Genomic DNA, 54,672 nt, shown 5'->3' on the forward strand with positions numbered 1-54,672 from the left:
CAAAAAGAGAAAAGTATCTAAAATTCAAACCGGCACCAGGATTAAAAACCTGACTTATATTTCACCGGAGCGCCGCAATCCCCTCTTGTTGAGGTATCTCTCACTCTTCTGTGCGTATTCCTGGGGGCATACGGCGAATCTGATCCTTCTGGATATGCGCTCATACACCTAAATGAAACCACCCCATATATTCTCCAATATTATATTGTATTACCCGTCATTTTTAGGGCGGCTCTTTCCAGAATCTTGGCTTTAGAAGGTTTTGCAAGATACTTTTATGCCCCCTAGGGCAAAATGCAAAAAAATGAAAATACTTGCTTTCTCGGACATACATGGAGAAGTTGGGGCGGTAAAAGTCCTTACTAAGCTTGTTAAAAACAACAAGTACGATGCGATAATATTTGCAGGCGACTTTTCGAGCTTTCACGAGGTCCAGGAAGTCTATGAAAAGACTATGAAGGAATTGTCAAAGCTAAAAGCCCCCTGCTATTATGTGTTTGGAAACCGGGACAGGTCATTTGACCCGTTTGGAATCGGCATCTACGTCGAGCCGGAGCCAAAATACCCAAACCTTGTTTCCGACGACAAGATTGAAATCGGGGAAGGCATCTGCATAACCGCAAACCCCAACCTTGTCGACGAAAGGACGATTTTTCTTGCCCACCGCGCCGAAAGATTCGTAAAGGAGGCGCTCCTCCACATAGAGGGACACGTCCACGCGGGGATTGTCTACAAGAATTACATAAACCTCGGCTTTCTTTACAGGGACGACTTTCACGACGAAAAGCCAGGGCTTGGGTGCTACTGGGAAATCACAATAGAAAGCGGCAAAATCGAAATTGAGTTCACAGGGCTCGGCCTCCTAAAGCCGATTTCCTGCCCTGTCCACAAGAAAGCAAAGCTCTTCATACCGGAAGAGTGGACGGTCTGCCCCCTTTGCCTTGAAAAATATTACGAGATTGACTGGGCGCAGTTCTTCAGGGGAGAGGAAGGGTTCTAAAGGAAACCTGAATAATCCAGAACCGCCCATCCGGCTAAAACCTATCCCTAACCCCTTTGGTTGAATAAAACGCCCAGTCGTAGATTGCATAAACGAATATGCTCATCCTGTCCATAATGCTTCCCTTTCTGAAATAATCTCGGAAATATTCGGGGCCAAACTTGTCCTCATCATAGCCCAGGCCATATTCCGAGTAGGAAAAGTTGTACAGGTATGAGTGCGGGTCGCATTCCTCATCGATGCGCCCATCGCAGTCATCATCTATCCAGTTGCATTCTTTTTCCGAAAACCCTGTCGGGATGCATACCGGGTGCCTTAGGGCCCAGGCATCACTTGGGGTTATGAAGGTTACATTCGGGTTATTATAAAGCCGTTCAATGGTCTCAGTATAGATTTTCCATTTTTCCTCATCCACTACAGAATTATTTTCCGGGTGCTCAAAATCCGGCTGGTGAACGTATAGAGGAATTACTTTCTTGCCGTTTATCTTTACCATCGGCAGGTCAGCCCGGTCATAAGACAGGACCTGGGCGATTATCTCGTCAGAAGTCTTGAAGGTCGTGTTTCTTCCGGCGCTTCCGTCTTGGGTGAAGCTAACTGCATACTGGTACATATCAGTATTTGCCGTTGATTCGACAGGCCCAAGCTCATCTACATAATAGACCCCAAAGCTTACCCTAAAGCCCATCTCCTCCAGGGCCTTCCTGATAGAAGGGCTCATGCGGCCATAAGGGGCAACATAGGTTGTTGGGAAACTTATTTCCTCGGGGTCTTTGCCAAGAATCGCCTTCATCCGGTTCAGGTAGGTGTGCCTTCCCGCCTCTATTATATACTTCTGAACCTTTGGGTCAAGGGTTTCAAGGTGCTTTTCGTATTCGTCCATCCGGTACCCCTTTTGCATAAGCTCAATATTCTCGGCAAGGTACATCCTCCTAAAAACTTCCGAAAACTCGTAATTGTTTGGCTTCATGCTTTCAGGGAAAAAGCTGAATGCGACAGGAATCTGGTTTTTCTCGTAATATGCGGTGATATTGTCAAAAAAGTAATACCAAGACTTATCTGCAGTCCCATCAATGTTTCCGACATACGAGAGGATATATATCCTATTTTCACCTTCAATCTTACACTTGCTGCTGCACCCGTCTCCGTCATTTTCATTTCCGTCATCGCACTCTTCCCTGCCAAGATTAACCTTTCCATCCCCGCATAACGGAGTGTCTGGAGATAAGCCGATTACCTCAACATGGACTGCATTTCCTGGCGGGATATTGAACAAAAAGTAATCCCTGCCGCCCTTTATGGCTCTTGTTACTTGGGTAGGTTTTCCGTTCACAATCACATCCCCCCAGGCCTCGTTTCCTGTATAAATCATCAAGGTAAGTTCCTTATCAAAAATCCGGGTGTCAAGCGGGGAAACAACATCAAACTCCATCCTACCCTCGCCCCGGACAACATTCTCAATTCCGGCGGAATTTCTCTGCACAATGTACTTTGAAACCGAGCCAATGGTGTCCACCCAAAGGCCTTTATCAAGAAGGTAATCGAAAATCTCAGGATTGTCGCAGCTGTCGTGGTACACGTAATTTATCCATTCCTGGTGGTTCTCTGCCGTGTCTGCAAGGAGATAATAGTCTGGCGGGAGCTGTCCAAACCCAATCGAGTTGATGCTCTTAAATTCCATCATGTCCACGGGATTTTTCGAACCCATAACGTTCTTGTAATACCCCCTTGCAAAAAGATAGTAGTCTGAAAGCCATAGCTTGTACCTGGAGTTGGTAACTCCGCATGGCCAGGCAAAGGTAATCAGGTCCTCTGGAGGCATGCCTATTCCACCAATAATGTCCTGGCGGTTCAGTTCCTTGTCCTCCCTGAAAAAAGTCTCATTCAGGTCATACCTGCAGAGGTGGTACCTACTGTGCCCCCCAATCTCATGGCCATATTCATATACCCTCCTGAATAGTTCCCAATCTGACTCATTGTACTTGTCTGTATAGGCAAGGAAGTATGTGCCCTTAAGCCCTCTTTTTTCAAGCTCGCTGCTGCAGACCGCTTCAGCCCTCCCAAGAGTCATGTGGTAGCCATCATCATCGGAAATCGATGCTGCGCCTTCAGAGCAGTTTTGCCAGTTGCATATCTGGATAAAGGGTGCGCTTGAATCCCTGAAACTGAACCTATGCATCACAGAATAAGGGTTTTCCTTGCCGCTTTTTCCCCTGCATTTGTAATAGACAGAAACTTCGCCCATTTTTGCGGGCTTGTCCATCGCATAAGAATGAATCCTGCCCTCCAAAGTCTCCATCTTTTGGCCCTCCCCAAAATCAAAGCCGCTACTGAAGCTAAACTCGCACTCAGAAGCTATGTCTGTAGACACCCTTATCTTAAGATTGCCTGAAGAACTGCCAATTATTGCATCCTGAGCCGGGCTTACAGGAGTGATTTTTGGGAAAGACTCGCTGCTTCCACAAAACTGCACCGCGTCAATTGCAGACCAAGCCCAGGCGCAGGGCTGAACCTTTATCTTGCTTGTCTTGAAGTCGAGCTCCCCGTAATCGTATCTAACTGTGCAGTTACGGCCGACCCCTCTTTCATCGACACCCTTGCCTACAAGATACCAGTCATCCCCCCTCAAAAACCAAATCTTATTGATGCAAAGGTCATAATCTCCATAAATCCTAAGGCCCTCAGGGTAAACCGGCTCATTAAACGAAAAGACAATTTGCGCAGAAAGGTTCCAGCTTTGCTTCTCCCAGGAAGCGTGGTCTATTGGCGCTGTGCCGCAGTCCAGGTCAGAGTCCGGAGCCCCTATTGCGTATTTTGCCTCATGGCCTAAAAGCTCGCTTGTCGCATCTGCGAAAAGCGCATACTGGCAGGTTTCCCCTGCATTTGCTGGAGACAGGCAAACCACAAATATTGCCAGAATAAGCAATTCCCGAAATCCTGCCCTTTCTTTCATAAGTGAAAATGAAATAAGGTATTAAGCCGCTCAGCCAGGATACCTTACCATTATAGTCACATTTCTCATGAGAAATGATTCAGGGCCCTGTTCAACTGAGCTTTGCATCCCCACATAGACATCAATTTTCTTCCCTTTCTCGCCGTGAAAAGTGTCACCAGTATGGAAAACCTTTGACTCCAAAAGCTCATTAACCCACGGCTCGTTATTCGCTGAATCTTTACCGAGGTCCAGAAATATTATTTCAGTTCCCTTTGGAAGCGGCGGGTTTACTGCAACGCTTGGCTTATCCCCCGTCCAGGGCACAAGCTCATTTTGGTAAGCCCCAATCGAACGTTTTTCCAGATAGTAGGTTTTTCCGTCATCAAGCTGATAATCGTAATGCAGGTATTGCCCGGAGTTATTTATTTCGTCCCCTTTTCCAGAGCCGTCCACCATTGCCTGCTCCAAAAAGTCCTCCCTGTAAAAGCCAAGGGAATTTCCAAACTCGTCAAATACCTCCACCTTCTTCCCACTGTACAGCCGCTCATCCAGGTTTTGGTAAGAAGTAACTGTCCAGCCACTGGAAACTTCATACCTGCCAGAAACTTCCGGTACCTCCCTTAATACAATAACGGGGCTGCTATCTGCGCCATCTAAATCCAATACTGGGGCCGCTACTGACAGAATTATTGCTAAAACAATTGCTGCGCCCAGAACAATAAGCATATTGCCTGATGGCCCAAAATATTTTTTTGACCTCCCCATAATATTTATGTTAACTGTGCAGAAAATGCCTTATATTGGCTTACTGAGGAAAGAGCGTGTTGCCCTGAGGGAAGTTTCCACTGCGCTTATTTCTTCCTCTGACATCGAAGGGTAAATTGGAACCGAGACTGCCCTCCCTTGGGCCTTTTCGGTATTTGGAAAAATCCTGGCATTAAGCCCAAGGTAGCTGTGGAGAGGCCTGAAAATCGGCCTTGCGCACATCACTCCTCTCCTGCCCATTTCCCCGATGAAATTTTCCGGGTCTTCAACCTCCACAACATACCTGAAGCATATGCTCCCTTCAGCCCTTTTTGGCGCCCGCCCAAACTCCTTAATAATCTTGTCATAGCGGGCTGCAATGGCCCTTCTTTTTTTTATAAAAGAGCCAAGCATTTTTAGCTGGCTTCTTCCCAGGGCCGCCTGAAAGTCAGTCATTGCCATATTGTAAGATACGAGGTAGCTTTCCCTCCCGTCATATTGCGTCATGTCTCTGAGTTTTTCAAGAATCTCTTTTGAGTGGGTTGTCACCATCCCGCCCTGCCCGGTGGTAAAGACCTTTGTCGCGTAAAATGAAAAAATCGACAGCTTTCCAAAGCTTCCAATCTTCTTTCCTTTAAACTCTCCCCCTACCGACTGGGCGCAGTCCTCGATTATCGGGACTTTTAGCTTAAGGAATTTATCAATCCTTGCTGGAGACCCAAACATGTGCGGGACAATTACTGCCTTTGTTTTTGAAGTAATTTTGCTCTCAACCGAGTCGGGGCTGATATTGTATCCTTCCTCCTCAATATCCGCTAAAACTGGCCTTGCGCCAGCAAGGTTTATTGCACTTAATACTGATGCGCAGACGTAGCTTGGAAGAATAACCTCATCGCCTTTTTTTATGCCAAGGGCTTTCAGCGAAAGAAAAAGCGCATTTGTGCCGGAGTTTACCGCAACTCCCCCAAGCGACCCGATATATCTGCTAAGCTCTTTTTCAAAAAATCCTGTTTCCTCCCCTGTCGCGATTTTTCCTCCCCGAAGGTTTGAGGCGGCTTTCTGCACATCATCTTCGCTTATTGTTGGCCTCGAGTGGGGAATTATTCGTTTCATAATTATCCTTCTATTGCCTTAACAACTTCAGCCATAAATCCCTCATAAATCTCCCTGCCCCTCCTGCTGTCAACGTGAATTTTCCCTTCTGCCAAAAAATCCAGTATCCGGCTTTCTTTTGCGTACCTTCCAAGCACCCAAAAATCCTTTCCGTACTTTCTCTCGCTATCTTCGAGAAACCAGAAACCCGAAAGGCCTAATAACGGAGGCCATCTTCTCAGGGCTTCTTCAGGGCCTTTCTCTTTTGCAAATTTGTGGATTTCCCTCAAGCCCCCCTCTTTGAAGTGCCCAAGGTATTTCAGCAAAGAATGCTCCTCGTCACCAGCATGCATGCCAAATTCTTCCCCAGGAAAAACGCAGGCAGTTTCTATTCCAATCTTTTTCTGGATAATGCCTCCAAAATCGCCAGGGATTCCTCCATGCCCAACCACAATGACTATCCTTAGGCCCTCCCCTCCAAACAGGCTTCCCTTTTGCAGTATTCTTGCATTTTCCTCAACTACGGACTTCACAAATTTAAGGGACAGGGCGTAAAACTTTTCGAGTGGAAGGTATGCCGGCGCCCAGGATTTTGCGATATCTCCCACCCCGTCTGTAGTGAATGGAATGTGCCCCGCATAAATTGCACCCGTTCTCCTGGCCGCATCAGTTGCAGCAGTCATGGCAAAAAAGGAATCGGTATCATGAAACAGCGCGGGCCCATGAGCTTCCCCGCCATTCCCGATGCTAAAGACAAGAACATTTGAGTTCTTCTGCCTTGCCAGCATCTCGCCATACTTGACGCCCATAATTAGCTTTCAATTGCCTTAACAACATCACTTACAAAACCTTCGTACGCCTTCTGGCCTTTCTGGGCATCGATGCGCAGGTTTTTGTCCTGTAAAAAAGCCTCGACCCGCTCAACCTTCCCCGGCCTCCTGAGCATCTGGAAGTCATCTATATCAAAGCCATCAAGAGCGTAAGGATGCCTTTTCTTGACCTCATCGAAAATTCCTTCATCGTACCAATAGCCGGAAAGCCCAAAAAGCTGAGGCCATCTGGCCAGCGCTTCCCTTGGTTCCCTCTGGGCGGTTTCCTGAACCTCGTCCAGGCCCTCCTTGCTGAAATAGTCCAGGTAAACCATCAGTGAATGCTCTTCGTCGCCCGCGTGCATTCCAAAATCCGCCCCGGGGAAAACGCACTTTGCATCCACCCCAAGCGCTTCATGTATGACTGTTTCAAGCTCCCTTGGGATGCCGCCATGGCCTGCAACGATAACCACCTCGGGCTTCCTGCCGGAAATTCCCTGATAATATTCCACAATCGGCTTAAGGAAGCCCAAAGTGGAGCTGTAGAAGTCCTCAACTGGAAGGTACGCTGGCATCCAGGCCCTGGCAGCTTCGCCGACACGGTCTGTCGTGTAAGGTATGCGGCCGGCATAACGCGCGCCCGTTTTTTCCGCTGCCTCTATCGCAGCAGAAGTTGCAACATAAGAATCAGTATCCTCATACAATGCGCCGCCATGGCATTCGCTTTCGTTTCCCATGCTAAACACCAAAGTCTCGGTATGCCCCAATTCCCTTAACATCTCCCCATAGGCGTCTTTCATATTTCTTTATCCCCCAAATCCAAAAACCTTTCGTAAACCACCCTCATAAGCCCATCGGTTCCCGGGACAGTGCCCATCCTGGTGTAGCCCTGGCCTTCGTAAAGCATATTTGCCGCATTGTTTCCCGTCAGGGCCTTAAGCTCAAGGCGCCGTATGCCTTCCTTTTTGCATGCTTCGATATATAGCTCAAGCAGCTTTTTTCCAATTCCCGTTCTGCGTTGCTCTGAGCCCACAACAATCTTGTTAACCCTTGACGTAACCTCGTCAAACCTGGAGCCAATAATATAGCCCACAACACGCCCATCGATTTCAGCGGCAAAGCTTAGTTTCCACTTAAGGGGAATCTCCATAAGGAAGTTCTCCCTCGTCCAGGGAGTTTCGCCAAGGGCGGTCCAGTTGCACTCAAGCGCGAAAAAATCCTTCTCGTGCCTGATAAAATACTCTCTTGTAAGCTTCACAAAAGCCACTTTTTCGCTATGATTGGTTCCAGTTTTAATAGTAATCACCATAATATAGTTATACCATCATTATATATTTCTATCCATAAATCTACAAGGAGTTACCACTTATTTCCCCAGTTTTTGCTCCTTCCCGTAAGAACCTCCAGCAAGACCCCGGAAAAGGACAGTATCCAAAGGGCGGAACTAAGGAACTTGAAGGCCATTATATGGTGATAATGGCGCGCGGTGTGCAGAAGCTCCCAAGGTATCTTCCTGGAGTCCCCTGAAAGCGCGGGCCCAAGCACCGGCGCGACGAAGGTAAGTGTAGTATCCCCTATCAGAAAATATGCTGCGTAAAGCGGATAAAAATAAAGGAGAAACGGAAAAAGCAATACCCCAACAGTATACACCGTAGCTTCTATCAGGCCGGGAAGGACGCTTAGGTATGCCAGCGACTTTGCTTTCGACCTCGGTCCAAAAATGCCCCTGCGTGTGTATATCACCTGCCAGGTTCCCTTGTACCACCGGTAGCTTTGCCGCAGCTGCCTTTGAAGGGTCGGGACATCCCCCGTGCTTACTATTGCGTCAGGCGCAAAGCTGATTTTGTATCCTTCTTCCTGCATCTTCCAGGTGTATGCCGTGTCCTCGGTCTGGACGTTCGTGGGTATAGGGATTTTCCTTGCAATCTCAGAGCGGACCATAAACGAAGCCCCGCAGACGACGAAAACTCCCCGCCGGTAGCTTTGGGCGCTCTTCCTGAACTTGCTTATCCGGTTAATCCATTCTTTTCCAAAGTGGAAATATTTTGCGGCCCGGTTTTTGGGAGGTTTTACATATCCAAAAGAGGTTACAGCCGCAGCCCCCTCCAACTCAATGCTTTCTACAAGCTTTCGTATAGTCCCGGAATGGAGTTTCAGCCCTGAATCAACAAAATAGACATACTCTCCCAGCTTTACTCCGGGGTCCCTTACAAGGGCGTTCAGCTTCTCTGATTTTGAGGTTATGCCCTTCCTGGACCAGTAATAGATTGCAGGAAACTCCTTCCTGAATCGGGCCAAGATGTTCTCCAGCTTTTCAACCTCTTCCCAGGTGTTATCCAGGTTTGAGTCCGAGACATAGATGTTCTTTATCGGGTAGTCCTGGCGAAGAACACTCCTTATCGACTTCTCGATAATTCCTGATTCCCTGTGGGCAGAAATTACCACAGTAACTTCTCCCGCCTCACTAATGCTAACCCTGCCTGAAGGCCTCAGCTCTCCTTTCAGGTAGCCAGTGCCCTTTGGCTTAAGGGAAATTTTTCTGGATTTGACCCGGATATGATGGCAGGCCAAAGTCAAAACATCTATTGTAAGCGTTATAGGAAGCACAGCAAAAGGGACCGCAAGAAGCGCCAATAGTGCAGATAGGGACATTATCTGGCCCCTTATCCTATAATTTCCCCGGAAGCGGGAAGCCGGCCCAGGTTAAAAAGCGCGTCGATTGCAGACATGTAGGGCTCAAAACCCGGAAACCTTTGGGGGTATACCGGGTGCTTATAATCCTGAAACCTGACCTCTACATCCTTGAACAAGCCCAGGTCCATATAACACCTTCCTCCATCGCCGGACAGGTAGATTACCGCTCCGACAGCCCGGGAAATGTCTATCAGTGCCCTGGTTGCGCAAGTCGAGGAAATATCCCCTTGAAGTTCTGAGAACAGGATTATCTTTGCTTTTATCCCAAAAGATTCCGCAAGGTACCTTATCAGTCTCAGGTTGAATTCTGCCAGGCTTTCGCCGGGATTTTCATATATTTCCTTCAGGCCAGGAAAGAATTTTTCAAAGAAAGGCGACTTCTTGTAGTTAGCCTCAATTTGCCTCAGGTGATATTGGTTCCAAGGGACATTTTTTATCCTTGCGTCCTTTTTTATCCTTATTGCGCTTAGGGGGGCCATCTTTTTCTCAATAGGCACATTAAGCCAAATCCAGCCATCGTTTATTCTGATTTTGTTCCTGTTATGAAAGTCGGACTCGACATACTGGCAGTCTTCCCTTATTACAAAAACTCCCGGCTCGCTGCCAAGCTCATCGACTGCCCTGAGCTTATCAAAAAAACCCAGGTATGGGAGAAAATTCGGCTGGTGCGCAGACATAACTTTTGACATATTCCACCCTAATCAAAATTCAGGATAAAATGATTTGCAAAAAACGGCTCTGCATAAAAGTTTTCTCCAAGCTGCAGAGTTGAGGCATAATAGCTTGCGTCAATCTTTATCCTCCTTAAGTCAAGGTTATTGTATTTGGCAAGCTGGGACTTGAAAAGCTTTATTGTTTCTTCCTTTTTCCTCATATCCTCCTCATTTCCGACATGAAAAAGGTGGGGATGAAACTCAGAAACTATTGTCGATGGGGACTTGTAGTTGAGTATTACCGGCACCCTCCTGCAGGCAATCGATGACGCCTTGGAGACCGTCCTATGGTCCTGGTGGGTATCCTTGCGAAAATGGGTATAAACGACATCGGGCTTTTCCATTTCGATAATTTTCTCAAGCATGTCTTTTACGGCAATGAGGTCTAAAAGATTAGCGTCTGGAAGGTGGAAGCAGTGCAGTTTTGCCAGCCCTAGCGACTTTGCGGAGCTTTCGGCCTCTTTTAGCCTTATTTGCGGGTCTCCGCCCCTCTCGCCATCAGTGCAGAGAACCCCCACAACATAATCGCCCTTTCTGATATGGTGTATTATCCTCATTCCTGCCCCTATCTCAAAGTCGTCAGGGTGCGCCCCTATGACCACCACTCTTGAAACCTTCCCTTCCATAGGGGTAATATGCAAGATATATATTTATACACTAGTTTCAAGTAGTAACTTATTGGTAATATCTTTCCTCAAGCGTAAACTCGCCTCATGGGCTTTTTAAGCCCGCCTGATGGCTGAAACTAAGCCAACCTTTCCTTCAAATGTCTTATCTCGTCCCTAAGCTCTATTGCCTTCTCGAAGTCAAGCTCTTCTGAGGCCTGCTTCATCTGGCTTTCCAGCTCGACAAGCATGCCTGGAATGTCGGACTTGGGGATGTGCTTTGTGCCTTTCAGCTTTGTCTCGGCTTTCGGTATGGGCTTTATTATGGTCCTGGGCGTGATATGGTGGCGCTTGTTGTAGGCCATCTGAATTGTCCTCCTCCTTTCCGTCTCCTCTATCGCCCGCTTCATCGAGTCGGTCATCTTATCGGCGTAAAGGACGACTCTGGCGCTTGCGTTTCTCGAGGCCCTGCCGATAATCTGGATTAAGCTCTTTGTGTCCCGCAAAAAGCCCTCCTTGTCGGCGTCAAGTATCCCGATAAAGCCGACCTCAGGAATGTCGAGGCCTTCTCTCAGGAGGTTTATTCCGACCAGGACATCGAACTCGCCAAGCCGAAGCTGGCGTATTATTTCGGTCCTTTCCAGGGTGTCGATTTCCGAGTGGAGGTACCTTGTCCTGATTTTCTTCGAGGCGAGGAAATCCGTAAGCTCTTCGGCAAGCTTCTTGGTAAGGGTGGTTAGAAGGACTCTTTCTCCCTTTTTGACTGTCTTTTCGATTTCCCTCATAGCGTCCTCAATCTGGCCTTCGGTCTTTCTCACTTCCAGTTCGGGGTCAAGAAGGCCGGTCGGGCGGATTATCTGCTCTACAACCTGGCCGGAATGGTTTAGCTCGTACTCAGCCGGCGTAGCTGAGACGAAAATAACCGACTTCATGAATTTTTCGAACTCGTGGAATTTTAACGGCCTGTTGTCAAAGGCGCTTGGAAGCCGGAAGCCATAGTCGATTAATGCCTGCTTGCGTGACCTGTCGCCGTTGTACATCGCGTGAAGCTGGGGGATTGTCTGGTGGCTTTCGTCGATGAAAAGAAGGAAATCCTCAGAGAAATAGTCCAGAAGGCAGTAAGGCGGCTCGCCTGGCTTTCTGCCGTCGAAGTGGCGGGAGTAGTTTTCAATGCCGTTGCAGTAGCCGGTCTCCTGAATCATCTCAAGGTCGTACAGCGTCCTTTGCTTTAGCCGGTGGGCTTCGACAAGGTCAAGCTCCGGCAGTCGAGCCTCAAGCTCCGCTTTTATGGAGTCAACCGCCCGGCTTATAGTGTCCTGGGGAGTCACAAAATGCCTTGCCGGAAAGACGAAAAAGGAGGGGTAGTCTGTTACCTGAGTTGCCGTGTTCTTGTCGATTTCCCTGATTCTCTCAATCTCGTCTCCGAACATCTCGATTCTTAGGATGTTCTTGAAGTAGCCCGGGATAAAGTCAACCGTGTCGCCCTTTACCCTGAATCTTCCGGGCATAAGCTCGACGTCGTTACGCTCGAACTGTATGTCGATTAGTTTCCTTAGAAGCTCGTTTCTCTGTATCTTCTGCCCTACCCGTAAGTCGAACCCCATGCCTTCGTAATTTTTCGGGTCTCCAAGGCCGTATATGCAGGATACCGAAGCGATTATTATCGTGTCCCTCCCCGAAAGAAGCGAGGCGGTTGCTGAGAGGCGCATCTGCTCGATCTTCTGGTTAATCTTTGCGTCCTTTTCGATATACATGTCCTTTTGGGGAATGTAGGACTCCGGCTGGTAATAGTCGTAATACGAGACGAAATATTCCACCCGGTTGTTTGGGAAAAACTCCCTGAACTCGGTGTAAAGCTGTGAGGCAAGCGTCTTGTTGTGGGCGATTATAAGGGTGGGCCTTTGCGCCCTGTTGATGATGTTTGCCATCGTGAAGGTCTTGCCGCTCCCCGTAACTCCAAGGAGAGTCTGGCACCTCATCTTATTTTCAAGTCCCCTGACAAGCCCCTCTATAGCCTGCGGCTGTGAGCCCGCCGGCTTAAAAGAGGCAGATAATCTGAAATTCTCCATACAAATGTTAGAAGGGCTTTAAACTATATATAGCCCTGCTTTGCTAGCAAACTAGAGATCATCGATAGGGCTTTTTATGCTTTTTATTGATGCCGAACTTACGTGAGTATAGATTTGGGTTGTCGAAATATTCTCATGGCCAAGAAGCTTTTGTATCAGCCTTATGTCAGTTCCCCCTTCAAGCAAGTGCGTAGCAAAAGAGTGCCTCAGTGTATGGCAAGTTGCCTTCTTCTTTATTCCGGCTTTCCTCGCGGAGTTCTCAAAGACTTTCTGTATCGTCTTTACCGGATATTTTCCGGACCTTCCCGAAAAAAGATAGGTTTCTGGCTTGTAGAGGCCAATATAATTAGCCAGGTCTTCCCTGAGAGTTTGGGGGAGCATCACATAGCGGTCTTTATTTCCCTTTGCTGAAACAATCTTAACCATGTCCCTGTCAAAATCTATGTCAAAAACCTTGAGGTTAGCCGCTTCAGAAACCCTTAAGCCCAGCCCGTAAAGGCACTTTAAAATGAGCTTATGCTTTGCGTTTTCAGTAGAGCTTATGATCTTTTTAACTTCCTCCTTTGACAAAACTGCTGGGAGGCGCTTCTCCCTTTTTGGCCTTGTTAACCCCAAGCAGGATTTTGTCTTCAGCACATCTCCAAGCCAGAAATTAAGAGCGCTTATCGCAAGGTTTGCAGTCAGGTTGGTATATTTTCTTTTCTCAATGAGGTAGGCCACATAAGATTTTACGTCCGCTCCATTAACCCCAGAAATATTTTTCCGTACGTATGCTGCAAAGTCCCTTGCAAAGAACAGGTATGCTTTCTTGGTCTTAGGGCTAAATCCCCTGGAATCAAGCTCGACAACAAGCCTCTCGAACTCATCCATAATTACAATGCTATTTCGTTAATACTCATAAAAGTTGAGGCAAAGGAGAATAAAGTTCGTTAAACAGTTGTTATACGCAATTCGAAAACCCGCTCTTCTACGGAGCAAGCACAACGTAAGGGGGGGCGTTCTCCAAACTAACACTTCAGTAGCTTTCTGAAAATGTGCTTCAGGAATTCTTCTCTTTGGTCTTCATGCGTCAGAAGGGCAGTGAGGTTGTAAAAGTGTTTTATCGTTTTGTCTTTCTTGACTCTTTCCTCAACTTCTGAGGTGATGCAGCTTGCCACAAAGATTGTAACGACTTCCCGATTTTGCCTTATTGCTTCTTCAAATGATTTCTTTGCGGCTCCATATCGTTCCAAAGCACCCGCAGGATCAGCACCGCCTTTTACCTCAATAACTGCTATAGTGGAACCATCTTTATCTATTATCGAAACATCAGGCTCACTTGAAAATATTACTGATCTTTTGTTGCTAAGTGTAAATCCTTTGAACTCTCTAATCCTGTCTAGTTGAGACTTAGCCTTTTTCTTATCGAACTCCTCAATTCCTGAATGATTGTCCCTTAGCATGAATGCAGTGAGTTTGCATAAATCAATCGCTTCTTTGATTAGCAACTTCTGCACCACTTTTTCAGCTTCATCTCCTATCGCATTTCTCCATGAGCCATCTATCTGAGCGCCAGTCGATGCAAACAAAAGACCTTTGATATGCTCAGTGCTAAAGTCTTCAAGGGCACTCTCAATTATCAAAGAGATGTGCTCATTAAACAGCTTAGATAGTTCCTTTGCCTGCACTTCAGAAAGGTTGTTTTTCTCTCCAAGCTCAAACCTCATTGTGTGAACTCCGCTTAGATAGCTTACGGATTTTTGGGAAAGCGCAGCAACATTTCTGTAGTAAGCTATCAGAACGGGATGTTCTCTTAGGATTCTTGGATGAGAGAATACCTGTATCAAACTCAGATTCGAATTCTTAATCTGCTCGAATGCTTCTTTTGTTATGCCCCAGGACTTATATTTCGTCCAGTCATAATCTTCAGACAAGGGAATCAGCTTTTGGATCGTTTCAGGAAACGTATAAGTGTTATACTCATGAAGTTTTCGGTAAAAGAAAGTAGACCTTAAGCGGTAATTGATTCTATGGGCCTCACTTAACAGCGCTTTTCTTTCTTCAGGGGACATACTCTTTTTCAGTGCCATAATACTATTTCTCCCAATAATAGACGCATTTTCTCACCTCTTTTCTTCCATGCTTGCCCATCTGTTGGCTGCTGTTTCCTTTTCCGCTTGGAAGCTTATATATTTTTTTGATCTTTAAGCCAGACTTCGAGGCAAATTCCGACAAAATCAGATCGACAGGTATAACTTCTCCGGCATATCTTACATTGTCATTTACATAGTAAATTCTACCTCCTTTTTTAAGAGTCCTTGCGAGTTCCATGATTACGAAGGCGTGTTCGTAGAAGTAATTTCTGACCATTCGGGATATACCGGGATTGTTCAGTTTCTTTTCAGTCTTGTATTGTTCAAGAATCGTCAAAACTTCTTGTAGTGCCTCATTAGATTCAAATATCTTCTCCGCCTTCTTAAAATCCTCTTTTCTGCCCGCTTTCTCATATAGCGATCTTAAGTATTCTACCTTGTCCTTGTTTTCTACGGTTGCGGATAAGAGGGTCTGTCTTAGATTTCTTATGCCTTCTTCATCAATACCCAAATATGCTAATTCTAAGGCATAAGTTCGGGTATAATCATAGCGGTTACAATAAGGGGGCGAAGAGACTACTAAGTCAATGGATTCGCCTTTTATTTTAGGGAGTATCTCTAGGCAAGATCCGGTCTTTAATTCAACTTCTGGACTTTTTCTATTCCTTGAATCAAAGAGTTTCATGTTTCTCAAATCCCCAAGGATTTGATTTAACTGAGAAAAAAGCGCCTCTTCAAATCCATAAATCTTCCCCTTGTCAAAACTGCCCTTTCCTTTTTCTGCTCTGAGATCCCATCTTAGGCATTGGCCATCCTTTCGGGTATGACTTATTCGTTCAAGTATGCTAAAGCACGCGAAGCTAAAGACGTTCCTTAACTCTGGGTCTTCAGTGGTTGAGAGATAGTTTAGAAAACCATTGAGTTTTCTCTCAGTGATTTTTGGAAATGCCTTTTCAGTAATTTTTATATGTTTGAAGGAAGTCTCCATCTTCTCAGGATACGTCTCGAAGTTCACGCTTTTTAGTTCTTTGATTTTTTCTGAGAGGTAATCGGGGTCCATTTTTTCTAGAGACAGTTTGGCTTTAAGTATGAAGTTGCCAAGGGGCATAAGCTCTATGCCGAGAGACGAAAATCCAACTTCCTTTGCACTCAGCAAAGTGGTGCATGATCCAGCAAATGGGTCAAAGACCAAGCCTTTTTTGTTCGGATAGTCTTGCATGAACAGCTTAACCATATCTGATGAGAAACCTTCCTTAAAGCTAAACCAGTTGTATATTGGGATTTTCTTATTTGCTTGGAAACTAACTAACTGACGATTTAGAAGCGAATAGGTTTCAATCAAGCCCTTGTATCTCTCTTCTAGTTTATCTCTTTCTGAATGTTCCGGCTCTTGAAGTTTAGAGTCGCCCATTGATATATCCTTAGCCATAAGTCCTTCTGTTTTTTGAGACAAAATATTAGAACTAGTGATCTGTGATTGTGTGCAAAGTTTATGTGCCTTCTCACAAGTAATCATATTTGGTTTAGCAGCAACCCTCACCATATACTATCATATCAACTTATACTTATATTGCAAAAACTTAATGGAGAACGCCCCCCCACTACGACCATTGCTTCGCAAAGTTACGCCTTCCAGGCAAATATTACACAAGCGGGTTTTCGAACTTCTCAGCCTGCGGGCTTCGACCCTTCCGGCTAAATTGGCCTGGGGCGTATAACAGGAATTTAGCGGCTCCGCTTCGCTCCGACCCAAATTCCCTTGTCTAGCTATAACTTTGGTTATCGGTCTGGGAACTTCGCCAAATTCCATCAGGTAAACTCGATTGCAAATCTACGTACTCAAGTCACTGGGTTGGCTAAACGATTATTGCTCTCCAGCTCTGAGAATATTTTCTTGCAGACCGCACAATCTTTTGCTGTAAATAGGCTTTCATATTCACTAATGTCCGTTCCAGTAATTCGGGCGGCTCCCTTAGGACCTTTGGTGATTAAAGCATTAAGAACAGGATTTTGCCTCGATTTAATTATCAAGTCATCCACGGGATGGTATATCGCCGATCCTAGAGAAGCAGAGGGTTGTTCAAGCCCACATAAATAAACCTCCCCCCGCGGATTAACATTTATTTTCTCTAGCTTGGTTTGGGGTACTTCGCATCGATTATACCCTCTTAGCTCGTGCGGTGGCAGATTTGCTGCTCTGCCCAAAGGGCATGGGTAATAGTTAAATCTATCACCAAAAGTCCACAGAATAGTCTTTCCCCCATAGATTTGCCCTACTTCTTCTTTCATATCCCTAAGGAATTGCGCAGAGAGAGGCGTAGCTTCCGGAGCATTTTTTCTGGCTGCTCTGACGTGAAACTTGTCAAAGCTAATCCCAATAACATACACATCATAGTAGTTCAATTTTTCAATCAAGTCATAGGCTCTACTTTCGTCTGTAAGCCAAAGCCCGTTTGTAAAAACCCCTATTTCCTCCAGGTTTGGCATCATTTTCCGATTATCTTGGACATACTCTAAGCTACCAAATAATAGCTCTTCTGATTCGAAGGGCTCTCCTCCAGTCAGGATATATCTTTTCATGTTCTTGGGAAGGTTTGGCATTACTGCCAGAACAGTTTCAAGCTCTGGGACAAATCCGTCAGGAGTGCAACTGTAGACACAATGATCACATACGAGACTGCATTTGTCAGTTATCCTGTGAAAGACATTCTCTCCTACCATAGAGTAATCACTATTTATTGAGTAAATAGTGTGCCCTCGTGGCTTCTCGGACTTCGTCCTTGACCCTTCCGGCTAAATCCGCTATAGACCCAGAAACTTCGCCATAGTTCCATCAGTTATCTCTGAAAAACTAGTTCCTCATGCTTGTAACGGGTGCAGGAAAGCGCCCGCCCCGCTTCATGAAATCCCTTGCGGAATAGGGGTTTACCTTCATTATGGGCGCCTCGCCCAAAAGCCCACCATAATTGACCGACTCGCCCGCTTCCTTTCTGGGAACCGGAATCACCCTCACGGCAGTTGTCTTGTTGTTGATAATCCCGATTGCAAGCTCGTCTGCGATTATCGCGTTTATCGTTTCCTCAGGCGTGCTTCCGGGGATTGCAAACATATCAAGCCCCACAGAGCAGACTGCGGTAAGCGACTCAAGCTTGTCGAGCGTAAGCGCCCCTAGCTTTACCGCCTCTATCATCCCAAGGTCCTCGCTTACAGGTATGAAAGTGCCGCTAAGCCCACCTACATTTCCGCTCGCCATGGCGCCGCCCTTCTTGACAGCGTCCATCAAAAGCGCAAGTGCAAGAGTCGAGCCGTGAGTTCCTACCCGTTCGATGCCAAAGCGCTCGATTATCCTTGCAACGGAGTCGCCATTCGAGGTTGTCGAGGCAAGGGAAATGTCCACGACGCCAAAGGAAACCCCAAGGTTTCCTGCAAGCTCCCTCCCGACAAGCTCCCCACAGCGGGTAATCTTGAATACTGTCCTCTTTATCACCTCAGAAAGCTGCGTAAGGTCGCACTCCCGGTTTTTTTCCACCACGCTTCTTATTACTCCAGGCCCGCTGATTCCGACGTTAAGCGCCATGTCCGCTTCGCCCACTCCGTGAAAAGCGCCTGCCATGAAGGGATTGTCTTCGGGGGCATTTACAAACACCACGAATTTTGCGCACCCAACTGCGTCCTTGCTCAGCGCAGCGGTTTTCTTCAGCATCCCCCCCAGCAGGTTAACCGCATCCAGGTTCATGCCACTGGTGTTCGTCCCGACATTAAGAAAAGAGCACACTCTTTCAGTTTTAGAAAGCACATCGGGCAGGGACTCGACAAGCATCCGGTCAGAGGGGGTCATCCCCTTTTGCACCAGGGCGCCAAAGCCACCAATAAAGTCAATTCCAGCATCTTTTGCCGCCCTGTCCAGGGTTTCTGCCATCTGCAAAAACTTTTCTCTTTCGCAGTGGCCTTCCATTATCAGGCTGACCGGGGTTACGGAAACCCTCTTGTTTACGATAGGTATCCCATACTTGGACTCCAGTTTCCTTGCCTCCTCAACTAGCTTTTTAGCGTTAGGGCAGACCTTGCCATACACTTTTTTCTTAAAATTCGCAAAGTCCGAATCGATGCAGTCCTTGAGATTTATGCCCAGAGTAACCGTGCGAATATCCAGGTTCTGGTGCAGTATCATGCTGTTAGTTTCATACACCTCCTCGACTGTTATCATATTAAACCCTATGCATCATCTTGAAAATATTTTCATGCTGAAGCTGTACTTTTAGTCCCATCTGAAGGCCAATAGACTCCAAATCCGCCCGGAGCTTTTCCATGGGAACTTTGCAGTCCTTCACGTCCACAAGCATGGTCATGACAAAGTACCCCTCTACAACCTTCTGGCTTATGTCTTCGATATTGATGCCCTGCTCATACAGCAGGCCGGAAATCTTTGCGACAATCCCCTTTTTGTCCTCCCCAATTACAGTAATAAAAGACAACTCCTTGCCCATAATTAAGATAGTATATATACGGAGTCTAGTTATGAAACCATTACTCCTTGCGCTGCTTTTGATGCTGCCTGTAGTAATCGGGGGCTATATAATTTACAGCGAAACCGCAGAATGCAACCTTATCACCCGAGAAGGATGTGAAAACCTGCCTCCTGCCTGCGACGATGGAGATATTTTTTCGGAAAAAGATTGCACCTGTGTTCCCGACCCTTCCGGATGCAGCGGGCTTGATGAAGAATCCTGCGGCAAAAATCCCGACTGTTTCTCGTTTCAGAGAGGCGGCACATGCGCCTGCCCTTCGTGCGAAATTTACCTGAGTCACCAGTGCCTGCCAAAATAGCACCCCCCGAGATTGCTTTTGAGTTAACCCCTAATATAATTATGGCGCACCTCATCCCCGACAAAGAGCTTGCAAAAGTCCCTTTAAGGGACAATGGCGAAAAAATGGTTTCTGTCAAAGATGCCTGCCCCAAAATCGCAATACGGCTTGGTCATTACATCAGAAAGGAAGGCAGGAAATTCTGCGAGGATGCGTGCCTGGTGAGAGAAAGTGTGGCGGAAAAGCTAAACCTTGCGCAGTCCCTCTTGCCAAACGGCCATCGCCTGCTTCTTCGCTGCGGATACCGTCCGCTTTCCATACAGATAAAAAGGTACAATTGGATGGAAAATAAACTAAAAAAGAAGCACCCTGACTGGAGCAAGGAAAAGCTAAAAGTGGAAACGGGCAAGTGTGTTGCGCCCCTCGACATAGTTCCTCCGCACTCGACTGGCGGGGCAGTTGACGTATCCATAATCGGGCCTGACGGGCGCCGGCTTGACATGGGGTCTCAACTGGGAAGGTTTACAGAAAAAACATACACCTGCTCAAAAAAGATTTCCACCGAAGGGATAAAAAACCGGAAGATCCTTATAAGGGTAATGAAAAAGGCGGGCTTTGTCAATTACCCTACAGAATACTGGCACTGGTCCTACGGCGACCAGTACTGGGCAGCCATTCTGAAGAAGAAACACTCCATTTACAAAGGATTATAGATATAGAGACAAATATAGAATTATGAACGAAGTCGAGATATTCCTGCGGCTCATTCTTGCAATCGGAATCGGCGCCCTGGTGGGAACAGAAAGGGAAAAGTTTGCCAAAAAAAGGGATGAGTATGTCTTTGGGGGGATAAGGACATTCATATTAATTTCCCTGCTGGGAGCACTTTCCGGAATTTTCGCGCTTGAAGGAAATTTCGCCGTTTTCGCACTTGCCTTTCTTGCAACTTCTGCCCTTGTTGCCATAAGCTACCATTATTCAACAAAGCTCAGCGGAGGAAAAAGCATGGGGCTTGCAGGCGAAATTGGCGCTCTTCTTGTCTTCATTCTGGGACATTTTGTTTTCACGGACCACCTCATCCTATCAGTAGCGCTATCCATACTGATTGCAACTGTCCTCTACCTTAAGGAAAAGTTGCATAAAACACTGCAGAGTATCAGCGAGGAGGAGGTTTACGGAACGCTTGCCTTTGCCATAATCGCCTTTGTGGTTCTTCCATTTCTTCCAAACCAGGCATACGGGCCGCTTGAGGTCCTAAACCCCTACACAATCTGGCTGATGGTTGTTCTTATCTGCGCAATCGGGTATATCGGCTACCTTCTAACGCGGATTTTCGGCTCAAGAAATGGAATAGGCCTCACCGGATTTTTGGGTGGGCTTGTCTCAAGCACTGCCGTAACCCTGGCCATGGCTGAAAAGTCAAAGGATGAAAAAAACAAGACGCCGGCAAATATGCTCGTGCTTGGGGCAGTGGTTGCAAATACGGTTATGTTTATCAGAGTCGCTACCGCGGTGCTAATTGTCAACAGTTCCCTTTTGCCCGCTCTTCTCCCAGCGCTCCTTGTGATGGGGATTGTTGGCATTATTTTTGCCGGCCTTCTCTGGCAGTCTTCAGGGAAATCCTGCTGCGAAACTGAAGTTGAGCATAAAAGCCCCTTCCGGCTTGAGCCCGCCCTGACGTTTGGCGCCTTTTTCGCGGTTGTCCTTTTCGGCCTGAAAGCAGCCCAGGTGTATTTTGGAAGCGCAGGGATTTACCTTGCAAGCGTCCTTTCGGGTTTCATCGATGTTGATGCAGTCACATTGTCTATGGCGACAATTGCAGGAAATGGCCTCACTGCCGAAATTGCTGCTTCAGCCATAATCCTTGCTGTAATGAGCAACACGATGATCAAGCTTGGCTACGCCTTTTTCTTTGGCTCAAGGGAATTTTCAAAGAAGCTCGGCCTCATCATGGGAATCATGATAGCCCTCGGACTTCTGGCGGTTTTCATGCTCTAGGCCTTTGTAAGCCCCCCTTTTCAATCATATCCCTGCGTCAGATAAAAACCGCCAAGGCAATGCTTGAAAAAATTGCAAGCGCTGCGCCAAGGTACTGGTGCCCGTTTATTTTTTCCCTATTCAGCCACACTCCCAGAAACAAAGCAACTGCAGGGTAGCTTTCCGTAATGGCCGTGACAATACCGACGCTTTCACCAAAAACCGCAAAAGAATAAAAAATCCAGGCAGCAGTGTCGATTATGCCCATTCCCAGCAAAAACCACCTAAACCGGGAGGCGTTCTTAACAAACCGAGGGAACTCTCCCCTCCGGTAAATTAGCGTAAGGCAGAATAGCGTAAGTATCAGCCACGGAGCCCAGACCGCCATAATAGGGGATATTGCCCGTGAAGTGGCGGAAGTCAGGAAGTTAATAAATCCCATCCCAATTGCGCCAATAACCGCCAAAATCACCCCTTTTTCCCAGCGGATGGCCCAATGTGAAAAAGACTTAGTCGCTACGAGCAAAATTCCGGCAAATATAAGGCCCACCATGAAAATCTGCATTGGTGCCAATACCTCATTGAAAAATAGGTACCCAAGCATTATCGTGATGGGAAGCTCAATCTCCATCAAAATGTCTACCGTGGAAAGCTTTGCCACACGTAAAGCTTCACAGTCAAACATCGCAGCCACAAAGGTCAGGACTCCAAGCACCAAAATTAAAGCAAGGTTAGAGGCAGAAAATATAAGGCCAAAATCCCGGATGACAAGCGGAAAAAGAGAGACAGTTCCAACGATTCCGATAACTGCAAGGGACTCTAGATTTCCAATTTTTCTTGTTGATTTTTGTACCAGAAAATCGGCAACAGCCCAGCACAGCATTGCGGAGAACGCAGCAACCAGCACACCGGTCTCCAGAGCCATACATAACTATTACAGAGAGATTTAATAAACCTCTGCCCATCTAAACTAAATATCTATTTTTTCCGGAGCACAAAAAGAAAATGCCTGCATCGACCCGCACAAAGCGAAGCGAGACATTATTCAAAATAATTGAACATAGAGTCTAAAAAACAAAAATTATTTGATATTCAAATGAGCATTAGGCAAACCTAAAATATCCGCATGCGTTACGTATTTCATCGGTGATGCAAAGGCGAAACGCTTTTATAATATCACCAAGTTTTGTTATGGAAGAAGAAAATAAAAGAATGGATGAGACGTCAGAAACACCTTCAGAAAAAACGGCAGAAGAATCCTCTGAGGGGAATCCTGTAAGTCAGACAGAAGAGACTTCGGAAACGTCAGAAAGCCAAACGGAAGAGAAAAAAGAGGCTGTCGAAGACAGCCAAGAAACTGCTTCAATTTAAGAAAAACAATTTCTGAAAATTAACTTTTTTATTTTTTTGTGTTTCATTCCACCCTGTGAAGAAAAACTACACTCTACTAAGAGCCCGGTTTCAGGCAGGAAGTTGATTTATAAAATTCCGGAGAATCAATATATGGAGCAAAAGAGCATTTTGTTCGTCTGCACTGGAAACACTTTCCGAAGCGCGATTGCCGAGCAGTCATTCAGGAAGTATCTCAACGATAACAACATCCCAGGATGGAAGGTAGGTTCCGCAGGAATAATCGCAAGAAAAGATTCGATGGACCCAAAAACAGTAAGCTCACTTGAAATGCTTGGCGTCTCCAGCATCAAGCACAGGCAAAAAAAGCTGACCCGGAAGATGCTAAAGCGCCACGACATAATTGTCGCCATGGCTGAAAATCATGCAGAATTCATAAAGACAAAGCTCGGATTCAGCCGGGTTCTTCTATTTAATGAGCTGGCCACCAACAAAAAGACCTCTGTTCTGGACATTCAGGACGAGGTAAAGGATTACAGGACAAACCGCAGGGCGGTGGAAAGGAAAATCGAAAAGACGGCCTGCCACATTTTCAGAAACATTCCAAATCTTTTCAAAAACGCCTCCGAAAGGTACTACCTGTTTTCCGACTTTGTCGATGGGTACAAGACCCACCGAAACGGGTTTCCCTTCATACGACTCCACGAAACAAAAAACACGGTCTCGTTTATGTCCATAAACATCCCTTCAAAGGAGGACGGGCACATCCTGATTATTCCAAAGAAAAGATACCCCGACCTTTCGGAGATTCCAAAGAACGTCCTAAATGAGCTTTCCCTATCAATCCAGCAGATAGGCGCTGCCATAAGCAAAAACCATGGCGGCTACAACCTCCTCCTGAACAATGGCATAGAAGCCGGGCAGTGGATATACCACACACACTTCCACATCGTCCCAAGAAAATACAATGATGGGATAAAAATAGAAGTCTGGAAGCACCAGAACATTTCAATTAAAAAATTTATCTATTTGAACCGGCGGCTCAGGCGCCAAATTCAGTCTGCCGGATAAGCCCGGTAAAAACCCTCCTCCCCTATCCTAGCAATACATATTATGCTAAAGGTTATTGCTTTCGACTGGGATGATGTCATAACGCTTGGCGCCAAGGATGGTTATACCCGGTGCTACCATGAAACCCTGCAGGAACTTGGCGTAATCCTAAAACCCAAAGAAGAGAAAGCTCGGATTATGGCCAGATGGAGCGAGCCGCACAGGGAAAAATTCGGGAAGCTCCTGAAGGAAAATCCAACCCTACTGGATAAAGCTTGCAGAATATATGAAGAGAAGCTTCTTGGGGACACTTTTGTCAAAAACCTATCGTTAGTAAGTGGAGTAAACAAACTGCTCGAACGGCTCAGCAAAAAATACATACTTTGTGTTGCTACTGGCCAGCACCCGTACCTGCTGAAAAACAAGGTGATTCCTAAGTTTAGCATCCCAAATGTTTTCAGCCAGATTGTATCTTCCTACGAAATCAACGACCCCGACAAGCACAAGCCGCATCCACATATCCTGAACCTGATTATGGAAAAGCAGAAAGTCCTGCCCGAAGAGATGATTTTTGTTGGGGACGCAAAGGGAGATGTACAGGCCGCCCGTGCAGCCGGCGTCGAGCCAGTTGTCGTCCTGACCGGCCACCTTACAAAAAGCCAGGCAGAAGAGCTTGGCGTCAGGCATATAATACAAGACGTCACAAAGCTAGAGGCAGTCCTCCCGAAAATCTAAAATGGCCCTTAGTGTATGGCTTTTTCAAGGAATTACCCCCGACAGACCTCTATGCTGATTTACTCTCAGGCCCAGCCCCATAATATCCCTGCCATAGGCCGCTAAAGAAAGCCGCCGCATTTTCACCCAGAGAAACCGTATTGTACCCGCCCTCCTGAACAACAAGAGTAGGAATCCGAAGCGAGCCAATCAAAAGCCCAAGCTCCCGGAAATCTTTTGATTCAAACTTCCAGCTTCCGGTAGGGTCATTTTTCGAAGTGTCAAAACCCAAAGCCACCACCAGATGGTCTGGGGCAAACCGGGAAATCCTCTTCAATGCTTTTTCGAGAAAACCACGGTACTCTTCAAAAGACAGGTCTTCCTTCAGGGGAAAATTTAAGTTGTGCCCCTTACCCAGCCCTTCCCCTTTTTCCTCTGCAAAACCTGAAAAGTACGGGTAGGCAAAACTCGGGTGGCCGTGAAGGGAAATTGTCAGGACGTCTTTTCGGCCATAAAATATTACCTGCTGCCCGTTTCCGTGGTGGTAATCTATATCGAGAATTGCAACCTTTCCCGCCTTGCTAAGGTAATTTGCAGCAATTGCTGCTGAGTTAAGGTAACAAAACCCGCCAAAGGACTTTTTCTCCACATGGTGGCCTGGCGGCCTTGTCAGGGCATAAGCAAGCCCGCCATTAAGGTTCACCAGCTTCGCTCCAGTAAGGGCAGAATTAACCGCGCTTCTGGCTGCGATAAAAGCGTTGCGGTTTAGCGGGGTAAAAGTGTCTATGCAGTAATACCCTGCCCTTATGTCCAGGTCCTTTGGCTTTTTCACGCTGTTTCTTATAGGGAAGACATAGGGGTAAATTGATTTTTCGGGTGGAGTATCGATGCAAATCTTCTTGAGATACCGGAAGAACTCGGGAGAATGGACTTCGAGAATGTGCCTGTCGGAAAAAACTTCTCTAGGAAATTTCCTGAAAAGAGGCATCTTTTCAATAGACGCAAGTATGCTCCTAATCCTTACCGGAGACTCGACGTACCCCCTTTCAGGCACGTGATGGAGCTTATGGTCCTCGTTTACTATCAGGGCAATTTTCTTTCTCTCCGGGACCTGCTGGTGATAGTCCTTGGAAGGCGTGCTGTACTTGTAGCTCCTTAGCCGGACTGGATCTTCAGAGAATGAGGAGAGCACCATTTCATTGTACTTCGTGCCGCAGAGGTGCTCGTATTTTCTTTCAAGGATTCCCCTTACAACTTCCCTTGCGAAGTCCCTTGAAAGAGGCCTTCCGCTGTCCAGGTCATCATATACCAGGTAAGGGGGATTTTCCGGCTTTTTCGGGTTTACTGGAGTCTCATACTTAGTGCCTGCTATGGGCCTTGCGCCATACCTTTCATAAAACTTCAGGCGGGAAATATTCTGCCTCAGGATTTTAGGGTCAGAGCAAAGCTTAGGGTCATCCGGCAGGCACTCAAAAAAAAGCCCCTTGCAATTGCGTATTTTCGCCTCTTTTCTTATGACAGAATAAAGCGCGCCGCCGATCCCACGGCCGCCGTACTTCGGGTTTATTCCCATGAAGTCAAGGTAGCAAAAGCTGATTTTGGGAAAATAGGACAGGATTGCAAAGCCCCGAAGGTTTCCCCTTATTCCCTCCACGACAAAAAGTATGGACCTAAAACCGTACTTTTCGGGGTGATTTAGCGCAAGGGCAATCTCTTCGGCCTTCTCCTTCTCCAGAGGGAAAAGGGCAAGCATAAGCGCTCGAACATCCCCAATAATTTTCTTGCTCCGTTTTGAAGTGCCGTCATGGATTTTCCTTATCCTTATCATAACATAGACTGGAAGAGTTGGATATAATGTTTCGGGTGTTGCTAAAAACCTAAACAACCTTGACTTTCTCCCCGGCAAGCTCGGACAGGAGGGACTCAAGCTTCATGCGCTCGACAAGATGCTTTCTTGAGGCAATTTTTGAAAACTCACGTTTGTCCTCCTCCAAGACGCTCTTTTTCTCCTCCAGGTCTTTTATCTGGGCGTCCAGCCCATCAGTAACGACAGCTTTTCTGAGCCGCTCAATCTCACCTGAAATCTTCTTCTCGCAGCTTATTGTCTTCTGTAACTCTGCGGCAAGATTCATTACAGATTCGGCAGCCGAGGGCTTAACCTCAGCGGGCTTTTTCTTTTTCTTCTTTCCTGCGATTGCCTTAGAGGCAGCCGCCCGCTCTGCCTTCTTTAGAATCTGCTCATATGTGGGAAGTTGCGACAGGGATTCTCCGGGATTTCTGAAAAACTCATCCAGGGCGGCAAGGTCCGATTTCTTTACGTCCTTATGGCTATGAAGATAAACCCCCACAAGCTTTTCTGTCCCGGCGACCTGAATATTGAGTTCCTTAAGCTGCGCTTCCTTCTCCCTGGCTATTTCCTCAAGCTCATCCTTGAGCCGCTCGTAATGCATATAATCCTTGGACTTGTAAACCTTGTCTCTCCGGGAATAGGCCTCATCCAAACTCCCCGAAACCTCATTGAGCGCTGCTTCAACTTTTGAAAGCTTCTTTCTGGCGGTTTCCTCCTCCTCCCTTGCCGCGATAAGCTCCTTTGCAACGCTTCTTGCCTCCTCAAGCCGGCTTACCCAGGAATAGTCCTTTCGAAGGACCTCCTCATAAAACTTGATGTCTGTATAAAGGTCCTTAAGGTCATTCGTGATGTCCCGCATCTCGTCCTTGAAGGTTATGAGGATTATCTGGGCCTGCCTGGAGAAGCTGTTAAGCTTTTCAAAAGCATGGACAACCATGTCCCGGACTTTCTCCGGGTCATCCTGAACCTTTATATGCACAAGCGTGTCCTCAAGAAGCTTCTTTGAGGAAGTGCAGTAGTGCGCGCGGCTTGACCTCACTACCTCCGTAATGTCCCGGTTCGTTTCAAGCACAATTTTTTCTACATCTGCATCTTCGAGCTTTCCAAAGTCATCGATAAGAAGGTTAAGCCGGTGCGCAAACCTTGACTTGTGGTGGTCAAGCTTGTCCCTAAATCCCGCGATATCGCCTTCGGTTCGCTCAAGTACAAATTTATCGACCTCCTCAAGCCGGACCCTGCGCCCGCTGCCTGAGGGAATTGGCGCCTGCTCTTCTGGCTTATTCCTGGAAAAAAGCTTTTTCAGAAAGTCCATAATTATAGTGCCAGATATGGCTTATATAGTTTGGAAAATCGCTTTTGAAAAAGCCCCTGAAGTGAAAAAATACCGTCAGAAGCAATTATGTGGTCTTTTTAAGTTATTTTGCAAGAAGGTTTTATGGCACGATTAGGTCACGGCAAGATCAGCAAGGCAAGGAAAAAGCTGATCAGGCCAAAGGAGAAGAAGGGGATAACAAAATACCTTAAAGAGCTTGAAGTAGGCCAAAAAGCGGTCGTAAAGCTGGATTCCTCTTCCCAGAATTACCCTCACCCAAGGCACCAGGGGCTTATCGGCGAAATAGTCGAAAAAAGGGGAAGGGGCTATGTTTTGAAGGTAAGGGTTGGAAACAGCTACAAGAAGATAATCACCTCCCCCGAGCACTTAAAGGAAATTCAGGCGCAACAGGCCAAAAAATAGACGGGACTCTCTAAATCCATTTATAGGCAGACCTTCCTAGAACTGGGCTAAAATCCCACAAACGGCGGTAATTGGTTAATTTAAACTTATCTAAGGTAAATTATGATAATAAAGAATAAGGTTCCAATATCCAACGCGGAAGGGCTTAAGATTCTCTCCGACAAGATGAAAAAAAGAGAGTTGGCCGCCGAGCAGCAGCAGGCATACGATTTCCTCAAAGACACGGTAAAACTAAAGGAAAGCCAGGCAGCTAAGCTCAAGGGAGAATTGGCCGATTTCGGGCTTGCAGAGGAGGAAGTCCTGAATATCCTAAACATTCTTCCCTCAGACGAGACCCTCCTCAAGCTGATTCTAAAGGAGGAAAAAGACCAGAAAAAGGAAACCTTAAAGAAGATTTTGGACATTGTATCCAAGTACGCATAAGCACTATGGCAGGATTTTTGGCAGTTTTGTACAGAGTAATTCTGAAATATATACTTAATAGCCCGGGTAATATATGAATATGAGAGAGAGAAAAGTAATTGTTTTGGATTATCTTCCTAATGGATATCCCGGGATGAGAAAGATTGAGCCGATAGTGCAAAGCATCGGCTTCAGCCATTTTACGCTTCTTGAGCTTAGCACCGGAAATGACATAAAGCCGGGAGACACGCTTTCCCTGGAAGACCCGGAAAAGGTAACTGGAATCAGGAGAAAGCTTACTGAAAAAGAGCTTACAAACTATGCAAAGGGGCAGTTGGAAAAGGTAATCGCCGGGATTGTCAAGGAAAGAGAACCCGAATTCGTGACATTCTTCAACAAAGCCACTCGCTTATCTATACGGACACACCAGCTTGAGCTTCTTCCGGGCATCGGAAAAAAGCACATTCAGATAATACTTCGGGAAAGGAAAACCCCATTCAATTCATTTGAAGACATAAAAAAGAGGACCGGGATGACTGTGGAGATTGAAAAGCTAATAGCCAAGAGAATTGCAGATGAGCTTGCAGGAGACGAAAAAACATTCCTGTTTATACCCAAAAGGATGCCTTAAGCAAGCGGCTTGAAACTATCCAAAGGCAGGATTTTTAATTTGGCTGAACCTTCTGAAAATTAAATCTTATTCTTGCCTGATTATTCCCCGACTCCAGCGTCAGACATGAGCTTCTTTACCAGAACCCCATAAAAATCTGACCCCTCGGTTGCAAGATATGGGGTTGCGATTCTGTCAGCAAAGTTGTGCTCATAGGGGCCGTGGCGGTACATAACAAACGGAAAGCCAAAAACATCGGAAACCTTTTTCCAGCCGTTCTTTACGGGCGAAAAGTTAAGATAATTTTTCAGCTTTTCCCTCGCGGCGCTTGCTTTCCCGGCGGCGCCTTCTTTGTTTTCCTGCTCCTTCCATTTCTTGACTATGGCTTCAAGCTCCTTGTCAGAGGCCTTTCCTTCAGCATTCGAATATCCGATGAGCTGGTCGATATAATCATCAAACTCCTTCTGTATTGCCTTGAGCCGTATGAGAAGCACCATGAGCGTGTTCTGGCTGAAAAAATACATTTTCGGCGTAAAGGTGACGTCATCACATTCGCTGCCGTCCGGCAGCCGTATGATTGTCCTGTTATACTTGAGCCGGAGAAATGCATAGTAGAGGTCTGTCTTCTTGAATGAATCCGACTTCTTTAGCTCTTCTGCAGTTGAATTTGCCCATTCCTTAGTAATCCAGGGGTGAAGGCCCTTGAGCCCGATTCCATAGGTCTTGCCGCCGATTTTCACCTTTTCGGCAAGTACTATATTGTCTCTTACAAAATCGTCAAAGGGGTCTATGCCAAAGCCATCGGACCTCGAAACTTCCATGCTGCCCGTCCTTGCGTACATTCCCATCATCGACTGCCAGCCCCATACCTCAAAGTCATTGGAGGATATTGCCTGCGCGGGGGAATTAAATGTCCCAAAGGCCATTCCTAGTGCCCCGCCCCGCTCGCCTATGCTTTCCTTCAGCATCTTGTGCCTCGTAACAACAGGCCGGAGCCACTCCCGGTACTCCTTTATTGTCATCTCCCTCGAGTTCTTGAGCGCAAGAATCCTGTGGCAGCGGTTTCTCACCTCGCCTCCAAACATCTCCTTCCAGTTCAGGTAGAGCCGCTGCTTTGTCGAAAGTATCACCGCTTCAGCCCTTGAAACCCCAATCTCTTTTGAAATCTTATCAACATCAACGAGCCCTCTTGTCTCGGGCTTGTCGCCAAGCTTCAGGAAGTCTGAAACCATCGTGGGCCACCGTGCAATCATCGTCTTTATCGCATTGTTCCCTGTGCTGATGTCCACCTCATCCATGAAAGTTGCCCTGAGAGAGTGCTCGTCTCCTGTCTCAAGCATCTTCAAAAAGCCGGCGTATTTCCGGAAGTCGTGGGAAACAAGCTCAAAGTCAGCGACCGCCTGGGCAACAGATCCAAGCCCCTGCTTAATTTTTCCCTCCAGGTCCTCTTTCTGGCGGATAGTCAGGTTGTAATATCCCTGGTCAACCGGCGAAATGTCCAGAGTTTCATCGACCTTAACTTGCTTGTAGCCCTTATTGTCCAGAAAAGACATTAGCCCAATCCAGATGCCGCTCCCTTTGCCTTTTGTAAGCGTGAAATTGAAAACCTCATCCTGCCCAAGCGGCGGAACTGCGACAAGCTTTCCTAAAAATGGCTTCTGGTAGGTCGCCATCTCTGGAAGCATCCTGAATAAGGCATCATTGTCTCCGACGACGCTCATAAATATACTTGAATTATATCACTAAAAAACTCTATAGGAAAGAATATCCTCTCGCTCAGGCATAAATCACCAGTGGCTAAAACAAAAGCCAGTAGATCCCAAAAAAGGTAGAGAAAAGCCCCAGGAAGAATCCGAGCCAGAAAAAGCCCTCCGGCTGCCAGTCAGAGGAGGTCGGAAACTTGGTAAGCATGAAAAAGCCAAAGGCAAACAGGACAAATCCCACGAACTTTTTCAGTATCACCCAGAATCCAAAAAAGTGTACCAGTATAAGCGCCGTAAGCGCAATCGCCCCTATCGCAAATATTACCAGCCCCCATGCCTGCTGGTGGCCATGCTTCGGGTGTCCCTTGTACCCTTCAGAGAAGAAAACCTTGCCAAGGACGTAGAAAGCAAGAGTCAGAAGAAGCGCAACAAGGATGCCTACAAGGTTCTCCCACATAATTATCTAAGCTATTATATCCTTGTTTTAATTGAAACCGATTTTACTGGCACTCGGAAAGTTCCCTTAGCCGCTCGACAACCTTTTCCCGACCAAGTATCAGGACAAGGACTCCAAACCGGGGACCCCGGTCCTTGCCTATCAGGGTGCGGTATAGGAAAGTAAACATTTCTTTTGGCTTGAGGCCCGCGGACTTTATCGTCTCGTAAGTGACGTTCAAAATCTCTTCTTCCCCGTCAAGCCCGATTATGTTTTCGGCGATTTGCTTCAGGAGAAGCTTTTGCGGCTCGTCAAGAGAAACCGGCTCCTCAATAAGCGAAAGCTGCATGTCTTTAGGCGCGTAGTTTTCAAGCCAGAATCTCGCCTTGTCCATGCGAGAAAGTGCCCTGCCCAGGTCTGAGAAGTCTGCCTGGCTGTCTTTCTGCTTCAGGAGCGCTTCTGCCTGGTCCTGAAGCTTGTCTGGGGAGACTGTCTGGAGTAAGTTTACCAGCTCAGAAAACGAAATCCGCACAGGGCAGCGCTCGTAGTTTTCAAGCCGGCTAAGCTCGTACCTCCTCTTGGTTTCGTCTTCTGACTCTGCAAGGCCATAGTGCCCCTTTTCGGCGCAGTCAAAGGAGTCATAGATTGAATAAATATCCGTGTCAAAAGGCACGAAAACCGCCTTTTTGAGCCGCTGTGTGTACATGAACCGCACAACTTCCGGCTCGTAAATCTCAAGAAGCGTGGTGAGAGTTGCCACATTTCCCTTGGACTTGCTCATCTTCTCCTCCTGCCCCTTAAGGTAGATAAACTCGTACATTGTGCCGACAGGCGGCTCGTAGCCAAAAACTTCCTTCGAGATGAGAGTGCCTGTGTCCCAGGAGCCGCCCGATGCCATGTGGTCTTTCCCTGCGCTCTCGAAATCAACTCCAAAATAAGCCCACCTAGAAGGCCAGTCCACCCTCCACTTGAGCTTTACAATTCCAACCTTCCTGAAGTCAATCTTGTTTGAAAACCCGCACTCGCAGGAATATTCTATTTCATATCCTCCGGGGTATTTTACCTTAGTGTTGTCTTTTCCGCACTTTTCGCAGTAAACGGTGACTGGGAGCCATTCAGGCGTCAGGACTTCAGCCCTTGCGGCATTAAGAACCTTCTTTATCTCCTCGGTCTTTTCAAGCGCAGTCTTTATGTTCTCGGCAAACTTGCACTTTCCATAAAGCTCCGCTGCAGAAATAAACTCTGTCTCGACTCCGATTAGTTTTAGCTCCTTTACAAGGCCCTCCTTGTAGTGGTCAGCGTACGTCTTGTGGCAGCCAAAAGGGTCAGGAACCCTTGAGACAGGAAGGCCCAGATGCGCCCCAAAGCTTTCAGGCACGCCGCTTGGAACCTTTCTAAACCTGTCAAAATCATCCCACACATACTGGAAAGTGGACTTTCTTCCAAGGTCCAAAAGCGCCCTATGCACAAAATACTGAGTCATTATCTCCCTTGCATTTCCTATGTGAACTATCCCTGAGGGAGTAATCCCGCTCTCTACGACAAAACGGTCTTTCTGGCGGGTTTCGGTTATTTCCTTTGCAAAACTGTCTGCCCAGTGCATAATTAAACAGCTTTTGAAAAATAAAGCCAAGTTGCCTTCACAGCTTAAGTATAAATACTCCTGAAATGTAGTAACTGTTATGGGAAAAAGCAAAGGCAGTTATTGGGTGGAAGTTGGACACCGATTCGACAGAGAGCCGGAATCTGTCCGCAAAATATCCTCTGCAAAAGGTCCCCTACAACTGAATCTTTATCAGATACCCCCCTCCTTGAAGGAGGCAAACAAAATACTCCGGGGGGAAAATGGCAGAGGGGCAGGGACCCATTTGGGGACAAGATACCGAATAGAGTGGACAGGAAATGGTCCCGCGTCTGCTGTGCATGGATATATCCTTGACGGTAGCGGCGAACCTTATCCCGCAATAGAGTTAACTCTCCCAAAAACAACCCTTGGACCCAACAATCTTGCCACCGTCGGGCGGGCGCTTTTTGATATGGATGGGCGGTTGAGAGACCATATTGAACAGACACAAGTTTACAGAGGAAATAAACTACCCTCTGCCTTTTAAGAAATCATCTATTTTTATGGGCCCGTAGCTCAGTCCGTATCCCTTTCTTTCCAAAAGAAAGGTCTAAGGGTCACCCCAAAGAAAGGGTTTCCCTTGGCTAATTTGGTCAGGAGAATAGGATACGGGAGCAATTTGGATAGAGCGCTTGGCTTCGGTTGAGCCCTTTTCTCGCGAGAAAAGGTTTCAATCCCAAAAGAGGCATATTCCTGCTTCGCAGAAAGAATGCCTCAGGGGAAGGACTTGTTCAGCCAAAATGCCTGCATTCGTCCAGAAGTATCAGAAGGTACCAGGAGGTCGGGGGTTCAAAGTCAGGCTTTCTTTCTAAAGAAAGAACGCCCGACACCTCTAAGAAAGAACTCTTCTTGGAGAAGATGAAAATCCTCCCGGGCTCATTTTTTTAAAAAATTTGACATATGCCAGATTCCTTCAGAACGACAATTTGAGAGTGGGTTTTTCTTTGGGGTTGTCAGCCCTTTCTTTTTAGTGAAACTCCCGGAAAAGAAAGGTATGACCCCGGGCTTATATTTTAAAAACTGCAACCGAGGAAAACACACAAAAATACCCCTTAAGCAGTTTTCTTCTGGGGTTGTTAGACCTTTTCTTTTTCTAAAGAAAGGGGCTGACTTTTAAGCTTTTAATCCTGAATTATCTATGAAAAAGGAGGCAAAGGACCAATCAACCGAGGAAAAGGTCGCCCAATTGATGAAAAATTATGAAGCTTATGCTGACGAGGAGGGAATCCGGCTCAACCCAAACAAGGTAATCGTCGAGGCGGTAATCCGGCGGCTCGTCCATAACGAAAATATTTACGGCTGCGCCTATTGCCCCTGCCGGAAAGTCACCGGAAAAAAGGCGGAAGACAAGAAAATTATCTGCCCCTGCATATTTCACAGGGACGAAATCCGGGAAAAAGGCCATTGCCACTGCATGCTGTTTGTAAGGTGATTTAAAAACATTTTTGCAGATTAAGGTATGGCTTACCAACCGCCCCAAAAAATTCTAGACAAATACGCTGATTTATTGGTAAATTTTGCGCTGGGTGGAGGAAAAGGTGTAAAGCCGGGGGAAGTAGTATTCCTTCAGGTGCCTGAATGCGCTAAGCCCATGCTTGCCCCACTTCAGAGGGCGGTCCTCAAGGCAAAAGCGCATGCGATAATCCAGTACCTGCCTGAAGGCATTTCGAGGGATTTTTTTGAGATAGGAAGCGAAAAGCAGTTCACATATTTCCCAAAAAAATTTATGAAGTCGCGAGTCGATACAATAGACCACAACATAAGCATTATTTCTGAAACAAATCCGCATGAGCTTGAGGGAATAAACCCGAAAAAGATAATGGCCCGGCAGAATGCCTGGAAACCGTACCTGGACTGGATTAACGAAAAGGAAAACAAAAAGAAATTCACCTGGACTCTTGCACTCTATGGTACAGAAGGCATGGCAAAGGAGGCTAAAATGACCCTTAAGGAGTATTGGGCGGAGATCATAAAAGCATGCTACCTTGACAATCCAAATCCAATAAAGAAATGGAAGGAAATCTCGGCAGAGGTCAACAGAATAAAAAGCAAGCTGGATAAGCTCAAGATAAAAAAAGTCAGAGTCGAGGCCAGAGGAACAGACCTGACCATTGGAATCGGAAAAAAGCGCAAGTGGTGTGGCTGCGAAGGAAGAAACATTCCAAGCTTCGAGATCTATACAAGCCCCGACTGCAGAGACATAAACGGACACATATCCTTCAATGTTCCGCTTTACAGATTTGGAAATCTCATTAAAGATATCCAGCTCGACATTGAACACGGGAAAATCGTAAGGGCAAAAGCAAAGCAAGGAGAAAAATTCCTGAAAGAAATGATAAAAACGCCTGGAGGAGACCACATCGGAGAGTTTTCCATGACTGACAAGAGACTTTCAAGAATCACAAAATATATGGCAACCACCCTATTTGACGAAAATGTTGGAGGAAAATTTGGGAATTCTCACTTAGCTCTTGGAAAATCCCTATGGAACACCTATGACGGCGACCTGTCAAAAACCTCTAAAGGTGCGCTAATGAAGCTTGGCTTCAATGATTCCCCAATTCACGTAGACATCTTCAACACAGAAAACAGAAAAGTCACCGCAACGCTCGAAGGTGGAAAAGAAGTCGTAATTTACAAAGACGGAAAATTCCAAGTCTGACCCTTGTATAAAACTCGCCGACGAGTTTATTGATTCTTATTTGTATAGGGTTTCTGCCCAGGCCTTCGCAAGCTCTTTACTTCCCATTTGAAAAGGGTAGTTAAGCCCTTCAAGCTCTTTTATCAATGCCTGCATCCCGTGAGGCCGGACAGGCATCAGCATTGTTTCAAGTTCCTCTGGCTCTTTCATGCGCTTCATCACGAGATAGTGCAGGTAAAATTCTGCAAATTCCTTTTTGGAAAGGGGCGTTGAGGAGTAAACCTTCGAGGCAATAAGCTCGACAAAAAACTGCTTCATAATCTTGAGGTACCCGTGCTTTGCCGCCCGAAGGTCAGCAAAAAAATCCTGAACCTGCGGCACCAGGCGCGGGCAGTCTATCCTTTCCTGGATTTCCTTATTCACGCCTTCCTTTTCGTTCAGCAAAAGAAAGATAAACCGCACAAAGTAGCCCCGGAAAAGCTGGCGGTTTTTCACCTTTTCGTTTTCTGGGTTTACGAAAATCTCCATGTCCTTTCCGGTGTCTCCTTTCAGGAACTCGACCTTGCAGCTTTGGGTTATAATTATTCTCTCGAATCTTAGCGGGTAATCTAATTTTGTAATAAGGTCGGCAATCTCTTGCTTAAGAGACTCGTCGTCCATCTCAAAAACAAGATGGGTCATAATATTCTTCTTCTGGTAATCTTAAGTGTTTAATCGCTCGTGTAGCTACTCCCGCCTGCAAAAAATATAGCTTAGGAAAGCATATACCAGCTTTGCTGCCAGGAAATCGGGCGCCTTGTTCTGAGGATTTGGCGAAAGCTCAACAAGGTCAAACCCCACAATTTCTTTTTCCTCGGCGAGCCGCTTTAAGAACTTAAGAACTTGGTACCACTGGAGCCCGCCCGGCTCGGGAGAGCCCGTCGAAGGCATGATTCCTGTGTCAAAAACGTCCAAATCAATTGTCACATAGACCTTCTGCCCTGCGGACCTGACTGCCTCTTCAATCCAGCTCTCAGTATTCCAGAGGTCTTTGGCGTAGAAGATTTTTCCGGTTTCCGTTTTTTCGAGTTCCGTGTCATCCATGCTCCGGATTCCAACCTGAACAATATCTGCAACTTCCCTTGCCCTTGCCATCACGCTGGCGTGGCTTAAGGGATCTTCATTGTATTCGTCCCTCAGGTCCGTGTGGGCGTCAAGCTGGACAACCGTCAGGACGCCCTGTTTTGCGTGAGCCCTTATCGCGCCGATGCTCACGGTGTGCTCGCCTCCAAGAATCACAGTAAACTTGCCCTTTGAAGAAAGCCGCGCCACTTCAGCTTCAACTGTTTCCACAAGCTCTTTTGAACTATCCGCACCAATCGGCTCGGCTGTATAAATTCCCTTTTCACAAACTGAAAAATCCGTCTCGATGTCGTAAAGCTCCATGTACTGGGAGGCCTTGATTATCGCCTCAGGACCTTTTTCAGAGCCCTCTGTCCAGCCCCGAAGCCAAAAGCTGGTCTTATCAAACGGAACGGGAAGAATTACAATCTTGGCTTTTTCCAGCTCAGAATATTCTCCGGTAAGCCCTGCAAAGTTGAGTTTTTCTTCCATAATAATAGCGCCTAGGAAAGCTCAAAAAAAGAGTAAAACTCAATGAGGATGCAGTAAGCACAGTACTGCTAGAACTGAATTTTTCTGGCAGTACCTAGAACCAAGTCTCTCATTGGACATATCTGACAATCCGAATTTTCAGATAGATACTTTATTTGTTTATCCCTAATCTCCATAACATCTCCTGTTTCCAAGGGCAAAACTCCCGTGTGTTTTAATTGATTAAACAGATTGTACGTTGCTCCACAGGAATCGCAAATATCCCCCCTCCATTTGAGGTAACTAACTTCGGCAATCTCTTTAGCAAAACTTGCGGTATCTAATCCGCCTAATCCTGAAGCATCACACCACCTCTCATAGGTATCACCGGGAAGTAATTTTAGATTAAGCGCCTGCCGCTCCAGAATTCTTTCTGGGGTCTTCTTGCCCGGCCTTCCGCACATCACAGGTTCGCCATCGCCAGAATATTCAAAAACCATAATCGCACCTCAAAAACCTAAATTACGCCAAGCTTAACGGCAATATCTCCTGCAGGGCTTTCTGGCTTCAATTTAACGATTGCCTTCTTGCTCCCTGTCCGGTCAATAAGCGTGTTAACCTTTTCCACTTTGACCTTGAATTCCTCTTCAAAGGCCTGCTTTACCACCATCCGGGGCGTTTTAAGGACTTTCAGCTTGAAAATCAGCTTGTTTTCGCTCTCTATGAGCCGAACCGCCTTTTCGCTCGTAACCGGATGCTCCACTAGCTCCCAAAATGATACCATAAGATAAATAGCAAAAGATTAAAAGGGTCTAAAAGGCAAAAAATTCGCCCCTCTTGTATATTATAGCAGATATGTATTATGGCTGATTCCTCAGCAAAAGGAGCATATTCTGGATACTCTGAAAATAAAGGTGCGAAGGCACGGTCGGCAGGCAATGTCAATCCCCCCGTTGGCTTTGACCCAAATTACTTCAGGCAGACCTCCAAAGGAGATGCTAATAACCCGGAGGCAAAAAAAGCCGCCGAGGAATTATACGAGGCGCTTCCCCCAGCAATCCAAAACTATCTTGCCCGGGAGCAGGCGGCAACTTCAAGAGCAAACTACGGCCCACCCACAAACCACAAAATCATGTCTGGTGTAGATGCGGCATATATGAAGCAGGGCTCAAAAAGCCCAGTTAACTATGCCGCCACTCCTGGAAAATCGCCGGGGCAGATGCAGGTCGCGCCAAATTATGATAGCAAAATGGCGCAGCAGCTGGGCCCGGGCAAGGGGCCAAATCCTCAGATGCCCGTCCCCCCAAGCCCCGGACGAATGCTGGCTTCCATGTTTATCCCCTTAATCCCCTCAGCACTTGTTTACAAAGCCGGATTCAACATAGCCCAGTCAGCATTCCCTGGATTGGCATACTCTAGTCTACCCTATATTGGGAGTCTAGGAGGACCCGGAGGACTCGCCCTGGGAATCGGCATGGCCTACGGACTAACCAAGGTATCTGGAGCAGTTTTCAAGGGCGCAAGCAAAGTCGTCCAGAAAGTGTACCAGAAAAAAGACAAGCTGAATAAGGGCTACGAAGCCCTTCAAAAGCCAGGCGCCGCGCCGGCAGGCCCGATGCCTGCAAGAGGAATATGACCGAAGGAGAAATCAAGGCAGGAGGAAAAACAATCCTGGAAAATGTGCAGGGTGCGTACCGACAGGAAAAATCAGCTCCACCTGTAGTGAATCGGGCAGGAATGGCGCAATACAACTCCTCAATTGCTTCGCCCTACCTGGCAAACACAGCCCCATACTCTGCTTTCCCCCCACCAGGCGCAAAGCCCGCCCAGCTATCCAAAAAAGCGCAGCTTGGAGTTTACCTTGCAATCGGAGCGCCAATTACATATTGGATTGGCGCAAAAATCGCCCAAAAAAGCGAACCTGTGGCAGAATACCTGCAGGAACATGGAGGTGTTCTTGGAAGGGATTGGATTGGGCTCGAGCCGCTAGCCATTGGAATCCCGACAATCCTTGGGCTTTACCTTGCAACAGATAAAATCGTCGAGCGCCTTAGGCCAACTGCAGAAAAAATTGCAAAAGGCCCTGCAAAAAAGCTTGTAGACGGATACAAAAAGCTGGAAGACCGCGCGGCAGATTCCCTTTTGGCCGCAGATTCCATAGTGCAAAAGGCCAAAAAAGCGCAGGAAAGGAGATAAATACTACTCAAGAATTTTTCTGAGCCGTCCCGCTTTTCCCTCGCTAAGCTTCTTGTCGATCTCACCGGAAAGAATTTCAAAAAATTTCATCTGCCCATCTATGAATTCTTCAGCTGCCTTCAACCCTTCCTTATCGTCTTTTGCGCATTTCTTTAGTGCCTTTTTAACCTCAGCAAAATATTCTATCCATGTCTCTGAAACCCCTTTTGCAACCTTCAGCCGCTCAAGATCTCCCTCTCGCTCTGCCTCGTCAATCGCCCTCAAAAGAACAGTAACCTGCTCGTTATACCTGCCTTCTGTTTCCTTGAGAAGCTGGTCAAAATCAATCTGAATGGGAGAAAAATCCTCCATTGGGCACGAGGTCTTCCTTGAAGCCCTCTTTTTACAGGCAGCCATAACTTTCCTAAGGAAATATATATTCAAGACAGGTAAAGCTTGTTCGCAGATCCTTGCTTTCCTGCAAACCTCCCCAAACCACTCTGACAAACCAAAACCGCTTAAGTACTCCCGCCAGCTAATATTATGGAAAGCCCGCCCAAAAAGGGAACTCCTGGCAATATTCAGGATATAACTGGGCCATATATCGCTTCTTTAGCTTTACCGCAAGGAAAATACACTTCAACTGCAGCCGCTCCGCCCACAGGCGCAAGCTATAATTCTTCCGGGAGCTCCGCAACTTCCGGAAACACAATTGTAAACAATACCATGGCTCAGTATGAAAACGCCACTGGCAAAACTGCAGTTCCTGTTTCTGCTTCCGGACAGTATAACGGCGCTCATGCTCCAGGAAGCAGGCAAAGCATAGTTTCAGGCGTTAATGGCACATATTCTTCGGGAGGAATTCAAAGCCCCGTTGCAGGGCGTCCGGGCGCGCCTGCTTACGATAGTGGTATGGCTTCCCAGTTAAAAGCGAACCCTCAGGTTCCAGGAAGAAGGTCTCCAGCGAGCAGTGGAACCCAAATGGCAGGAACTGCACTAAAAACCTTTCTTCCGGTAGGGCTTGGGCTAATGGCTTCTTCTGCCTGGTACGGAATTGCAATTAAGGGCTCCTATGCAGCATCCAAGGATGCAGCCACCTCGCCCCAGTTTGCCGAATTTATGAGCCAGCACAGCTGGTTTGCCCCTGCACCCCTTATTGCAGGAACCGTAGCGATATACCTTGGCTCAAGGGTTTCAGGCCGGATTTTCAAAGGGGTCATGAAATATTCCTCAGGCATTATGAAAAAAATAGAAAACAAAAAAGCCGCCAGAGAGCTTGAAGCGGGCTATGAGCGGCTTGCAAAGGCCGCGGCACTTCCCGTCACTCCAAAAGCAGCCCCAATTTCCTAAAAATTAAGAGCCCATAAAGCATTACGGCTTATTCCAGAACTGCCCTGAATCGTCCTGTACTGAGATCATGAAGCTTTTTGTCTATCTCACCTGAAAGTATTCTGAAAAAATGAACCTGCTCGTCAATAAAGCTGTTTACAACACTTATGCCTTCCCTATCTTTTCCCGCCATATCCTTCGCTCCGCTTTTCAGCGCCTCAAAATATTTTATCCAGGACTCCGCAATCGACTTTGAAATCTGAAGCTTTTCCCTGTTGCCCTCACGTTCCGCCTCCTCGATGAACCTGAGAAGAATTGTTACCTGCCCGTCATATTTTTCCTGGGCAAGGCGCACAAATTTTTCAGAATCGACCTCGACAAACTTTTCCGAGTTTTTAGCAGGTTTTTTCCTGCAAGCCGCTCTTTTTACCAAAGCGCCCATAATATTTGCTAAATCGATATACTTAATAGCCGCCCTGCACAGACTGCAATCAAAAAAATCCCATTCAAATTACTTCCACTTGCCGACCTGCTCTATTGCGGACTTTGTCCACACGGTCAGCCGGCCCGCATGCGCTCCTGGAGCCAAAAGCTCGGCGTTAAGCTGGTCAACGGTTGAAATATCAAGCCCCGCAATGTTTCTTGCAGCTTTCTGAAGCTCGCATTTCTTTGAGACAATCACCAAAGGGCCTTTTTTCTTCTTGTACCGCCTTCCCCTCATTGTTCCGATTCCCTGCCGGACCTTTTTTTCCTTTGACCTCTCAAGCTCCTCAACCAAGCCCAGGGAAACCAGAGCGCCATAAGCATCCTTGGTTTTGTCAATCTGCTCAAAATCATCGACAAGCACAAGAGGAATTTCCTTAAGGGCTTCAACCTTGTGGCCCCTTTTAAGAACAATATCCTTATTGGCGGAAGCTGCAATCGCGGACATGATGGCAAGCTTTTTCTCTTTCTTGTTCAGGTCCTTGCTCCAGTCCTTCTCAGCTACAGGCGGGTGGCATTCCCTGCCCTTTACTGCCTGAGGCACAAATCTTGCGACAAACAGGAGCGGGCCTTCGCCGTGGATTCTCGACATTCTTGCCATCTCCCTTTTCGCCATCTTTGCCCTCCCGTAAACATGGGAAGAGCCGTGGTAGTGGGCAGAAGTCCTCTTTCCTGCCAAAGGGTCAGCTCCATAACGTTTCCTCTTGTTTGACTGCTGTGAAACTACTACTTTTCTTATAAGGTCTGCCCTAAGAGGAGTTTTGAACACCTCTCCAAGCTTTACTGTCCCTACTTTCTCGCCCTTTAGCGAATAAACATTAGCCATAAACTACCTAGATAAAAATTAAAATAGGTGTATTGTGTTGATGAAAATAGAGAAATAGAGTTATTTTAGTGCCAGCCCACATAATCCAAACCTCTATATCCTAAAACCTAAAGGTAGTACTCTTTTTGCAGGAGGTGGTCTTATGCCAGTTCTTTCCAGAACAACACTTGCTTTGATGGGACGACCTATCAGAGAAAGACCTCGCTTCGCCCTCTCTTCCTCTTCCATAGCTCCCGTAAAGACTTCCTGTCCAAACTCTGGCTGCCTTATCTCACCACCAGAATACCTTAAGTCAAGCTTAAACCTACCCTCAGGGGTCCTGCTTCTTCCAACTACATCAAACCTAAGCAAAACATCGCGGTATTTAAGATATATCTCCTTTCCCATATCGCCCCGATACAAAAGATTACCTCCACTCAAAAAAGCCCCCTCCAGCTTGCTTGCCGGGTCTGAGCCAAGAATATGCCTCATTGCGGGGTCATCCCCACGGTAGTCGGACTCACCAAAAGCATAGTAAAAAGCCCTTTCAACCAACCCTGGATTATGCCCCGATTCATTGGAAGGGACAGTAACCTGTACTTCATACCGACCCGGGCGATATATCCACCCTTTGCCTTTTAGGTAATCATATTTCCCAGGGGGGCGCCTTTTTTTCAGGGAAGGGGGAGGATCATAACCATTATATGTATCAAACGCTTCTGTTGGAGCAGGTATCATCAGCATCCAGCACCGTATCCTGACATAATAAACTACTTGGATAAAAAATAAAATACACAATCGGGCAGAACCCGGGGGCATCCCAACTCCAATAACACAAGCAACCACACCAGTTATAACAATTAAAGTGAACCACCCTCATGTCAAGAACACGGAGAGTTCAAGGATTAGAATAGGCGTCTTCCGAAAAAAGCTACTGACGTCAGTCCATTAAGCCAGTTGGAAGCGCACCTGCACCCTCCAACAGTGGTATCTGTTAGGCCAAAAAACAGGGGAAAGGCAAAAACCGAAACTCCGGAAAGGGCTAAAATAGTACCCATAGTAATTCTTGTAAGCCCCCTGCCCAATTGATATACCGGGTTTTTTGGGAGTGGCCTGACAAGCTCAAAAAGCCGCCTTATATGCTCAAACATAATCTTCACCAGATAATTGGTTTACCATTCAGGGCTTAAATACTTTTCTTAGAACGGCAATAGTCGATAATCTGGGAATTCTGCCTATTTCCAGGTCTTGTCCAGCCCGGTTACGATCCCAAGTGTTGCGGAAATTCCCCCATAAAATCCGCTGTGCTCGCATCCATAATTGACGATATCCCAAAATGTTGCCGTTTGGTCCATCGCGGCCTCAACAGCGCAGAGGACTCCAAATGATGCAAGCCCTACCGGGAGGGCATATCTAGTGAACTTAAGATCCCACTGCTGATCTTCATCCAGGTCATGAAACTTTGGAATTCGGGAGCCAATTTCCCCGGCAGCTCATTTCTGGGCGTTCCTGCCCCATAGAGAGAGGTACTCCTCCACAAGTCAAGCCCATGTCGCAACTTATCAGTAATGTATGCTTCCCCCATAAATAGCAAATGGCTTATTTTTAAACAAAATTGAGCTTAAGTTATGCGGGGGTCGCCAAGTCTGGTCTCATCCCTTTCTTAAAAGAAAGGTCTTACAACCCCAAAGAACGGGATACCAGAAAAAGGTGCAAGGCTTAGGTGTCTTACCGGCACCTGCAGGTGCAATGCCCAGGAGCTTGGCTGAGAAACCTTGTGGGTAAATCTTTTTCTTTGGAAAAGAAAAAGCTTTAATCCAAAAAGAAATAAGATTCCACAATAGTCCCTACGTGAGTTCGAATGAAGCTTTTTCTCGCAAGAAAAAGCTCCAGGACCAAAAAGAGGCAGTTTCACCGCTTCGCGGATAAAACTTGCCGAATTGGTTTACGAAAGTCTCACCCCCCGCATTATCTTTTAAGCCCTGCCAAGTACTGTAACTATTCAATTGTTTCGTTCGGGCTCGGAACCGCCGGAATCCAGACGCACTTGTTCTGACGGCACTTAATCTCAGTCTCCTTCGGCCCGGTTCCGCACTGATAGCTGCACTCCGCGCATTCCTCCCGATATTCAAGAACAGACTCTTCCAAGCGGGTAATGTTTGCATCAAGACTAACCAGGGTGTGGCAGCCAAAGGGGCAGCCAAATGAAGCAACGCTACAGTCAGAATCGCTCTGGCAGTGATTTTCCTCGCCCAGAAGCGCAAATAGATCATCCTGGCGGCCCTGGCAGGCGGTTTGTGACACCTGCCCCGCAAAGTGCCCAATCAAGAATATAGCGCCAACCGCCATAAGAAAGACAAAAGAAACCGCAAAAAACACCTTTTTGCCCATAATTCTCTTACCGCAGGATATAATTACCATTCGGTGCCTTATTGCCCCTAATAGATAGGTCAGAAGAAACCTAGCTTTAATATATCTGCAAGGGAAATTATGAGACCTGAAATCGACTTGATTCCCCTTGATAATGTAGACCAAACGACCGTCGAGGAGCTTAAGCGCTCTCTCAAGGAGAAAGGGTGCATTGTACGGCTTTATGCAAGGACACACAGCCCTAAAACGGCAGAGAACCTCTACAGAAAGCAGTGCCTTGTAGACGTGATTGTCGACGCCCTGAAGGGGCTTTCAGGAAAGGTCATCGCCATAACAGACAAGGACCTATACTCAAACAAGCTTAATTTCGTATTTATGTCGGTCCAGCCAAACGGGCCTGTAGTCCTTTCTACCCATCGGCTAAGGCCGGAATTTTATCAGGAAAGGCCGAACAATGACCGGACAACAAGCCGTCTCCTGAAAGAAACAATCTACTGCATAGGAAAGATGAATGGGATTGGTGACTGCCCTAATCCCAGGTGCATAATGCACAAGTCCGCTTCAGCCAGGGACATAGACTTCAAGTCCGAGGAATTCTGCAAGGACTGCAAGATAAACAATATTGTAGACAATATGAGATTATGAGCGCAAAAAAACAGTCCGGAACAAAGAAAAGAGCAAAGGCTGTCGACTTTGAGGAAAGTGCAAGTTTTTCCGAAGAGGAAGAAACTGCAGAGGTTTTGAAAAGCGCCAAAAAGCCAAAGGGCGTGAGCAAAAAGAAAGAAACCGGGGCAAAGACAAAAAAGGCCAAAGCTCAGGAAGAAGCCACCATTGACGAAGAATTTGCTGAAGAACGGGATGATGATTCCGGTGAGGAAGAAACAGACGAAGATTACGGGGAAGGAGATTACGACGAGGCAAAGCCAAAAGTATTCCAGGAAGAGCCGTTTTCAAAAGCCCCAAAAAAAGTCTATTCCGGAAAATTCTTTGAAAACAAAGTCCACATCTGGGGAAAGCAGGACGCCGAGGAGATTTATGACCTTGGCTGCTTTGGAAAGGTAGACGAGGAAAAAAATGAGCTTTCCTTTGAGGAAGCCCTTTTGCTGATGAGGCGAAACAAGCTTCGGGTTTCAAAAGATGGCACGGAGGTAAGCTCTGAAGAATTCTACCAGATTGCCTGCAATGCCGACAAAGAGTTTCCCTGGAAGTTCAAGGTTTACGAGGAGCTTAGGGGAAGAGGCCTTCTTGTCAGGACTGGCTTCAAGTTCGGCACCCATTTCAGGGTTTACGGCAGGGGAGTCAAGCTGAAGAGAGGGCCAAAGTCAGTAAAGGAGCACACAAAGTGGATTGTCCATGCAGTCCCCGAGAACTACACCTGCTCATTTCCAGAGCTTTCCAGAGCCGTCCGGCTGGCGCACAACATCCGGGCAAAGATGCTCTGGGCAGTTGTTGACGAGGAGGGAGATGTGACCTATTACGAGGTTTTAAGGAAGACTCCTTAAATAGCGGCTAATTAGATTATGGATTTGATTGCTTTGCTGCAGAATACGCTCTACTTTTTTGTAGCTTCTGGAATCATAGCTTTGTTGATTAAGTCATTGATTAAATTATACTTGGATAAAGACTTGGAAGCTTATAAAGAGAAACTGAAGCAAGAAACGATACGGTATTCAAAACTGCACGAAAAGAGAGCAGATGCTATAGAGGAACTATTTGAAAAACTTGTTGATTATAAGAATTATGCTGAAGGTGTGAAATGGGCTAAGGAAAGTAATATTTCTGGAAAAGAATTGAAGGAAATCGAAGAAAATTTCAGGATAGCACATAGAACATTTTTGGATTGTTTGAATAAAAAAGGCAATCTTTATTTCGGCGGCAAGACTCCAGAGCTTTTGGAAGCACTACACTTTGAAATAATGCGAACCAAAACACACACCGAGGCAAAATGCAAAGATGGAAAGAACATGGACTTTACAAGCTTAAAGAACATTCTCGAGGATATCAAAAACGCAGAAAAGGCAGTAGCAAACTCAGAAAAAGAATTAATCAATGAATTTCAAACCATCTTGGGTGTCAAAAACTAAGCCCAAGAATCTTCAGCTAGTCGTACTTCACTTTCCAGGCCGAATACGCCTTGTCTTTTCTCTCTTTCTCATTCCACCTTGTCAGTTCCATCAGCCGCACCCAATTCCTGCCCACCCTTTCCTCTCCCACCTGCCTGAAATCTCGCCTACTCGCTAAATCCCTCCCAACATCCACAACCTCAGCGCCCATATGCGGCTTTATCTGTCGGGGTATTTAAGCTAAACTCCGGAAGGGAGCAAATGTCGAAATTTTTGGCTTCTAATTTGAAGATATTTTATGGTATCAGGCCTCATTATTCTCGATAAACCCTCAGGCCCCACAAGCTTTGACTGCGTCGAGAGAGTCGGGAAAATATTTGGGGAAAAACGGTGCGGCCACACCGGGACACTTGACCCGAAAGTCACTGGGGTCCTGCTGGTCTTGGTTGGCGAGGCAAGAAAGCTCGTTCCCTTTTTCGAAAAAGCTGACAAGACCTACACAGGCATAATGCATATGCACTCCGAATTTGATACAGATAAACTACACGAGATAATTTACGAGTTTACCGGAGACATAACGCAACTTCCGCCCCGGCTTTCAAGAGTAAAAAGAGTTGAGAGGCAAAGGACAATCCACTGCATGAAAATTGACAGAATTGAGGGGCAGGACGCAACAATAATAATCCACTGCCAGCACGGGACTTACGTCAGGAAGCTCTTCCATGACATGGGCGAAAAGCTTGGGACGGGCGCGCACATGAAATACCTTCGGAGAATCGCAGCCGGAAAATTCGGGATTGATGAAGCAGTAACTTTCGAGGAACTGGAAAAAGCCCCGGAAAAGCACCTAATACCTATGGAAGAGGTTATCGAACGGCTTGGAATAAAAAAGCTGGTTTTGCCAAAGGAAATGGAAAAGCAGGTTTCAAATGGTGTTCCGATAGTGCTTGAAACTCCAGAAGACTACCCGTCAGAAGAGAAAATTGCAATATTCGTAGAAGAGAATCTAAGGGCACTTGGAAAGGAAAGGGGTAGAAAAGTGGCAATAGAGCGGCTTATTTTAATATAAATAGCCAAAAACCCTAGAAGATTATCCTCGAAAGAACCAAAATAAGGCAGATTCCAAAACCAAGAGCCAGAACGACTTCCGGCTTCAGGTTAATCCCTTCTTCAACCTCATCGCTGTAGTTTATAAGCCCTGCCATTGTCTGAGGCATCCTCTTTTTTTCCTGCGCCATAATAGATAATCTCAGCAATAACTATATAAAAAAGAGGCAAAAACAAAAAATTACTCCTTGGAAGAAGCAGGCCTGCTTTGGTACGGCTCTGGGTACTTGTTATCTCCTCCAAGGTATGCGCCGACATGCGCTCCTGCACCCACGCCCAAAGCTGTGTATAGGGCGTCCGAAGCAGTGACACCATCCGAAAGGTACGCCACAACACCGGCACCGACCAAGGCAAGCAAGGCCGTAGGCAGATAGTTTATGTGGTTAGATATTTTTCCCATATTCTGCTTTCGATCAATGTATATTTGATATAAATGTAGCCCTCACTACAGAAGTAGTTCAATTGTAATGGAAGATAGCTCCCGCTGAATGGATGAAATAAGCAAAAATAAAGCAAAAAGAAAAGACCTTATGCCTTAGCCGCTGCTGGGTAAGCTGAGTATGCCTTTGGACCAGACACGGCGTTCTCCGCGTAGCTTCCGACGGTACCACCGATAAGGGTGGCTGCACCTGCGTACAGGGCGTTCATGAAGCTAAGAGGGTCGACTGCCTCTGTGGTTGTTGCAGCGGTTGTTGCTCCCTCTGCGACGGTTTTTGCAGCCTCTACTGCGGTTGCAGGGTCAATAAGTGATGCGACTGCGTAAAGACCTGCCAAAGCACCCAAGGTTGCTCCGATGTATCCTATTTTTGTCATTTTTGTCACCTAAATTTAATAGTATATTTTAAATAAATAGTTTTCGCCTGTGGAGTTACACTATAGTGCCTTTGTAGTTCAAAAGCATTACAAAAGTAATGTTTTTTTGGAACATATGCTCCTCTAGCCCACCAAATACCCTTTAAAGCCAAAAAAGCGCATGGCGCCAAAGACACTAAAAAAACCAAAAACAAGCCAAAATAAAACAATTATGCTGTGGCCTTTGCTGACTCAACGCCGGGGTAAGCCATCGCGTAAGAAGGAGGGCGACTGTCGCCTCCGGCAACATACTCGCCAACCTTGTAGCCAAGTATGCCTGCAGCAGCGGCCTCCAGGGCCTGCCAGTATCCAAGAGGGTCTGCTCCGGCAACGCCATCCACAATCTCTGGCCCTATAAGGTAAGCAGCGCCAAGCGCAGCCAGGCCGCCAACCACAAGCCCTGCAATAGTAGGACTTCCGCCATTATTTCTTGCCATTTTAGTTCACCTTTTTTTATAAGGCAATTCTGGTATTTATTGTTTTATTATTTTATCGTCACAATGCGCATAGTAACTGCCAAACCTCAAAAAATGATGCAGGAGGGCGGATTTTCGCCTATCCCTTTCTTTAAAAAGAAAGGTCTGTGGGTCACCCCAAAGAAAAAACTTTTCGTTCTTCCCAGGTGCCACATTATCCCCGTTCTGGTTAAAGAACGGAGATTACTTCGAACCGCCGAACTTACTAAAAGACTGGATGTCTCAATCGCCATCGTTTCTGCGAAGCGAATTTGCTTCTTGGGGTTGTCAGACCTTCTTGCAAGAAGGGATGACCTTGAGTCCAGCGCCTTTTTCTGGTATACTATAACCCAAATTTTTGTTTCTTTGGGGTTGTCAGACCTTCTTTCTTTTCAAAGAAAGAAGGGATGAGACCAGACTTGGCTACTCCTGCATAAACTTAGTAGTAGATTCTTAAAAATAGCCCTAAAAGATTAAGCAATTCTAAAATAATGATAAAGGCGGTGCTTTTCGACTTTGACCTGACACTTGTCGATTCAGAGCAGGCACTTGAATGTGCGCTTCTCGAATTCGAAAAAGCTCACGGACTTTCAGGAAAAAAACTGACAACTGATGAAAAGTGGGGAAATACCCTGAAGGGTTTCCTGACAAGATTGGCAGAACTAAATGGAAATCCCATTAGGATTGAAGAACTTGAGAAAAAATGGGAAGCTTGCATAACAAAAACCTACAAGGAATGCGAGATAAGGGAAAGGGAATATCTAAAGCGCCTTTCAGAAAGAGGGATACTCTTGGGCATAATCTCAGGGTGTGGGGCTAAGCGGATACGCAAAGTTCTGGGCACAGAGAAAAACAAAGGGCTGACGTTTGAAATCGTTTTCGGTGGAGAAAAAGGGATAAAAAAGCCGGAACTAATCAGGGAAGCTCTTACGAAACTTGAAGTAAAGCCGGAAGAAGCAATATATGTTGGAGACCACCCAAAGGACATAGTCGCATCAAAGGAAGCGGGAGTAATTCCTGTTTCGATAACAACGGGCTTTTACAGCAAAAGCCAGCTTGAAGAATATAAGCCCGCACAAATAATAGATATGCTGGAAGAGCTTGAGCCAATGCTAAAATAAATATATAAATAATGCTAACAGTTATGAAGCCCCTTTTGGTGCTCATCGGAGTAATCCTTCTTGTTGCCACAGTAATTGCATAAGGCATCTATCTGCTTTTCAGGCCGTGCATAACTCTGGCAGCATCGGATTGTAAGAATTTGCAAAGAGCCAGCAGGCAGGAGTATATCTTCCGTACATCTCTATTATGAAAAAACTCATTTTGCTTTTTGGGATATTGCTTATGTTTGGAGTTTGCTATGCAGTGGAGTGCCCCTTTGGAGAGGTAAACTGCGAAGGAAAGTGTGGAATGTTTGTCGACGAAAACAATAACGGAATATGCGACCTCTCTGAGAGTCCTGAAGAAGACCTTATCGGAGAGAAGCAGTCTGGCGTAGTTGATACCTTAACAGGTAATGTGTCAGGAAAACAGACCCAAACCCGTACCAGAGGAACGGAGTATTATCTCATATCCTTGACGCTTATTCTCTGCGCTCTTTATGCCTTGACCTACTTCCTTACTAAAAAAGGCACTCTGGCTATGGTGACCCACAGGAAAGTATGGAATATAATTCTTCTTCTAAGCTTTGTTGTTTGCGGCCTCACTGGAATGATAATTGCAATGAACCTCGACCTCGGTCTTGGCATAAGCGTCCCCTTCAATCTTTCATTCTGGCACTATGAAAGCGGAATCGTCATGACTGTCGTTTCTGTCTTCCACACGCTCTGGCACACCAGCTATTATAAAGCCATTTTTACGGGCGGCAAAAAAAGAAAGCAGGACTAGTTATGAAAACAACCTACAGCGCGGGCGGAATAGTAGTGGGGCCCGGCGAAAAAATACTTGTGGTAAACCAAAACGGAAATTCCTGGTCGCTTCCCAAAGGCCACATCGACCCCGGAGAAGATGCGCTCACTGCAGCAAGGCGCGAGATTTACGAGGAGTCTGGAGTGAGCGAACTTGGGCTTGTAAGTGACCTTGGCTCTTACTCTAGGTTCAAGATTGGAAAAGGCGGCCAGGGTGATGACGAACATGAAACAAAAAACATCCACATGTTTCAGTTCAGGACAAGCCAGGAAACGCTCAAGCCTATTGACCCACTTAATCCTGAGGCAAAGTGGGTTGAAAAGGGAAAGGTTGCGTCCCTTCTGACCCACCCAAAAGACAAGCATTTTTTTGAGGGTTGGCTTAAATGCAACACTGAGAAGTGAAGTACTCATTATGTCCTGACCAGATTCACGACAGAAATTAAGTATCTTAAATACCAAAATGCACTAATTAATTCAGGTGAAAGCATGATTGTACGTGAAATAAGGACTTCAGGAACAACGCTTGTCGTATCTGAAGGTAAAGACAAAAGCGCAACAAAAGAGTACACCTTAGACACCCTTGCAGGCACGCTGAAATCTTATGAAAAGGAGGTAAGAAGCGGAAAGTACGGAGAAGAAACGCTAAGAAACCTCGCCCAACTTGAGGGCCTGCTTGAACAGGCAAAGCTATACACAAAGGACAAGCACAGCTTGGCTTATTCCCCCGTATCCTCCAGAAAATGGGGCCTCTTAAAAGACTATGCTGAAGAAATAATCGAATGGGTCGAGCAATCCATCAAGCTGGATTCACTGAGCCGTCAGGCAGATTCAGTTTACTAACCTCTTCTAGGTATTGCCTAAATAGTTTTCTCGACAAATAGTCATGACGCAAAATGCAGATAAAATCAATTAAGGCAGATTGGATAGCGGATTCTGAACTGAATAAAACTGTGGGCGTATGGATTGAGACGGATGATGGAACATTTTTTGGTTCGGCGCCTCAGGGAACTTCAGACGGAGACTACGAAGCGGTTGCAGCCCCGGTTGACGAAGCGGTCAAAAACATACGGGAGATTGTGCCAAAGCTGATGCTCTTCGACCCTTCAGACCTGAAAACGCTTGACGAGTACCTTGTGCAGCTTGGAGGCCACCAGATGCAAAGTTTTGGCGGAAACGCATCGGTCGCGCTGAGCTCTGCCTGGGCAAAAATGGCGGCGCACTCGAAAGGAGTTAGCGTCCCGGAGTACCTTGCAGAGGAGCTTGGAACAAGAATGAGAATGCCTGTGCCCTGCTTCAACATAATAAACGGCGGGCTTCACGGCGCTCTCGACCCATCGGGAAAGCCATACAACCCCATACAGGAGTTGATGCTCGTTCCCGCCTCTGCAGAAAGCTTCGAGGAGGGCTACTGCATGGTAATGCAGGTCTTCAAGAACCTGAGAAATGCCACGGGAGAAGCACTGGTCGGAAAAGAAGGTGGGTTCTCCCCGGCACAGCACCTGGACTGGTCTATTGGCAAGGTAAAAGAAGCAATAGAAATGTCGGGCTATGAGACCAAAGATTTCCGGCTGGCTCTTGACTGCGCGGCAAGCGAGTTCTTCAAGGACGGGCTGTACACACCGGTTGCTGGCGACAAGCAAAGAAACGTTGAGGAAATGGTAGAGTTCTACAAAGGCCTGATTTCAAATTCCCCAATAAAGGTAATGTCCATAGAAGACCCTCTTGACCAGAATGATTTCAGGGGATTTGCAGAAGTTACAAAGGCCCTTGATGGAATGATGATTGTCGGCGACGACCTGTATGTCACACAGCTTGAGAGAGTAAAAAAAGGAGTCGAGCAGAAATCCACCAATGCGGTTCTCGTCAAGATAAACCAGAACGGAACCGTAACTGGAACACTGGACACCATCAGGTTCGGTCTTGAAAACCGGCTCCTCCACATGATTTCCCACAGGAGCAAAAGGGCGCCGGGAGATTTCATAGACGCATACCTCTCGGTTGCCGTCGGGCAGTTCATAAAGCACGGCTCAAGCAGGGGCGAAAGGGTGGAAATCTACAACGAGCTGCTCAGGATAGAAAGAGAGGCAAAAGAGATGAACCGCCCACTTCCTTATGCTGGAAGAAGCCTCGTCAAGTAAATTCAAATTACAAATTTTATTTTTCATTTCATTATCTCACATGCCTGGACGCTATACCCAATCCTTGCAAAAAGCAATACTATATCAAAAGAGTAGTTTATGGAAAAAGGATTGGTAATCATTTCGGTCCTCCTGCTTGTCTGCCTTATCGCATTTAGCGGTTGCACTGAAAAGCCCCCGGTAGAAAACCAGACCCAAGGGCCGGAAAAGACTCCAGAAGAGTTGTACCTTGAAACCCTTGTGGATGCCTGCGTGCAGGAATGCAAAAACGCAAAACTTCTGGATAAGGACCTCTCAAACGGGCCATGCCTTCTTGACCCGATGCCGCAAAACAAATCCTGGGTTTGCGATGTAGCTCATGTGCCAAGAATCGCAGCTGACGCAAGGGCTGAAAATCAGTGCCTGTCTTTCCGGCAGGAACTTGCAACGCACTTCATTGAAGTCGACCCGGAGTGCAATTACCTGAGGAAGTGGTAAAGCATATTTGATAGATGTACCTTTATGGCAAGAGTGTATTTCAGACCGGTCGATTCCTATGAAAAGACCTGTGAGGTTAGCAAAGCTGCCAGGGGGCTGCTAGAGAGGGTTATTTCAGAAGAAAAAATCCCTCTTGAAAAGAGCATTCCTGTGAAAGTCCACTTTGGCGAAAAAGGAAATGTCACCTTCATCGAGCCAAAAAACTTCAAAGGGCTTTTAGATTTCCTGAAGGAAAAGAAAATAGACTCCTGCTTTATCGAGACAAATGCCTTGTATGTCGGCTCAAGAAACACCAAAGAGAAGCATGTGCAAACCGCTCTGGAACACGGCTTTACTGCCCTTCCAATTGTTATTGCTGATGGAGAGAATGGCGAGGAAGTTTCTGAAGTAGAGATAAATAAGCGCCGCTTCAAAAAGTGCAAAATCGGAAAAGCTATTGCTGAAAGCAGGCAGTTAATAGTCCTGTCCCACTTCAAGGGCCATTCCTTTTCAGGTTTTGGCGGAGCCATAAAGCAGCTCGGCATGGGTTGCAGCGCAAGAAGCGGAAAGCTTGACCAACACGCCAATTCACACCCAACGCTAAATCCCCTCAAATGCAAAAAGTGCGGCCTTTGTGTAAAGAACTGCCCTGGAGACGCTATTGAGCTGGGGCTTGTTCCCAGGGTAAACACAAAGAAATGCCTTGGATGCGCCCGGTGCATTAGCGTCTGCCCAAATGGCGCAATGGATATAAACTGGCTTTCAACCATGCCAAAAACCTTTCATGAAAAGTTGGCGGAGTACGCCTATGCCGCCCATCAGGGAAAGAAAAATATCTATATAAGCTTCCTCCTGAGAATCGCAAAGGACTGCGACTGCTGGGGGTGCAAGCAGGACATCGTCGCCAAAGATATTGGAGTTTTCGCTTCCACTGACCCGGTTGCCATTGACAAGGCGTGCTGGGACCTGCTAAACAAAATGGAAGGCAGAAAGGTCTTTGGCGGGGAGGACATCTTTGAATATGCTGAAAATATTGGCCTAGGTACTTCCCAGTATGAGTTGATTGAAATATAGCCTTACTCTATTTCATCGCCCTTTTCGCCAAAACTATTACCGGAATTGCCAAGTAAACCATAACATCCCAAAAGCTGAATAGGCCCGTGTAAGAGGCAACTGCAAAAACTCCCAAAAGCCAGCCCAGACTATAACTTGTACTCCAGTACTTCATCCCGGCCAGGAGGACAACTAGACCAACTATCAAAAGCGCCTTGAAAAGCAAAATATATTCTGCCGGAAGAAAGTATGCCGCTATGCCTTCAATAATAAG

The 54,672-nt window shown here is 46.5% G+C and carries 65 protein-coding genes (1 of these 65 only partly in view); 27 read left to right on the forward strand and 38 right to left on the reverse strand.

Annotated features, from left to right (window positions below; translation table 11 throughout):
- The first annotated feature begins 304 nt into the window (after nt 1-304).
- Complete coding sequence (locus tag JW727_04615) at nt 305-1,000, forward strand: metallophosphoesterase family protein (protein ID MBN2095304.1); 696 nt, start codon at nt 305-307, stop codon at nt 998-1,000.
- Nucleotides 1,001-1,034: 34 nt separating this feature from the next.
- Here JW727_04615 and JW727_04620 read toward each other — a convergent pair whose 3' ends face one another.
- The 16 genes from JW727_04620 to JW727_04695 all read right to left on the reverse strand — a co-directional run bounded on the left by JW727_04620 (nt 1,035) and on the right by JW727_04695 (nt 19,220).
- Entirely contained in the window at nt 1,035-2,822 is a 1,788-nt protein-coding gene (locus JW727_04620; GenBank protein ID MBN2095305.1) for a DUF4215 domain-containing protein, read from the reverse strand.
- A gap of 1,161 nt (nt 2,823-3,983) precedes the next feature.
- Complete coding sequence (locus JW727_04625; GenBank protein ID MBN2095306.1) at nt 3,984-4,661, reverse strand: hypothetical protein; 678 nt, start codon at nt 4,659-4,661, stop codon at nt 3,984-3,986.
- Nucleotides 4,662-4,730: 69 nt separating this feature from the next.
- Nucleotides 4,731-5,792, reverse strand: a complete 1,062-nt coding sequence (locus tag JW727_04630) for a DegT/DnrJ/EryC1/StrS family aminotransferase (protein MBN2095307.1) — start codon at nt 5,790-5,792, stop codon at nt 4,731-4,733.
- A gap of 2 nt (nt 5,793-5,794) precedes the next feature.
- Nucleotides 5,795-6,580: a hypothetical protein gene (locus JW727_04635; protein ID MBN2095308.1), complete on the reverse strand. Its 786-nt coding sequence runs from the start codon at nt 6,578-6,580 to the stop codon at nt 5,795-5,797.
- 2 nt (nt 6,581-6,582) lie between these two features.
- Nucleotides 6,583-7,380: a hypothetical protein gene (locus JW727_04640; protein ID MBN2095309.1), complete on the reverse strand. Its 798-nt coding sequence runs from the start codon at nt 7,378-7,380 to the stop codon at nt 6,583-6,585.
- On the reverse strand, nt 7,377-7,889 hold the full coding sequence (locus JW727_04645) for a GNAT family N-acetyltransferase (protein ID MBN2095310.1): 513 nt from the start codon (nt 7,887-7,889) through the stop codon (nt 7,377-7,379). Before JW727_04645 ends, JW727_04640 begins: the two co-directional genes overlap by 4 nt.
- Nucleotides 7,890-7,939: 50 nt before the next feature.
- Complete coding sequence (locus tag JW727_04650) at nt 7,940-9,232, reverse strand: glycosyltransferase family 2 protein (GenBank protein MBN2095311.1); 1,293 nt, start codon at nt 9,230-9,232, stop codon at nt 7,940-7,942.
- A gap of 11 nt (nt 9,233-9,243) precedes the next feature.
- Nucleotides 9,244-9,963: a WbqC family protein gene (locus JW727_04655; protein MBN2095312.1), complete on the reverse strand. Its 720-nt coding sequence runs from the start codon at nt 9,961-9,963 to the stop codon at nt 9,244-9,246.
- An 8-nt stretch (nt 9,964-9,971) separates the two neighbouring features.
- The gene (locus JW727_04660) at nt 9,972-10,613 is read right to left on the reverse strand and encodes a PIG-L family deacetylase (protein ID MBN2095313.1); all 642 of its coding nucleotides are present in this window, start codon (nt 10,611-10,613) and stop codon (nt 9,972-9,974) included.
- A 119-nt stretch (nt 10,614-10,732) separates the two neighbouring features.
- The gene (uvrB, locus tag JW727_04665; GenBank protein MBN2095314.1) at nt 10,733-12,661 is read right to left on the reverse strand and encodes an excinuclease ABC subunit UvrB; all 1,929 of its coding nucleotides are present in this window, start codon (nt 12,659-12,661) and stop codon (nt 10,733-10,735) included.
- A 51-nt stretch (nt 12,662-12,712) separates the two neighbouring features.
- Entirely contained in the window at nt 12,713-13,531 is an 819-nt protein-coding gene (locus JW727_04670; protein MBN2095315.1) for a tyrosine-type recombinase/integrase, read from the reverse strand.
- Nucleotides 13,532-13,668: 137 nt separating this feature from the next.
- Entirely contained in the window at nt 13,669-14,730 is a 1,062-nt protein-coding gene (locus tag JW727_04675; GenBank protein ID MBN2095316.1) for an XcyI family restriction endonuclease, read from the reverse strand.
- Between the two features lie 4 nt (nt 14,731-14,734).
- Nucleotides 14,735-16,276 (reverse strand): hypothetical protein, encoded by a 1,542-nt coding sequence (locus JW727_04680; GenBank protein ID MBN2095317.1) that lies wholly within the window; start codon nt 16,274-16,276, stop codon nt 14,735-14,737.
- Nucleotides 16,277-16,572: 296 nt separating this feature from the next.
- Nucleotides 16,573-17,454 (reverse strand): hypothetical protein, encoded by an 882-nt coding sequence (locus JW727_04685; GenBank protein ID MBN2095318.1) that lies wholly within the window; start codon nt 17,452-17,454, stop codon nt 16,573-16,575.
- 130 nt (nt 17,455-17,584) lie between these two features.
- Nucleotides 17,585-18,940 (reverse strand): PFL family protein, encoded by a 1,356-nt coding sequence (locus tag JW727_04690; GenBank protein MBN2095319.1) that lies wholly within the window; start codon nt 18,938-18,940, stop codon nt 17,585-17,587.
- Between the two features lies 1 nt (nt 18,941).
- The gene (locus JW727_04695) at nt 18,942-19,220 is read right to left on the reverse strand and encodes an ACT domain-containing protein (GenBank protein MBN2095320.1); all 279 of its coding nucleotides are present in this window, start codon (nt 19,218-19,220) and stop codon (nt 18,942-18,944) included.
- 31 nt (nt 19,221-19,251) lie between these two features.
- On the opposite strand from JW727_04695, the gene JW727_04700 reads away from it, so the two are divergent.
- Genes JW727_04700 through JW727_04710 form a run of 3 tightly spaced genes read left to right on the forward strand, consistent with a single transcriptional unit; the run spans nt 19,252 to nt 21,537 of the window.
- Nucleotides 19,252-19,560, forward strand: a complete 309-nt coding sequence (locus JW727_04700) for a hypothetical protein (GenBank protein MBN2095321.1) — start codon at nt 19,252-19,254, stop codon at nt 19,558-19,560.
- A 41-nt stretch (nt 19,561-19,601) separates the two neighbouring features.
- Nucleotides 19,602-20,252, forward strand: coding sequence for a M15 family metallopeptidase (locus JW727_04705; GenBank protein MBN2095322.1), 651 nt, complete (start codon nt 19,602-19,604; stop codon nt 20,250-20,252).
- 22 nt (nt 20,253-20,274) lie between these two features.
- Nucleotides 20,275-21,537 carry an MgtC/SapB family protein gene (locus JW727_04710; GenBank protein MBN2095323.1) on the forward strand — a complete coding sequence of 421 codons (1,263 nt, stop codon included), beginning with the start codon at nt 20,275-20,277 and terminating at the stop codon, nt 21,535-21,537.
- A gap of 37 nt (nt 21,538-21,574) precedes the next feature.
- On the opposite strand, the gene JW727_04715 is transcribed toward JW727_04710, so the two are convergent.
- Nucleotides 21,575-22,441 (reverse strand): DMT family transporter, encoded by an 867-nt coding sequence (locus JW727_04715; GenBank protein MBN2095324.1) that lies wholly within the window; start codon nt 22,439-22,441, stop codon nt 21,575-21,577.
- Nucleotides 22,442-22,707: 266 nt separating this feature from the next.
- Between JW727_04715 and JW727_04720 the strand changes: the two genes are divergently transcribed.
- The 3 genes from JW727_04720 (at nt 22,708) to JW727_04730 (ending at nt 24,651) form a co-directional block, all read left to right on the forward strand.
- Entirely contained in the window at nt 22,708-22,887 is a 180-nt protein-coding gene (locus JW727_04720; protein MBN2095325.1) for a hypothetical protein, read from the forward strand.
- Nucleotides 22,888-23,019: 132 nt separating this feature from the next.
- On the forward strand, nt 23,020-23,937 hold the full coding sequence (locus JW727_04725) for an HIT domain-containing protein (GenBank protein MBN2095326.1): 918 nt from the start codon (nt 23,020-23,022) through the stop codon (nt 23,935-23,937).
- A gap of 42 nt (nt 23,938-23,979) precedes the next feature.
- Nucleotides 23,980-24,651 (forward strand): HAD family hydrolase, encoded by a 672-nt coding sequence (locus JW727_04730; GenBank protein ID MBN2095327.1) that lies wholly within the window; start codon nt 23,980-23,982, stop codon nt 24,649-24,651.
- A gap of 49 nt (nt 24,652-24,700) precedes the next feature.
- On the opposite strand, the gene JW727_04735 is transcribed toward JW727_04730, so the two are convergent.
- A complete protein-coding gene (locus JW727_04735; GenBank protein MBN2095328.1) occupies nt 24,701-26,458 on the reverse strand; it encodes a histone deacetylase family protein in 1,758 nt (585 codons plus the stop codon).
- 49 nt (nt 26,459-26,507) lie between these two features.
- Nucleotides 26,508-27,791, reverse strand: coding sequence for a hypothetical protein (locus JW727_04740; protein MBN2095329.1), 1,284 nt, complete (start codon nt 27,789-27,791; stop codon nt 26,508-26,510).
- A gap of 123 nt (nt 27,792-27,914) precedes the next feature.
- On the opposite strand from JW727_04740, the gene JW727_04745 reads away from it, so the two are divergent.
- From JW727_04745 to JW727_04755, 3 genes are all read left to right on the forward strand, one after another.
- On the forward strand, nt 27,915-28,214 hold the full coding sequence (locus JW727_04745; GenBank protein MBN2095330.1) for a 50S ribosomal protein L21e: 300 nt from the start codon (nt 27,915-27,917) through the stop codon (nt 28,212-28,214).
- Between the two features lie 102 nt (nt 28,215-28,316).
- Nucleotides 28,317-28,637 (forward strand): hypothetical protein, encoded by a 321-nt coding sequence (locus tag JW727_04750; GenBank protein ID MBN2095331.1) that lies wholly within the window; start codon nt 28,317-28,319, stop codon nt 28,635-28,637.
- Between the two features lie 79 nt (nt 28,638-28,716).
- Nucleotides 28,717-29,247 (forward strand): DUF655 domain-containing protein, encoded by a 531-nt coding sequence (locus JW727_04755; GenBank protein ID MBN2095332.1) that lies wholly within the window; start codon nt 28,717-28,719, stop codon nt 29,245-29,247.
- An 80-nt stretch (nt 29,248-29,327) separates the two neighbouring features.
- Here the strand turns inward: JW727_04755 and JW727_04760 are convergent, their stop codons facing one another.
- From JW727_04760 to lysS, 3 genes are all read right to left on the reverse strand, one after another.
- A complete protein-coding gene (locus tag JW727_04760) occupies nt 29,328-30,947 on the reverse strand; it encodes a hypothetical protein (protein ID MBN2095333.1) in 1,620 nt (539 codons plus the stop codon).
- Between the two features lie 76 nt (nt 30,948-31,023).
- Complete coding sequence (locus tag JW727_04765; protein MBN2095334.1) at nt 31,024-31,386, reverse strand: hypothetical protein; 363 nt, start codon at nt 31,384-31,386, stop codon at nt 31,024-31,026.
- Nucleotides 31,387-31,429: 43 nt separating this feature from the next.
- Complete coding sequence (gene lysS / locus JW727_04770) at nt 31,430-32,968, reverse strand: lysine--tRNA ligase (protein MBN2095335.1); 1,539 nt, start codon at nt 32,966-32,968, stop codon at nt 31,430-31,432.
- A 79-nt stretch (nt 32,969-33,047) separates the two neighbouring features.
- On the opposite strand from lysS, the gene JW727_04775 reads away from it, so the two are divergent.
- The 3 genes from JW727_04775 (at nt 33,048) to JW727_04785 (ending at nt 35,651) form a co-directional block, all read left to right on the forward strand.
- Nucleotides 33,048-33,476 carry a hypothetical protein gene (locus JW727_04775; GenBank protein ID MBN2095336.1) on the forward strand — a complete coding sequence of 143 codons (429 nt, stop codon included), beginning with the start codon at nt 33,048-33,050 and terminating at the stop codon, nt 33,474-33,476.
- Nucleotides 33,477-34,178: 702 nt separating this feature from the next.
- A complete protein-coding gene (locus tag JW727_04780) occupies nt 34,179-34,421 on the forward strand; it encodes a ferredoxin:thioredoxin reductase (protein ID MBN2095337.1) in 243 nt (80 codons plus the stop codon).
- A gap of 27 nt (nt 34,422-34,448) precedes the next feature.
- Nucleotides 34,449-35,651 carry an aminopeptidase gene (locus tag JW727_04785; GenBank protein MBN2095338.1) on the forward strand — a complete coding sequence of 401 codons (1,203 nt, stop codon included), beginning with the start codon at nt 34,449-34,451 and terminating at the stop codon, nt 35,649-35,651.
- 36 nt (nt 35,652-35,687) lie between these two features.
- Here JW727_04785 and JW727_04790 read toward each other — a convergent pair whose 3' ends face one another.
- The 4 genes from JW727_04790 to JW727_04805 all read right to left on the reverse strand — a co-directional run bounded on the left by JW727_04790 (nt 35,688) and on the right by JW727_04805 (nt 37,986).
- Nucleotides 35,688-36,311 (reverse strand): hypothetical protein, encoded by a 624-nt coding sequence (locus tag JW727_04790; protein MBN2095339.1) that lies wholly within the window; start codon nt 36,309-36,311, stop codon nt 35,688-35,690.
- 45 nt (nt 36,312-36,356) lie between these two features.
- Entirely contained in the window at nt 36,357-37,223 is an 867-nt protein-coding gene (gene speB, locus JW727_04795) for an agmatinase (GenBank protein ID MBN2095340.1), read from the reverse strand.
- Between the two features lie 68 nt (nt 37,224-37,291).
- Entirely contained in the window at nt 37,292-37,702 is a 411-nt protein-coding gene (locus JW727_04800; GenBank protein ID MBN2095341.1) for a hypothetical protein, read from the reverse strand.
- Between the two features lie 17 nt (nt 37,703-37,719).
- Entirely contained in the window at nt 37,720-37,986 is a 267-nt protein-coding gene (locus JW727_04805; protein ID MBN2095342.1) for a 50S ribosomal protein L23, read from the reverse strand.
- A gap of 78 nt (nt 37,987-38,064) precedes the next feature.
- Between JW727_04805 and JW727_04810 the strand changes: the two genes are divergently transcribed.
- Both JW727_04810 and JW727_04815 read left to right on the forward strand, forming a co-directional pair.
- On the forward strand, nt 38,065-38,838 hold the full coding sequence (locus JW727_04810) for a hypothetical protein (GenBank protein ID MBN2095343.1): 774 nt from the start codon (nt 38,065-38,067) through the stop codon (nt 38,836-38,838).
- Entirely contained in the window at nt 38,835-39,398 is a 564-nt protein-coding gene (locus tag JW727_04815) for a hypothetical protein (protein ID MBN2095344.1), read from the forward strand. The genes JW727_04810 and JW727_04815 overlap by 4 nt, the downstream gene beginning before the upstream one ends.
- A 3-nt stretch (nt 39,399-39,401) precedes the next feature.
- Here JW727_04815 and JW727_04820 read toward each other — a convergent pair whose 3' ends face one another.
- Complete coding sequence (locus tag JW727_04820; protein ID MBN2095345.1) at nt 39,402-39,794, reverse strand: hypothetical protein; 393 nt, start codon at nt 39,792-39,794, stop codon at nt 39,402-39,404.
- Nucleotides 39,795-39,920: 126 nt separating this feature from the next.
- On the opposite strand from JW727_04820, the gene JW727_04825 reads away from it, so the two are divergent.
- Nucleotides 39,921-40,727, forward strand: coding sequence for a hypothetical protein (locus JW727_04825; protein ID MBN2095346.1), 807 nt, complete (start codon nt 39,921-39,923; stop codon nt 40,725-40,727).
- A gap of 28 nt (nt 40,728-40,755) precedes the next feature.
- Here JW727_04825 and JW727_04830 read toward each other — a convergent pair whose 3' ends face one another.
- The 5 genes from JW727_04830 to JW727_04850 all read right to left on the reverse strand — a co-directional run bounded on the left by JW727_04830 (nt 40,756) and on the right by JW727_04850 (nt 44,385).
- A complete protein-coding gene (locus tag JW727_04830) occupies nt 40,756-41,148 on the reverse strand; it encodes a hypothetical protein (GenBank protein ID MBN2095347.1) in 393 nt (130 codons plus the stop codon).
- A 69-nt stretch (nt 41,149-41,217) separates the two neighbouring features.
- Nucleotides 41,218-42,015, reverse strand: a complete 798-nt coding sequence (locus tag JW727_04835) for a 50S ribosomal protein L4 (GenBank protein MBN2095348.1) — start codon at nt 42,013-42,015, stop codon at nt 41,218-41,220.
- A gap of 93 nt (nt 42,016-42,108) precedes the next feature.
- Complete coding sequence (locus tag JW727_04840; protein ID MBN2095349.1) at nt 42,109-42,738, reverse strand: hypothetical protein; 630 nt, start codon at nt 42,736-42,738, stop codon at nt 42,109-42,111.
- 161 nt (nt 42,739-42,899) lie between these two features.
- A complete protein-coding gene (locus tag JW727_04845) occupies nt 42,900-43,145 on the reverse strand; it encodes a hypothetical protein (GenBank protein ID MBN2095350.1) in 246 nt (81 codons plus the stop codon).
- 847 nt (nt 43,146-43,992) lie between these two features.
- Nucleotides 43,993-44,385, reverse strand: a complete 393-nt coding sequence (locus tag JW727_04850; GenBank protein ID MBN2095351.1) for a hypothetical protein — start codon at nt 44,383-44,385, stop codon at nt 43,993-43,995.
- A 99-nt stretch (nt 44,386-44,484) separates the two neighbouring features.
- Between JW727_04850 and JW727_04855 the strand changes: the two genes are divergently transcribed.
- Genes JW727_04855 through JW727_04865 form a run of 3 tightly spaced genes read left to right on the forward strand, consistent with a single transcriptional unit; the run spans nt 44,485 to nt 46,448 of the window.
- Nucleotides 44,485-45,009, forward strand: coding sequence for a hypothetical protein (locus JW727_04855; GenBank protein ID MBN2095352.1), 525 nt, complete (start codon nt 44,485-44,487; stop codon nt 45,007-45,009).
- Nucleotides 45,006-45,866: a tRNA-intron lyase gene (endA, locus tag JW727_04860; protein MBN2095353.1), complete on the forward strand. Its 861-nt coding sequence runs from the start codon at nt 45,006-45,008 to the stop codon at nt 45,864-45,866. The genes JW727_04855 and endA overlap by 4 nt, the downstream gene beginning before the upstream one ends.
- A gap of 18 nt (nt 45,867-45,884) precedes the next feature.
- Nucleotides 45,885-46,448, forward strand: a complete 564-nt coding sequence (locus tag JW727_04865) for a hypothetical protein (GenBank protein ID MBN2095354.1) — start codon at nt 45,885-45,887, stop codon at nt 46,446-46,448.
- 16 nt (nt 46,449-46,464) lie between these two features.
- On the opposite strand, the gene JW727_04870 is transcribed toward JW727_04865, so the two are convergent.
- Nucleotides 46,465-46,638, reverse strand: a complete 174-nt coding sequence (locus tag JW727_04870) for a hypothetical protein (protein ID MBN2095355.1) — start codon at nt 46,636-46,638, stop codon at nt 46,465-46,467.
- Nucleotides 46,639-46,725: 87 nt separating this feature from the next.
- Between JW727_04870 and JW727_04875 the strand changes: the two genes are divergently transcribed.
- Nucleotides 46,726-47,496: a hypothetical protein gene (locus tag JW727_04875; GenBank protein ID MBN2095356.1), complete on the forward strand. Its 771-nt coding sequence runs from the start codon at nt 46,726-46,728 to the stop codon at nt 47,494-47,496.
- Nucleotides 47,497-47,509: 13 nt separating this feature from the next.
- Here JW727_04875 and JW727_04880 read toward each other — a convergent pair whose 3' ends face one another.
- The 4 genes from JW727_04880 to JW727_04895 form a co-directional block, all read right to left on the reverse strand.
- The gene (locus JW727_04880; GenBank protein ID MBN2095357.1) at nt 47,510-47,665 is read right to left on the reverse strand and encodes a preprotein translocase subunit Sec61beta; all 156 of its coding nucleotides are present in this window, start codon (nt 47,663-47,665) and stop codon (nt 47,510-47,512) included.
- 50 nt (nt 47,666-47,715) lie between these two features.
- The gene (locus JW727_04885; protein ID MBN2095358.1) at nt 47,716-47,934 is read right to left on the reverse strand and encodes a hypothetical protein; all 219 of its coding nucleotides are present in this window, start codon (nt 47,932-47,934) and stop codon (nt 47,716-47,718) included.
- A 128-nt stretch (nt 47,935-48,062) separates the two neighbouring features.
- The gene (locus JW727_04890; protein ID MBN2095359.1) at nt 48,063-48,356 is read right to left on the reverse strand and encodes a hypothetical protein; all 294 of its coding nucleotides are present in this window, start codon (nt 48,354-48,356) and stop codon (nt 48,063-48,065) included.
- A 200-nt stretch (nt 48,357-48,556) separates the two neighbouring features.
- Nucleotides 48,557-48,823, reverse strand: a complete 267-nt coding sequence (locus JW727_04895; GenBank protein MBN2095360.1) for a hypothetical protein — start codon at nt 48,821-48,823, stop codon at nt 48,557-48,559.
- Nucleotides 48,824-49,332: 509 nt separating this feature from the next.
- Between JW727_04895 and JW727_04900 the strand changes: the two genes are divergently transcribed.
- The 7 genes from JW727_04900 to JW727_04930 all read left to right on the forward strand — a co-directional run bounded on the left by JW727_04900 (nt 49,333) and on the right by JW727_04930 (nt 54,419).
- A complete protein-coding gene (locus JW727_04900; protein ID MBN2095361.1) occupies nt 49,333-49,962 on the forward strand; it encodes an HAD family hydrolase in 630 nt (209 codons plus the stop codon).
- Between the two features lie 187 nt (nt 49,963-50,149).
- On the forward strand, nt 50,150-50,728 hold the full coding sequence (locus tag JW727_04905; GenBank protein MBN2095362.1) for a hypothetical protein: 579 nt from the start codon (nt 50,150-50,152) through the stop codon (nt 50,726-50,728).
- A 2-nt stretch (nt 50,729-50,730) separates the two neighbouring features.
- Nucleotides 50,731-51,153 (forward strand): NUDIX domain-containing protein, encoded by a 423-nt coding sequence (locus tag JW727_04910; GenBank protein ID MBN2095363.1) that lies wholly within the window; start codon nt 50,731-50,733, stop codon nt 51,151-51,153.
- 84 nt (nt 51,154-51,237) lie between these two features.
- The gene (locus JW727_04915) at nt 51,238-51,591 is read left to right on the forward strand and encodes a hypothetical protein (GenBank protein MBN2095364.1); all 354 of its coding nucleotides are present in this window, start codon (nt 51,238-51,240) and stop codon (nt 51,589-51,591) included.
- Nucleotides 51,592-51,644: 53 nt separating this feature from the next.
- A complete protein-coding gene (eno, locus tag JW727_04920; protein ID MBN2095365.1) occupies nt 51,645-52,889 on the forward strand; it encodes a phosphopyruvate hydratase in 1,245 nt (414 codons plus the stop codon).
- A gap of 99 nt (nt 52,890-52,988) precedes the next feature.
- A complete protein-coding gene (locus JW727_04925; GenBank protein ID MBN2095366.1) occupies nt 52,989-53,366 on the forward strand; it encodes a hypothetical protein in 378 nt (125 codons plus the stop codon).
- 24 nt (nt 53,367-53,390) lie between these two features.
- Nucleotides 53,391-54,419 (forward strand): DUF362 domain-containing protein, encoded by a 1,029-nt coding sequence (locus tag JW727_04930; GenBank protein MBN2095367.1) that lies wholly within the window; start codon nt 53,391-53,393, stop codon nt 54,417-54,419.
- Nucleotides 54,420-54,426: 7 nt separating this feature from the next.
- Here JW727_04930 and JW727_04935 read toward each other — a convergent pair whose 3' ends face one another.
- A protein-coding gene (locus JW727_04935; protein MBN2095368.1) for a hypothetical protein crosses the window boundary here: on the reverse strand, nt 54,427-54,672 show its 3' portion. 66 nt of this gene lie beyond the right edge of the window; 246 of the gene's 312 nt are visible here — the last part of the coding sequence; its start codon lies beyond the right edge, outside the window — the gene reads right to left on this strand; the stop codon is at nt 54,427-54,429.

This window comes from Candidatus Aenigmatarchaeota archaeon (genome assembly GCA_016932615.1).
GTDB lineage: Archaea > Aenigmatarchaeota > Aenigmatarchaeia > QMZS01 > QMZS01 > JAFGCN01.

Bases quoted from the DNA above. Each gene is read 5' to 3' on its own strand.
- JW727_04615 (MBN2095304.1), top strand. From the start codon at position 305: ATGAAAATACTTGCTTTCTCGGACATACATGGAGAAGTTGGGGCGGTA.
- JW727_04620 (MBN2095305.1), bottom strand. From the start codon at position 2,822: ATGCCTCCAGAGGACCTGATTACCTTTGCCTGGCCATGCGGAGTTACC.
- JW727_04625 (MBN2095306.1), bottom strand. From the start codon at position 4,661: ATGCTTATTGTTCTGGGCGCAGCAATTGTTTTAGCAATAATTCTGTCA.
- JW727_04630 (MBN2095307.1), bottom strand. From the start codon at position 5,792: ATGAAACGAATAATTCCCCACTCGAGGCCAACAATAAGCGAAGATGAT.
- JW727_04635 (MBN2095308.1), bottom strand. From the start codon at position 6,580: ATGGGCGTCAAGTATGGCGAGATGCTGGCAAGGCAGAAGAACTCAAAT.
- JW727_04640 (MBN2095309.1), bottom strand. From the start codon at position 7,380: ATGAAAGACGCCTATGGGGAGATGTTAAGGGAATTGGGGCATACCGAG.
- JW727_04645 (MBN2095310.1), bottom strand. From the start codon at position 7,889: ATGGTGATTACTATTAAAACTGGAACCAATCATAGCGAAAAAGTGGCT.
- JW727_04650 (MBN2095311.1), bottom strand. From the start codon at position 9,232: ATGTCCCTATCTGCACTATTGGCGCTTCTTGCGGTCCCTTTTGCTGTG.
- JW727_04655 (MBN2095312.1), bottom strand. From the start codon at position 9,963: ATGTCAAAAGTTATGTCTGCGCACCAGCCGAATTTTCTCCCATACCTG.
- JW727_04660 (MBN2095313.1), bottom strand. From the start codon at position 10,613: ATGGAAGGGAAGGTTTCAAGAGTGGTGGTCATAGGGGCGCACCCTGAC.
- uvrB (MBN2095314.1), bottom strand. From the start codon at position 12,661: ATGGAGAATTTCAGATTATCTGCCTCTTTTAAGCCGGCGGGCTCACAG.
- JW727_04670 (MBN2095315.1), bottom strand. From the start codon at position 13,531: ATGGATGAGTTCGAGAGGCTTGTTGTCGAGCTTGATTCCAGGGGATTT.
- JW727_04675 (MBN2095316.1), bottom strand. From the start codon at position 14,730: ATGGCACTGAAAAAGAGTATGTCCCCTGAAGAAAGAAAAGCGCTGTTA.
- JW727_04680 (MBN2095317.1), bottom strand. From the start codon at position 16,276: ATGGTGAGGGTTGCTGCTAAACCAAATATGATTACTTGTGAGAAGGCA.
- JW727_04685 (MBN2095318.1), bottom strand. From the start codon at position 17,454: ATGGTAGGAGAGAATGTCTTTCACAGGATAACTGACAAATGCAGTCTC.
- JW727_04690 (MBN2095319.1), bottom strand. From the start codon at position 18,940: ATGATAACAGTCGAGGAGGTGTATGAAACTAACAGCATGATACTGCAC.
- JW727_04695 (MBN2095320.1), bottom strand. From the start codon at position 19,220: ATGGGCAAGGAGTTGTCTTTTATTACTGTAATTGGGGAGGACAAAAAG.
- JW727_04700 (MBN2095321.1), top strand. From the start codon at position 19,252: ATGAAACCATTACTCCTTGCGCTGCTTTTGATGCTGCCTGTAGTAATC.
- JW727_04705 (MBN2095322.1), top strand. From the start codon at position 19,602: ATGGCGCACCTCATCCCCGACAAAGAGCTTGCAAAAGTCCCTTTAAGG.
- JW727_04710 (MBN2095323.1), top strand. From the start codon at position 20,275: ATGAACGAAGTCGAGATATTCCTGCGGCTCATTCTTGCAATCGGAATC.
- JW727_04715 (MBN2095324.1), bottom strand. From the start codon at position 22,441: ATGGCTCTGGAGACCGGTGTGCTGGTTGCTGCGTTCTCCGCAATGCTG.
- JW727_04720 (MBN2095325.1), top strand. From the start codon at position 22,708: ATGGAAGAAGAAAATAAAAGAATGGATGAGACGTCAGAAACACCTTCA.
- JW727_04725 (MBN2095326.1), top strand. From the start codon at position 23,020: ATGGAGCAAAAGAGCATTTTGTTCGTCTGCACTGGAAACACTTTCCGA.
- JW727_04730 (MBN2095327.1), top strand. From the start codon at position 23,980: ATGCTAAAGGTTATTGCTTTCGACTGGGATGATGTCATAACGCTTGGC.
- JW727_04735 (MBN2095328.1), bottom strand. From the start codon at position 26,458: ATGATAAGGATAAGGAAAATCCATGACGGCACTTCAAAACGGAGCAAG.
- JW727_04740 (MBN2095329.1), bottom strand. From the start codon at position 27,791: ATGGACTTTCTGAAAAAGCTTTTTTCCAGGAATAAGCCAGAAGAGCAG.
- JW727_04745 (MBN2095330.1), top strand. From the start codon at position 27,915: ATGGCACGATTAGGTCACGGCAAGATCAGCAAGGCAAGGAAAAAGCTG.
- JW727_04750 (MBN2095331.1), top strand. From the start codon at position 28,317: ATGATAATAAAGAATAAGGTTCCAATATCCAACGCGGAAGGGCTTAAG.
- JW727_04755 (MBN2095332.1), top strand. From the start codon at position 28,717: ATGAGAGAGAGAAAAGTAATTGTTTTGGATTATCTTCCTAATGGATAT.
- JW727_04760 (MBN2095333.1), bottom strand. From the start codon at position 30,947: ATGAGCGTCGTCGGAGACAATGATGCCTTATTCAGGATGCTTCCAGAG.
- JW727_04765 (MBN2095334.1), bottom strand. From the start codon at position 31,386: ATGTGGGAGAACCTTGTAGGCATCCTTGTTGCGCTTCTTCTGACTCTT.
- lysS (MBN2095335.1), bottom strand. From the start codon at position 32,968: ATGCACTGGGCAGACAGTTTTGCAAAGGAAATAACCGAAACCCGCCAG.
- JW727_04775 (MBN2095336.1), top strand. From the start codon at position 33,048: ATGGGAAAAAGCAAAGGCAGTTATTGGGTGGAAGTTGGACACCGATTC.
- JW727_04780 (MBN2095337.1), top strand. From the start codon at position 34,179: ATGAAAAATTATGAAGCTTATGCTGACGAGGAGGGAATCCGGCTCAAC.
- JW727_04785 (MBN2095338.1), top strand. From the start codon at position 34,449: ATGGCTTACCAACCGCCCCAAAAAATTCTAGACAAATACGCTGATTTA.
- JW727_04790 (MBN2095339.1), bottom strand. From the start codon at position 36,311: ATGACCCATCTTGTTTTTGAGATGGACGACGAGTCTCTTAAGCAAGAG.
- speB (MBN2095340.1), bottom strand. From the start codon at position 37,223: ATGGAAGAAAAACTCAACTTTGCAGGGCTTACCGGAGAATATTCTGAG.
- JW727_04800 (MBN2095341.1), bottom strand. From the start codon at position 37,702: ATGGTTTTTGAATATTCTGGCGATGGCGAACCTGTGATGTGCGGAAGG.
- JW727_04805 (MBN2095342.1), bottom strand. From the start codon at position 37,986: ATGGTATCATTTTGGGAGCTAGTGGAGCATCCGGTTACGAGCGAAAAG.
- JW727_04810 (MBN2095343.1), top strand. From the start codon at position 38,065: ATGGCTGATTCCTCAGCAAAAGGAGCATATTCTGGATACTCTGAAAAT.
- JW727_04815 (MBN2095344.1), top strand. From the start codon at position 38,835: ATGACCGAAGGAGAAATCAAGGCAGGAGGAAAAACAATCCTGGAAAAT.
- JW727_04820 (MBN2095345.1), bottom strand. From the start codon at position 39,794: ATGGCTGCCTGTAAAAAGAGGGCTTCAAGGAAGACCTCGTGCCCAATG.
- JW727_04825 (MBN2095346.1), top strand. From the start codon at position 39,921: ATGGAAAGCCCGCCCAAAAAGGGAACTCCTGGCAATATTCAGGATATA.
- JW727_04830 (MBN2095347.1), bottom strand. From the start codon at position 41,148: ATGGGCGCTTTGGTAAAAAGAGCGGCTTGCAGGAAAAAACCTGCTAAA.
- JW727_04835 (MBN2095348.1), bottom strand. From the start codon at position 42,015: ATGGCTAATGTTTATTCGCTAAAGGGCGAGAAAGTAGGGACAGTAAAG.
- JW727_04840 (MBN2095349.1), bottom strand. From the start codon at position 42,738: ATGCTGATGATACCTGCTCCAACAGAAGCGTTTGATACATATAATGGT.
- JW727_04845 (MBN2095350.1), bottom strand. From the start codon at position 43,145: ATGTTTGAGCATATAAGGCGGCTTTTTGAGCTTGTCAGGCCACTCCCA.
- JW727_04850 (MBN2095351.1), bottom strand. From the start codon at position 44,385: ATGGGCAAAAAGGTGTTTTTTGCGGTTTCTTTTGTCTTTCTTATGGCG.
- JW727_04855 (MBN2095352.1), top strand. From the start codon at position 44,485: ATGAGACCTGAAATCGACTTGATTCCCCTTGATAATGTAGACCAAACG.
- endA (MBN2095353.1), top strand. From the start codon at position 45,006: ATGAGCGCAAAAAAACAGTCCGGAACAAAGAAAAGAGCAAAGGCTGTC.
- JW727_04865 (MBN2095354.1), top strand. From the start codon at position 45,885: ATGGATTTGATTGCTTTGCTGCAGAATACGCTCTACTTTTTTGTAGCT.
- JW727_04870 (MBN2095355.1), bottom strand. From the start codon at position 46,638: ATGGGCGCTGAGGTTGTGGATGTTGGGAGGGATTTAGCGAGTAGGCGA.
- JW727_04875 (MBN2095356.1), top strand. From the start codon at position 46,726: ATGGTATCAGGCCTCATTATTCTCGATAAACCCTCAGGCCCCACAAGC.
- JW727_04880 (MBN2095357.1), bottom strand. From the start codon at position 47,665: ATGGCGCAGGAAAAAAAGAGGATGCCTCAGACAATGGCAGGGCTTATA.
- JW727_04885 (MBN2095358.1), bottom strand. From the start codon at position 47,934: ATGGGAAAAATATCTAACCACATAAACTATCTGCCTACGGCCTTGCTT.
- JW727_04895 (MBN2095360.1), bottom strand. From the start codon at position 48,823: ATGGCAAGAAATAATGGCGGAAGTCCTACTATTGCAGGGCTTGTGGTT.
- JW727_04900 (MBN2095361.1), top strand. From the start codon at position 49,333: ATGATAAAGGCGGTGCTTTTCGACTTTGACCTGACACTTGTCGATTCA.
- JW727_04905 (MBN2095362.1), top strand. From the start codon at position 50,150: ATGAAAAAACTCATTTTGCTTTTTGGGATATTGCTTATGTTTGGAGTT.
- JW727_04910 (MBN2095363.1), top strand. From the start codon at position 50,731: ATGAAAACAACCTACAGCGCGGGCGGAATAGTAGTGGGGCCCGGCGAA.
- JW727_04915 (MBN2095364.1), top strand. From the start codon at position 51,238: ATGATTGTACGTGAAATAAGGACTTCAGGAACAACGCTTGTCGTATCT.
- eno (MBN2095365.1), top strand. From the start codon at position 51,645: ATGCAGATAAAATCAATTAAGGCAGATTGGATAGCGGATTCTGAACTG.
- JW727_04925 (MBN2095366.1), top strand. From the start codon at position 52,989: ATGGAAAAAGGATTGGTAATCATTTCGGTCCTCCTGCTTGTCTGCCTT.
- JW727_04930 (MBN2095367.1), top strand. From the start codon at position 53,391: ATGGCAAGAGTGTATTTCAGACCGGTCGATTCCTATGAAAAGACCTGT.